The following is a 54,242-nucleotide window of genomic DNA, read 5'->3' as shown; positions in this document are numbered from 1 at the left end:
CAGCGAGGGTAGCCGGGCCCTGCGGGGTGGAACGGAGAATCGAGGCATGGCGCGGGACACCTCGGCGACCATATTGCCCTGCACCGAAGCAAACGTGACCGATCCGCGGCGCTGAAGGCAATGCGAGGCGCCGGGGCCCGGTGGTCAGGCGGCGGAGTCGGGGTGTTGGGTGGCGGCGTCGGTGCGGGCGCCGGAGAGGATGGCGTCGAGCAGACCGGGATAGCGGGCGTCCAGATCCTCGCGCCGCAGGACGAGCAGGTTCTCCCGCCCCGAGGGCTGCTGCCGGATGACGCCGCTGTCGCGCAGCACCCGCCAGTGGTGCGTCATGGTCGACTTCGCGGTGATCCCCAGCGTGTTCAGGACGCTGGTGCAGTTGTGCTCGCCCCCGGCGTCGAGGATGCGGACGACCGACAGACGCACGCCGTTCCCCAGCGCCGACAGCACGTCTTCGACCCGGATCTGGTCACGGTCGGGATGACGGAAAGCCATGGTTCAACTGTACCGCGACTGTCGAACAATCCTTCTCCGGTCTGGCATAGTACGACTGTACGTAAATCCTCGTACAATCGTTTCGTGTGGCGGGCTTCCGCGTGCCCGCTCCCCGGCTCCCTCCGAAGGGCGTTCCATGTCCACACCATCCACGCTGCCCGCGGCCGTCGCGGACGGCGTCAAGCCGCGACTCGGCTGGACCCTGGCGTTGCTCGCCCTGGCCCAGCTCATCTACGCGCTCGACCTCAACATCGTCTTCGTCGCGCTTCCGCAGATCGGCGCCGAGCTGGGCTTCCCCGGCCAGACCCAGCAGCTGGTGGTCAGCGCGTACGTCGTCTTCGCCGGCGGCTTCCTGCTGCTGGGCGGCCGGGCCGCCGACCTGCTCGGCCGCCGCCGCGTCTTCGTGCTCGCCCTGGCCCTCTACGCGTTGTCCTCGCTGGCCGGCGGGCTGGCCGGCGGTCCCGTCGTCATCATCGTCGCCCGCGCGGTCCAGGGCATCGGCGGGGCGTTGCTGCTGCCCTCGACGCTGGCCCTGCTCAACAGCCTGTTCGCGGAGGGGCCGCAGCGCAACCGGGCGCTGGCCGTCTGGGGCGGCGCGGGCGCCAGCGGGCTGACGATCGGCGCGCTGCTCGGCGGCGTCCTCACCCAGAACTTCGGCTGGCCCGCCGTCTTCTTCGTAAACGTCCCCCTGGCCGGGCTGGTCGCGCTGGCCGCCCTGGCCGTCATCCCGCGCGACCCGGCCAGGCGGGAACGGCGCAGGTTCGACCTGCCGGGGGCGCTCACCGTCACCGGCGGGTCCACGCTGCTGGTCTTCGCCCTGGTCGAAGGGCCCGAACTGGGCTGGGGCAGCCCGCCGGTCGTGGGCGCCTTCGCGCTGGCCGCCGTCCTGCTGGTGATCTTCGCGCTGGTCGAGGCCCGCAGCGCGGATCCGCTCATGCCGTTCCGGCTCTTCCGCAACCGCAGCCTGACCGTCGGCATGCTGGTCACCTTCGTCTACATGGCCACGTTCGGCGTCCTGCCGTACTTCCTCACCGTGCTGCTGCAGAGCGTCCACGGTTACAGCGCCCTGCAGACCGGGCTGGCCTTCCTCATCCCCTCGCTGGCCATCGCCGCCGGCACGCAGAGCGGCGAACGTCTGGCGACCCGGATCGGCACCCGTCCCACGCTGCTGATCGGCTTCGCCGTCGGTGTCGTGGGGACCGCCGTCCTGGCTCTCGGCTTCGACGCCGACGCCGGGTACGGCCTGCTGATCCCCGGCCTGGTCGTCTCCGGGCTCGGCCAGGGCATCGTCTGGACCGCCATGTGGATCGCCGCCGCCACCGGCACCCCCGCCCATGAACAGGGCGTCGCCAACGGCATCGCCTCCACCGCGCTCAACATCGGCAACGCCATCGGCCTGGCCGTCTTCACCGTCATCGCCGACCTCGGCACCGACGGCAGGACCGGTCAGGCCCTGCCCGCCGCCACGGCGGACGGCGAGTTCCTGGTCGTCCTGCTCACGGCGGCGGCGATGATCGCCGGGCTGCTGATCACCCTCACCCTGCCCCGCCGCACTCCCCGGCCCCCGGCGCCCGTACAGCAGGACGAGTCGCTCGCGACCGGCTGACCGCACGTCGTCGCCCGCGAGCACCTGGCCCGCACCCCGGGTGCTCGCGGAACAGGAACCCGCCGCCGACGTGACGCCCGGCCGGTCAGTGCCGGTGAGCCTCTTCCAGGGACGCCCCCGCCAGCCGCGCCTTGACCACGCCGGTGAAGGACGAGCACTCGAAGACGTTCTCGTGCGGGCAGGCCATGCCGTGCGCGATGGCGGTGCGCGCCACCTGGGCCCGGGCGATGCGCTCGTCCAGCTCGTCGAGCTTGCGCCGATACAGCTCCCGCCACGCGTCGCCCGGCTCGGACCGGACCGCGAGGAACGTCTTGACCTCGCGCAACGTGAGGCCGACCTCGCGCAGCAGCAGGATCGCGGCGACCAGCTCGACCGCCGACGGCGGAAAGCGCCGCTGCCCCGAGACGCGCTCCGGCTCCGGGATCAGCCCGAGCTCCTCCCAGTAGCGCAGAGCGGAAGTGGCGACCCCGGTGCGCTCGGCCAGCTCGCCGATCGTCAACAGCTCACTCATGGAACGCCAAGCATACGTGTCGGGCCCGCGTCGGCGATCGAGCAGCCGCTCCTTCGCGGGGGGCCGGGACGCGGCCGGTGTTGACAGGGGTCGGCGTCATCTCTAATCTCTTCTTTAGCGCAGATAAATCTTCAAAGAAGTAAATGCTTCCGAGAAGCTGCTGAAGGAAGGCAACGACCATGCACAACACCCTCACCGCCGCCGACGCCGCCGCCATCAACGCCGTGCTCGACCGCCTCGCCGACGCCTGGCAGCGGGCCGACGGTGACGCGTACGGGGCCCTGTTCACCGACGACGCCACCTACATCACGTACGTCGGCACCCTCTACACCGGCGCCCAGGAGATCGGCGACGCCCACCAGGCGCTGTTCGACAGCTTCGTCAAGGGCACCAGGCTGGCCGGCGAGACCCTCGGCATCCGCCTCGCGGGCCCCGACACCGCACTGGTGATCACCCGCGGCGACACCTACAAGGGCAGGTCCGGGAAGCTGCACAAGATCCAGACCTACACGATGGTCCGCCAGGCGGACGGCGACTGGAAGATCGCGGCCTTCCAGAACACCAAGCACCAGGCCCTCATGGAGGCCATCTCCTTCAAGTTCCAGCCCGCCAGCAAGCCCGCCGCCCACGCCTGAACCGCAGCCCCGGAAGATCCCGCCACAGACCGACCCAGCCCCATGACACCCGCCACGGAAGGCCGCGCATGACCTCCCTCGCCGTCGTCGCCGCCACGGGCCGTCCCCGCGTCTCGATCGGCGCGACCGAACGCCTGGGCGCCCGTACCTCCCGCGCCGACCTGGCCGCCTTCATCGTCGACCACCTCGACGACCCGCGCACCCACCACCTCCCCGTCGCCGTCTCCTCCTGACCGCGACCGGACGCCGTCCCCGGCGGAACGGCCTCGACCCGGCCGCGGTCCGCCTGCGGAGACCCGGCCTCACGCGTCCGGCGAAGAGGCGGGCTCGGTACGGGTGAAGGCGCCCGCGGACGCCGCCAGCACGGCCGTCCGCGCAGCCTGGTCCGGAAGGTCCGGGGCCGGGGGCGTGCGAAGGAGCACCAGGTGGTGGTAGAGCGGCGCGGTCGCGGCGACGAGCAGCCGCTGCGCGTCGGTGTCCGCCGGAAGCTCGCCCCGCTCGACCGCCCGCCCCACGATGACCTCGCACCGGGTGTACCGGTCCGCCCAGAGCCGCCGTAGCCCGCGGGCGGCCTCCTCGGAACGGAAAGAGGCGGCGATCAGGGCCGCGGCGATCGACGGCTGCGCGGTCAGGGCCGCCTGGTTCTCGTGGTTGAGCGCGGCCAGGTCGCCCAGCAGGGAGCCGGTGTCCTCGGGCAGCCAGTCGTCGTCGCCCGTCGCCTCCAGCACGTCGGTGAGCAGGCCGCCGACATCCCGCCAGCGCCGGTAGACCGTCGCGCGGTGCACGCCCGCGCGGGCCGCGACGGCGTCGAGGGTCAGCCCGTCGTAGCCGTGCTCCCCGAGCTCGGCGCGGACCGCGTCGAGAACCTGCGTACGGATGCGACCGGTACGGCCACCCGGACGGCGGCGCGGACCGGGCGACGGGCTCTCGGACGTCATCGCTCCCTTTCCCGTTTGCGAGGCGGACGGCGACATGACACCATCTTAATGTACAAGTTGTCGCATTAGCAGTGGCGGAAGGAAAGATCCATGAACGCCCACGTCCCCGCCGACCCGACCGTCATCCACCCGATGCCCGGCCAGCCACGGGTGGCGCTGCTGCGGCCACTGGTCAAGTCCCCGCTGATCGAGGTGGGGGAGTACACCTACTACGACGACCCGGACGACCCGACCGCGTTCGAGACCCGCAACGTGCTCTACCACTACGGCCCGGAGAAACTGGTCATCGGCAGGTTCTGCGCCCTGGGCACCGGGGTGCGGTTCATCATGAACGGCGCCAACCACCGCATGGACGGCCCCTCGACCTTCCCCTTCCCCACCATGGGCGGCTCGTGGTCCGACCACTTCGACCTGCTCACCGGCCTGCCGAACCGCGGTGACACCGTCGTCGGCAACGACGTCTGGTTCGGCTACGGCGCGACGGTGATGCCCGGCGTGCGCATCGGCCACGGCGCGATCATCGGCGCCGGCTCGGTGGTCACCTCCGACGTGCCCGACTACGGGATCGTCGGCGGCAACCCGGCCCGTCTCATCCGCACCCGCTACCCCGCCGACGACGTCGCCCGCCTGCTCGCGCTGGCCTGGTGGGACTGGCCCGCCGAGCACATCACCGAGCACGTGCGCACGATCATGTCGGGCAGCGTCGCCGACCTGGAGGCCGCCGCCCCGGGCGCCCGCCGCGCCTGAACCGCCGGCCCGCCGCCCGTTCCACCGCTCGAACGTCGCGTAGAACCCGAAATGAGTGATCGTCCATGTCCCGCCGCCGCGCCCACATCGCCATGGTCGGCATCCCCGCCGTCAGCCACGTCCTGCCCAGCCTGGAGATCGTCCGCGAGCTGGTGGCGCGCGGCCACCGGGTGACGTACGCCAACGACCCGGCGGTCGGCGAGCTGGTCACGGGCACCGGCGCCGAGCTGGTCCCCTGCTCCTCGACGCTGCCGGTCGCCGACAACAAGTGGCCCGACGACCCCATCGCGGCGATGAGCCTCTTCCTGGACGACGCCGTCCAGGCACTCCCGCAACTGCGCGCCGCCTACGACGCCGACCCCGCCGACCTCTACCTGTACGACATCGGCGCCTACGCCGCGCGGGCCCTGGCCGAGACGCAGGGCCGTCCCCTCATGCAGCTGTCGCCGACGTTCGTGGCCTGGGAGGGATACTCCGAGGAGGTGGCGGCGCAGCTGTGGCGACTGCCGGGAGCCGACGCCTACCTGGCCAGGTTCGCCCGCTGGCTCACCGACTGCGGCGTCTCCACCACCGACGTGGAGACCTTCTCCGGCCGCCCGCCGCACACGCTGGCCCTGATCCCGCGGGCGATGCAGCCGCAGGCCGACCGGGTCGACACCGGCACCGTGACCTACGTCGGCCCCTGCCACGACCCGCGCGGGCAGCAGGGCGGCTGGACCCGTCCCGGTGACGCCGCGAACGTCCTGCTGGTCTCCCTGGGGTCGGCCTACACCCGTCAGCCGGAGTTCTACCGCCAGTGCCTGGCGGCCTTCGGCGACCTGCCGGGGTGGCACGTCGTCCTGCAGATCGGCAAGTACACCGACGCGGCGGAGCTGGGCGAGATCCCGTCCAACGTCGAGGTGCACCCGTGGGTGCCGCAGCGGGCGATCCTCGACCAGGCCGACGCGTTCGTCACCCACGCGGGCATGGGCGGCTGCTGCGAGGGGCTGCTGGCCGGGGTGCCGATGATCGCCGTGCCGCAGGGCGCCGAGCAGTTCGCCAACGCCGACCGGCTCGTGGAGCTGGGCGTGGCCCGCCGCATCGACACCCCGGACGCCACGGCCGAGACCCTGCGCGCCGCCCTGGGCGAGCTGACCGCCGACCCGGAGGTGGCCCGCCGCCTGACGCGCCTTCAGACCGAGGCGCGGGCCGAGGGCGGCACCGCCCGCGCCGCCGACCTTGTCGAGCAGCTGCTGGGCTGAGCCGCCCGGACTGGGAGATGATCTGTGGTAGGTACTCTCCGCATGGAGTTCTTCTGCTACCACCGTGACCGTCCTGACTCGGGCGCCCTGCGCGCGGAACTGGTCGAGGCGCACTGGTCCTACATGGACCGCTACGAGGCCGAGCTGATCGCCCGCGGCCCGACCTTCGACCGCGACACCGGCACGGCCACCGGCAGCGTGCACATCGTCGACCTGCCCGACCTCGCCTCCGTGCGGGCGTTCGCCTTCGACGAGCCCAACTACCAGGCCGGCGTCTACCGCGACGTGCTGGTACGCCGGTGGCGCAACGTGCTGGGACGCACCATGTGGGAGTTCCCCGGCGGCCGGGAGGGCGGCAACCGGTATCTGGTGCTGGGCCTCGGCTCCGGGCAGCCCGCCGACCTCGTCCCGCCGGCCGGCGGCGACGAGTTGATCGCGTACGGGCCGCTGCTGTCCGACGACGGCGCCACCTGGGTCGGCACCGCCCTGCTGGTCCGGGCGCCCGACGCGGACGCGGCCCGCGCCGTCCTCACCGCCGGCCGGTACGCCGACATCGAGGTGCACGACTGGGAGTTCGGCGGCCGGCGCTGACACCCGCCGGACAGGGACCTCGGACGACCACCAGGACGTCAGACGGCCTCGGTGGGGCCGGCGGCTTCGAGCGCCCCGGCCCTGGCGTCCCGGAGCGCCTCCACCGCGGCGACGGCCCGGGTGACGTGGTCGTGGATCGTCACGAGCTCCACGGTGCCGGTGATCTCCAGCAGCCGGGCCACCGTGGGCCGGAGGCCCGCCAGGTGCACGTCCACGCCGTGCGCGCGGGCCAGCGTGGCGGCGGCGAGCAGGACGGACAGGCCGGAGCTGTCCAGGAACGCCAGCCGGCTCACGTCGAAGATCAGGTGCTCGTCCAGGCTGCGGCGTACCTGGTCGAGGTAGGCCTCCAGATGGCCGGAGGCGGTGGCGTCGACCTCGCCGGCCACCGTGACCACCGTGATCCCCGGCAGGTAGCTGCTGGCCAGGTGCATCACAACCGCTCCACATCATCCGGCAGTCGATCGGGCGAGGCGCCCCGGGCCGCCGCGACGGCCTCGTCCACGCAGGCATGGATGTGCAGCACGTCCCACACCCCGGTGATCTGCAGGATGCGGGCCGGGATGTCCCGTACGGCGGCCAGGCGCAGGCAGCCGCCCGCGCCGCGGACGTCGTCGTGCGCCCGCAGCAGCACGTGCAGACCGCTGCTGTCCATGAAGGTGAGCTCGCCCAGGTCGAGGACCAGGGATCGGCCGGGTCGGCGGGCGTCGCGGATGGCGGACTCCAGTCGATCGGCGTTGGTGGCGTCGAGCTCGCCGGAGACCGTGAGCAGCACGCCGGCCGGGACCGGCCGGCAGGTCATGTCGAGCACGGACATGGCGGCTCGGTGGCGACGGCAAGGTACGTCTGGGTGACGGACATCTGTTGTTCCCCAAGTGGGCCTGGCCGGTCGGGACGGCATCGAGCCGCCCCAGCACCAAGGTTAGGGGCGAAGCTGGTTGCAGGAAAGAGGTTTCGTCATACGATCTTCAGGTGACCGCTCGGCGGGTCCGGGACGCCCCTGCAGACCGTCCGGCCAGGACGCCTGACCCGCCGGGGCACGCGTCCCGCGGGCGCTCGGGGTCGCTAAGCTGCGCGTATGGCGCGGATTCTCCTCCTGCATTCGATGTACGGCCTGCGGCCCGCCGTCCACCAGGCGGCCGACAGGCTCCGGGAGGCGGGGCACGAGGTGCACGTCCCCGACCTGTACGACGGGCGCGTCGTCGACACGTCCGAGGAGGGCATCGCGATCAAGGAGGAGATCGGCAGCGAGGAGTTGCTGAAGCGGGCCATCGCGGCGGCGGCCCCGCTGTCCGGCGACGGCCTGGTGTACGCCGGCTTCTCCCTCGGCGCTGCCATCGCCCAGAACCTCGCCCTGGGCGACGAGCGTGCCCGGGGGCTGCTGCTCATGCACGGCACCTCCGACATGGCCGAGGGCGCCACCGCCGACGACCTGCCGGTGCAGCTCCACGTCGCCGACCCCGACTTCTACGAGCCGGTCGACTGGCTCAACGCCTGGTATCTCCAGATGCGCCGGGCGGGGGCCGACGTGGAGGTCTTCCGCTATCCGGGGGTCGGCCACCTGTTCACCGACCCCGGCCTGCCCGACCACGACGCCCCGGCGGCCGAACGCGCCTGGGCCGTCGCCCTCGACTTCGTCGCCGGTCTCTGACGCCCGCGCGGGCCGGGATACGACCCCGGCCGCCAGGGGTAGGGGCCGGGGATGAGGTTCGGGGACTGGGACGTGCGACCGCTGGGCGGCTGGATCGGCTGCCTGGCGATGATCCTGATCTCGCTGCTGCTGTCGATCGTGCTGACGGTCGTCGTCAACTGGCTGCGCTGACCGGCCCCCCGGACGTCAGGCCAGTGGCTTGACGTCGAGCCGTCCGCCGTCGCACACCTGGCCGGCGTCGAACGGGACGTTGACGTACGACTGCTCGTCCGGCGGGATGACCAGCAGGCGGGCCGGGCTCGGGCAGTGGGTCTCGTCGCCGGTCTCGACGACCGTCCAGTGCAGCGTCGTACGGGCGCTGCCGCCCGGCTTGACCGTCACCTGGTGCTTGGTCCCGGCGGCGCGGCGGACGCGGGTGCGGAGGGCGTCGCCCTGCTTGTCGATCATGATCAGGCCGGGGTGGCCGTACAGCGTGCAGGTGGTGCGTGAGCTGTTGGTGAACACCAGCGGCGCGTTCCTGTTGCCGGCGCCGGCGTCGATCGTGCCCAGGCGCACCTGGAGCTGGGCGGCCGAGCAGCGGCGGACGGGCGAGGACTGGCCGGCCATCGCGGGGGCGGCCCCGCCCGCCAGCAGCAGCCCGGCCACGAGCGTGGCGGTGGTGAAGCGTCTCATGGTGTGTTTGACGCAGGGAACGCGGCGAAAGTTATGACCGGCTGTCATCCGGCCCGTTCGCGGTAGGCGTACAGCAGCACCAGGACGAGGGCGGAGGCGAGAAGGGCCGCGCTGAACCACAGCGGCGAGAGCCCGAAGGTGAGCCCTTCCCCCGGGCCGGTGACGAACAGGCCGTCGGGATACAGCGGCAGGTCACCGGACGGATCGCGCGGCGAGGAACGCTCGGCGGTGAGCGCTCCGGCCACGCCCACGGCGGCCGTCAGCATCAACGCCGCCACCGTCACCCGCAGCAGGCGGACGGTGCCGCGCAGGACGGTCACCAGCACGAGCAGCGCGGCCCCGCCCACCCCCACGAGAAGGTCGAACCCCACCCACACAAGCGACGCCGCCGGGCTGACGGCCCCGCCGAAGACCACCCGCTCGGCCACACCTCGGGGGCCGATCCAGAACGGCATCCCGCTCACGAGGTTGACAGCCGCGGGGACCAGAGGCAGCACGACCGCCGGGGCCAGCAGCCACCACGGCCTGGCCGGGATGCGCGCGGGCGGCCGCCGGGGCCCGAACGGCACCGCGGGCGGCCCAGCCAGCTCGTGCGCCGAGCGCGCCTCCCACCCCAGGGCGACGACGCCGAGCGCACGGAGCAGCCAGAAGACCAGCACCTCCAGCGGCATGTCGTAGGAGAAGAACGCGTACGACGTCGGTTGGACGAACGAGATGACCAGCGACAGAACGCCCATCGTCACGGTCGTCCGGCTCCAGCGGCCATCCCGTGCCTGGGCCGCCAGCAGCAGCGCCAGCCACGCCATCGCCGGCAGGCCGTACAGCAGGACCAGGTCGAAGAAGCTCATGCCCGGGTCGAACTGGAGGACCCTGCAGACGGCGAAACCGAGGCCGGAGAGCACGCCCGCCGCGCCGAGGACGAGCATGAGGAGCCGCGCCCAGACCGGAAGGGCGCCCCCCACCGTGACGGAGAACAGCCAGACCATCACCCCCTGGACGAGCAGCACGGCGACCGACACCCAGCCGGCGTACGGTTCCGGCAAGGAGTACAGAAGCGAGAAGGGCGGCAGGGAGAGGGCGACGTCGACGTAAAGGACGGCGCGCAGCAGGGCGATCCGGCGGTCGGCGGCCGGTCGCGCACCGCGCCGGGGCCCGCGCAGCACCTGCCAGTAGACCCAGCCCTGCACCGCGCCGACCAGCACCAGCACCGGCACGAGCCACCAGGAGTCGGGCGGGTCCATGGCCCACCCGCGGACGACGGCGAACCAGAGCAGGGAAACCTCATGGGTGACCAGCGCGAAGACGCCGAGGCCGAGGACAAGGACCACGTAGGCCACCGCGACGGGCATCGCGACGAGGCCGAAACGATAGCGTCGCACGGGCACTCCCACCCAGGACAGGCGACCGAGGCGCCCACCCTACTGAAGGATCACGTACGTGATCAAACAGTGGGAAACCAGAACGGAGGGGGTCCGGGTGGACCCCCTCCGTTCCGGCCCTCAGTCACCCCCCGGGTTGCGGGGCGCCGGGCGGATCGTCATCCGATCCGCTGCCAGAGAGCCGGTACGACGTCGGGCGTCCAGTCCGGCTGCGAGGTGTGGGCGATCACGCAGCGGTAGCGGACACCCTGGTAGGTGACCTCGTCGCCGGCGTTGTAGGCGTGCCATTCCTGCCAGGTGTCACCGCCGCCGCCACCGTTCACCGTCAGCGAGAACGACGTGCCGTGGCTGGCGGCGCCGTTCGCGTTGAGGGTGATCGTGTACGTCTGCGCCGGCGTGCCGGCCGACGTGGTCACCGTCACCGTGGACGAGTCGCCCGAGTTGATGGACGCCGGGCTGAACGTCACGGTCGCGCCCGGCGGCACGCCGTCGGCCGCCAGCGTCAGCGGGATCGGCCGGCCGGTGGTGACCTGCGTGCTCAGCGTGGTGGTCGCCGTCCCGCCCGCCGTGACGGTGGCCGACGACGGGTCGGCGGCGACGGTGAAGTCGCCCGCCGGCGTGCCGCCGGTGACCGTGAGCGCGTAGCTCGCCGTCTGCGTCTGGGCGGTGCCGGCGGCCGTCACCGTGATCGGGTAGGTGCCGTTCTTCGCCGTCGAGGCGACGGTGAAGGTCAGCCTGGACGACTGGCCCGACTGGATCGTGGCCGGGTCGAAGGCCACGGTGACGCCGTTCGGCAGCTTGGTGGCCGACAGCGTGACCTGCTGCGGCTGGCCGCCGGTCGTCGCCGTGTTCACCGTGGTGGCCGCGGTGCTCCCGGCCGTCGCGGTGCCCGCCTCCGGGTCGAGCCGGACGGAGAACGCGTCCGGGTCACCGGGACGGGAGACCGTCAGGGTGTAGTTCGCGGTCTGCGTCTGGGCCGTGCCCTGGGCGATCACCTGGAGGGTGTACGTCCCGGCCGGCACGGTGGACGCCGTCGCGATCGTCAGCGCCGACGACTGTCCCGACTGGATGGTGGCCGGGTTGAAGGTCGCGGTCACGCCGGTCGGGAGCGTCCCCGTCCTGAGCTGGATCTGCTGGGCGTTGCCGCTCGTCGTCGTGGTGGTCAGGGTCGAGGCGGTGCTGCCGCCCGCGTCCACGGACCCCGACGCCGGGCTGAGCGCCAGCGAGAACTGGTCGGGGATGGGCCGGTTGACGGTGAGCGAGTAGTTCTGCGTCTGCGTCTGGGCCGTGCCCTGAGCGATCACCTGCACGGTGTACGCCCCCGGAGCCGCGTTCGCCGCCACGTTGAGGGTCAGCGTGGACGACTGTCCCGACTGGATGGTGGCCGGGTTGAACTGCGCGGTCACGCCGGCCGGGAGCGTCCCCGTCCTGAGCTGGATCTGCTGGGGGTTGCCGCCGGTCGTCACCGTGGTCAGGGTGGTGGAGGCCGAGCCGCCCGGGTCGGCCGCGCCGGAGCCGGGGCTGACCTGCAACGAGAAGGTGTCCGGGTTGGCCACGCAGCTCGGGTCGCTGGCGGCCCGGACGCTCACGGCGTCCCAGGCGGCCTTGACCGCGTTGAACTCCACGCAGCTGTTCGGGAACAGCGACTTGGCGGCGTTGAGCGAGGCCACCCGCGCCTTGGCGTGGGTCCACGGCTGGGTCTTGGCCTGCAGCGTGCCCATGAAGATCTTGCCGGCCTTCTGGATGCCGATGCCGGTCACCGAGGACGGTCCGCCCTGGCAGATCGGGCTGCTCGGCTTGCCGCCGCCGGGGTTGTTGCCCTCGGCCAGCAGGTAGAACCAGTGGTTCTGCGGACCGGCCGCCGCGTGCACCTCGGTGGTGGGGATCGCGGTGCTGTAGCAGTTGGGGTCGCCCACCTGGGACGGGTTGTACATGTACCGGATCGGGCCGTTCCCGACGAGGTTGACCTCTTCGCCCACCTGGTAGTCCGGCGGGTCGTTCGGGTTGTTGGCGTACGCCTCGGTCAGCGCGCCGAAGATGTCGCCGGTGGACTCGTTCAGGCCGCCGACCTCGTTGTTGCCGCTGTCGCCGCCGGGGGTGTTGGTGAAGACGGAGTGACCGAACTCGTGGCCGACGACGTCCATCGGGGTGGCCTGCTGGTTGCCGGCCTGGTTGTGGCCGAAGGTGGTGTACGAGCCGTTCCAGAACGCGTTGACGTCGTTGAGGCCGACGCGGATGGGGAAGGACCGGCCGTTCCCGCTGTGGCCGTTGCGGCCCAGCCAGTCCCGCAGCATGTTCCATTCCATCTGGGCGGCGTACAGCGCGTCCACGCAGGCCGTCTCCAGGTCGGTGCCCGACCCGTTGCCCCAGGAATCGGTGCTCTTGGTGTAGGCCGTCCCGCCCTGGCCGCCGCACTGGAGGCCGGGCCTGGTGGTGTCCACCATCCGGTACGAGCCGGCGGACCCGCTGGTGTCGATCGTCACCGTGCCGTCGTAGAAGCCGCGGCCGGTGCCCTCCCGCACCTTGTCGAACTTGTCGATCAGCGAGCCGGACCGCGCGTCCACGAATACGTCGAGGATGCTGGGCCTGCCGGTGGCCGTCCGTCCGGTGACCTGGACCTGCCAGGCCAGCCTGGGCGTGGCGGTGGTCGCGTGGACGACCAGCTTGGCCGCGGACACCTCGTCCACGTTCGGCAGGAGGGCTCGGGCGGTGGCCGACGCCTGCTTGCCCGTCACCGACGGCTTGACCCCGACGTCGATCTTCGCGGTCTGGCCGGTGACCACCTGCTGGATCACCTGTCCGGCCCGGTCGGTGCCGACGACGACCTCGCCGCCGAAGACGGGCAGGCCCTTGTACGTGCGTTCGTAGGTCAGATATTGCAGGCCGTAGGTTCCGGCGACGTTGGCCGAGAGAGTGAAGGCGTCGCCGGAGCCCTTGTGCAGGCGTCCGGCGTCGGCGGCGAGTGCCGCGTCGGCGTTCACTTTCGCGCGGTCGCGCGACTTGGGGTCCGCGGGCGCGAACGCCGGCGGTTCGGTCCGGGCGACGGTGGTCGCCGCGATGGATGCCGTGCTGGATAAGTGTGCTTTCGACGTGGCGCCGGCTGCGCCCGTCATCGGGACGGCCAGGGCCGCCGCCGCCAACACGGCGACGGCGCCCGACTTGAACGTGCTGTTCACTCTGGGTGACTCCTCTCACATGTCCCCGGGGGTGTGGGGATCGAAGGAGCCCTTTGGCTGGGGCTTGATTAAAGTTGCCACCCAAGGTCGTCAGGCGAACAGCTCACAAATTTCCATAACGCCACGGTATGCCGGGCGCACCGGGAGCTCCGGGTCCGCAAGTCCTTGATCTTCATCAAATGGACGCTGATATCCTCCGAAAAAGGGCGGGCTCGAAGGGCGGGGGACGCACGGCTCACCGACGCCGGAACCGCCACAGGCCGCCGTCCGTGGCGCAGGGCGACCCGCGGCCCGTGGTGAACCGGCCCGACCGGTTCCGGCCGGCGATCGACGAGGTCTGACACCGCGTACGGACGCAGGAGGGCACGTGCAGCACGCACCGGAGCAGACAGGCGGGATCCGCGCCTGGGAGCGGGTCGCGGTCGACATGCCCGGCCCGGAGTTCGAGCCGTTCGGGCCATTCGGCTCGTTCGACTCGTTCGGGCCGTTCAGGCCGTTCGGGTCGGAGCCGCCGCGCCCGCAGGGAGACGCGTGCCCCGACGCCGGGCTGCCCGGGGCGTCCGCCTCGACGGTCGGGGCCTCGGAGGCGTGCCGCGCGGCGGTGTGGGCCGTCAACTCCCAGCCCGACGAGGACCTTGCGGCGCCCGATCTCACCGCTGCCCTCCGACGTTTCGACGACGACCGGACGATGCTCGCCCCGTGGCCGAGGGACGCGGCCCGATGAGCGACGCGACGGGAGGCGCCATGGGCGGCGCGGACCGGGTGGACCGGGCGGACCTCGTTCTCGGCCGGCGTCTCGGGCAGGGGGGCCGGGGGACGGTCCACGAGGTGCCCGGCCGCCGGATCAACGGCCAGTGGGACGTCGTCTACAAGGAGTACGACCCCGCCGTCCTGCCCGGCCTCGACGCCGGCGTGCTCGCCGAGATGGCCGGGCTGATCGGCCGGCTTTCCGGATGGGACGCCGCCTGGCTGTGCGACAGGACCGCCTGGCCCGCCGAGGTCGTCGAGTCCGGCGGGGTGGTCTGCGGCTTCCTCATGCGGTCGGTGCCCCACCGGTTCTCCTTCGCCGCGCAGACGCCGTCAGGCACCGAACACCGCCCCGCCACGATGAACCTCCTGCTCGACGACAACGCCTACGCCGTCGGCACCGGCCCGCACGTCGGCCCGCGGGTCGGCGAGCGCGACCGTCTGCTGTTGCTGGCCGACCTGGCCGACACGCTGGCCCGTCTGCACGCGATGGACATCGTCGTGGGGGACCTGTCGCCCACGAGCCTGCTGTTCGCCACAGAGGGCTCCCCGGAGTGCTTCCTCATCGGCTGCGACGCGATGCGGCTGGCCAGGACGGAGGCGTTACCGCAGGTCGAGACGCCTGGCTGGCAGCTCCCCGCCGACGAGCCCAAAGGCACCCCGCAGGCGGACGCCTACAAGTTCGCGCTGCTGGCCGTCCGGCTCTTGGCCCGCGACCGGACCTCCACGGACCCCGGCCGGCTGGCCGCCGTCGGCCCCGGGCTCGCCGACCTCGCGACGGCGGCGCTCGGCGGCCCCGCGGACCAGCGTCCCCGCCCGGAGCAGTGGGCGAAGGAACTGCGCCAAGCCGCATCCACCCCCACCCCCACCCCCACCCCCACCCCCACCCCCACCCCCACCCCCAACCCGCCACCCACCACCAACCCGCCACCCGCTCCGGGATCACCGCCCACCCTCCAACCACCGTCCGCCCTCGGATCACCGCCCGCGTCAGGACCGTCCCCTGCGCTCGGGCCATCGCCCGCGTTCGGATCGCCGTCTGCCCCCGAACCGCCGTCCGCGCTTGGGCCGCCACCCGCCCAGGGGCCGCCGCCCGCGTGGGGACCGTCGCCTGCTTTCGGGCCATCGGCCGGCCTCGGGCCTCCGCGTGGTCCGGTGCCGCCGGGCCCGATGCGGCCGGGGCCGATGCCCCCGCCTCCGTCCGGCGGCGGGCTCAGCACCGGGATGAAGGTCGGGCTCGGGGCCGGGGTCGGGGTGATCGGTGTGGTGCTTGCCGTGGTGGGGGCGGTGGTCGTGGTGTCGGCGGTGAAGGGTCTTGACCGGGGAAGCGGGGAGAGCCTGCTGACCGCGGCGTCCTCCGGCCCGCCCGTCGCCACCGTCCCGACGCCCTGGCCGTCGCCGTCCTCCGCCACCCCGGGCCCCAGCGAGCAGCCGACGGAGACCCCCACCGACACACCCACGCTCGACCTGCCCACCGAGGAGCCGTTCGACCCCGGCGACCTCGACCGCCAGGACACCGACCCGACCCCGCTGACGCCGAGCGCCCTGCTGCCCCGCTCCTTCACCACGGCCAAGGGCGTGCGCTACACCCTCCGGTCGAGCGGCGTGGACAAGTGCCCGGACGCCTACCACGCGGCCAACGTCCGCTCGGTGCTGCGCAAGGCGCGCTGCTCCAAGATGGTCAAGGGCTCGTACGTGAACCCGGGCGCGCCGGCGAACAAGCGCATCATGGTCTCGGTGTGGGTCGTGCCGCTGAAGAACGACGGCCGGGCCGACACCGCGTACGCGCGCCTCGACGACGCCTACGCCGACGCGTGGGGGATCGTGTGCCCGAGGAAGGGCCCCGGCTCCGGGCTGTGCCACTCGACGAGCTGGAGCAGGGCCCAGACCTGGGGATGGGTCGGATACACCCACCGCTACCTGCTGCACACCATGGCCGTCTACACCAACCGCGCCAACGCCACCAGCACCCGGCCCTGGCTCAAGGACGCCTCGAAGGCGGCGTACAAGGCCATCGGGCCCACGGTCTACCAGGACACGAACTGAGGCGGCACGTCAGTCGCGGCGGTTCAGCGCCGAGTGGCGGCGCCCGTAGGCGAAGTAGATCACCAGCCCGATCAGGAACCACACGACGAACCTGAGCCAGGTCAGCGGCTCCAGGAACGTGATCAGCCAGATGGAGAAGAGCACCCCGATCGCCGGCACCACCGGCATGCCCGGCATGCGGAACCCGCGCGGCAGGTCGGGACGCCGGTAGCGCAGCACGATCACCGCCGCGCAGACCACCACGAAGGCCAGCAGGATGCCGATGTTGGTCAGCTCCGCCGCCTCCCTGATCGGCAGGAACCCGGCGATGAGCGCCGAGGCGACGCCGACGATCCAGGTCACCCTGACCGGCACGTGCCGTACGGGGTGGAGCTTGGCGAACCAGGACGGCAGCAGCCCGTCGCGGCTCATCGCGAACCACACGCGGGTCACGCCGAGCATGAACGTGAACATGACGGTCAGGATGCCGACGATGGCGCCGACCGCGATCACGCTGGCCAGCCCCGACAGCCCGACGGACGCGAACGCCGAGGAGAAGCCGCTCTCGGGGTCGATGTCCTGGTAGTTCTGCATGCCGGTGAGGACGAGGCAGGCCAGCACGTACAGGACCATCGAGATGGCCAGGGAGTACAGGATGGCCTTGGGCATGTGCCGCTGGGCGTCCTTCGACTCCTCGGCGGCCGTGCTCATCGCGTCGTAGCCGAAGACGGCGAAGAACACGGTGGCCGCGCCGGTCACCGCCCCGCCGAACCCGAAGGGGAAGAACGGCGTGTAGTTCTCGGTGCGGATGTAGAAGAAGCCCACCACGATCACCAGCAGCACCACCGCGACCTTGATCATGACGACGAACGTCTCGAACCGGGCGGCCGACCGCATCCCGAGGTTGAGCAGGAACGCGATGAACAGGCACAGAATCCCGGCGAACAGGTCGACGACGTGCCCCGGGCCGGTGCCCGGCGCGCCGAGCATCCAGGCGGGCAGGTCGATGCCGAGCTGGCCGAGGAGGAAGCCGAAGTAGCCCGAGATGCCGATCGCCACGACCGCGACGATGGCGGTGTACTCCAGCAGCAGGTCCCAGCCGATGAACCAGCCGACGATCTCGCCGAGCACCGCGTAGCCGTACGTGTACGCCGATCCGGCCTTCGGGATCATGCCGGTGAACTCCGCGTAGGAGAACGCGGCGGCGGCGCTGGCGATGCCCGCGATCAGGAAGGAGATCACGACGGCGGGCCCGGCGGTCTGGTTGGCGACGGCGCCGGCGAGCGCGAAGATGCCGGCGCCGATGATGCCGCCCACCCCGATCGCGGTGAGCTGCCAGAGCCCGAGCACGCGGTTGAGCTCACCTTCGTGCTCGGTGGCGATCTGTTCTACCGGTTTGCGGCGGAAAATCCCGGACCCGCCGCCGAAGCCTCGCGCAGACGTCATGGCGGGGTCCTGCCCTGACAGGATGCCCGCCATGCGCATGACACCGGAAGTCGGACGGACCGGCTCAAGGCGGGCCGGCCCGTCCGCGACCTAGCCGGCGCGTCCCACGGTGATCCGGGTGCGGGCCTCGGTGGCGTTGCCCGCCCGGTCGACCGCCCGGTACGTGACCGTGTACACCCGGTCCTCGGCGCCGTCCCGCTCGGCGCGCAGCGCGAAGGCGGTGTCGTCGGTGCCGGGGTCGGCCCCGCGGACGTCGTCCGCGGCGTCGCCCTGGGAGCTGGTGACCGAGACCAGGGTGACGGTGACGGGCCCGGCGTCGGACGCCTTCAGCGCGACCCGCACCGGGACCAGCCTGCGGTTCGGCGGCCACAGCCGGACGGGGTCCGGCGTGACGGTCAGCGTGGGGGCCGTCGCGTCGATCCGGACGGTGACCGTCCTGGGCTCCTCGACGTTGCCCGCCCGGTCGGCGCTGCGGAAGGCGAGCACGCTCTCCCCTTCGCGGTCCACCCGCACGGGGGCCGTGTAGGGCTGCCAGGCTCCGTCGCCGAGCCGGTACTCGGTGCGCTCGACGCCGGAGCCCGCGTCGGCGGCGGTCAGGACCACGGTGACGGGCTCGGCCGACCAGCCGGAGGGCACCCCGGACGCGGTCGTCACCGGCGCCTCGCCGTCCTCGGTCGTGGGAGCGGAGTGGATCTTGAAGCCGTCCACGATGAAGTACGAGCCGTCCTTCTTGACGCCCTTGAGCGTGTGCGGGCCCGGCGCGAGCCCGGTCTTGCGGTAGACGACCTTCTGGTACACCCGGGTCGGGTTGCTGTTGTCGATCGTGGCGTCGAGCTTGCCGTCCAGGTAGAGGTCGACCTTGCCCTCGTCGGAGTTGACCTGGGCGACGTACTCGACGCCGGTGCCGTGGAAGGCCAGCTCGAAGGAGTCGCCGTCGTTCTGGGTGGCGTGCAGGTCGTCGAGGGTCGAGCCCGCGCCGCCGCGCCGGTCGTTCTTCCAGTCCCAGCCCTGGCCGGTGTAGGTGACGCCGGAGACGTTGTCGATGGTCTCCACGCCGTACGCCTTGGTCAGGCTCACGTCCGACAGCGCCTGCGCCCGCCAGACCTTCAGCGCCACCGGACGCCCGGCGGGCGTGCGGTTGTAGACCTTCCAGAAGCTGTCGCGGTCGGTGACCTTGGTACCCGCGATCTCCCTGATCACGTCGCCGGTGCGCAGCCCCTGCCCGTGGGCGTGGGACCCGGCCGGGACGGCGGCCAGGAACAGGCCGTCGTAGTCGGTGAGCCCGACCGAGGACTTCACCTCGTCGCTGTGGACCTCGGTGCCCGTGGCGCCCATGAGCGGCTCGGCCAGGTTGCCGATCGTCATGCCGGTCTCGGGCTCGCGCCAGGTGAGCGGCGGCGGCGTGGGCGCGCCGGGCCTGCCGAAACCGGTCATCGGGAACGGCTGGAAGCCCAGCGCCAGGGCGGGGGAGCCGGCCTTGAGCGTGTAGTCGAGCTTGGCCGGGTCGGCGTACGGGCTCGCCCCCTCGAACAGCGGGTCGGCGACGACCGAGCGGGTGTCCAGCCCGCGGGCCCGCCAGGCGGCGGTGATGTCGGCGACGGGTCTGCCGTTGTTCCAGAACAGGTTGTCGTCGTAGACGGTCCCGGAGGTGGACGGGTCGCTCTGGATGAAGTCGTAGGGGTCGTCGGTGACGAAGATGTTCTTCTCGACGACGTCGCCGTTGTTCTCGTAGGAGACGTGGAAGTGGCCGCCGCCGTTGACGAAGACGTTGCCGCGCACGGTCCTGTGGAAGCCCTCGCGCAGCTTCACCCCGCCGTTGAGCAGCAGGTTCCCGGTGATCTCGTAGTTGGAGGAGCCGTCGTCGAGGTCGATGTCCCATTGGGAGGAGTGCCGGATCCGGTTGTGCCGGATCTTCGTCGTCTCCGTCGCGTCGAGCTTGGCGTACGCCTTCTTCTGGGCGTCGCCGGCCGTCAGCGGCCAGAACCGGTCGCGGCCCCAGGAGTTGATCGGCCCGTGGTCGGAGGTCTCCTTGACGCAGTCGAAGATGTCGTTGTCCTCGATGACGTGCCCGCCCCACGTGCCGTCGTTGATGTTGACGCAGGCGCGCGGGCCGTCGTGCACGGTGTTGCCGGAGACCGTGACCCGGCGGCTCATCGAGATCTGCACGCCCGAGCTCTGCTTCTCGAACCGGCCGTTGCGGGTCATGTGGTTGCCGCTGACGGTGATGTCGCGCGGGTAGTCCTCGGTCTTCGGGCCCGGCGTGGTGTCGGTGATCGTGCGACGCATGTCGTCCCAGGTGGACGGCTCGCGGACGGCCGCCGGCGAGCCGACGATGGCGACGTCGCTGGCCCCTGACTCGCGGAACTCGCCGCCGGAGACGACGTTGCCCTCGGCGTAGCCGTCCATGAAGACGGCGTTGCCGCCGACCTGGTCGAAGCGGGCGTCGCGGATGGTGATCTGCTTGCTGTTCTTCAGGTAGACCGCGCCGGCGCGGACGATCGCCCAGTCGCCGAGCTGCAGTTTCTCGTACGGGCGGCTGAACAGCGTGCGGTGGGTCTGGGTGAAGGTGAACCCGGTGAAGGTGAGGTCGTGCACCGGCGCGGACGGCGAGTCGCCGACGACGCGGACGAGTTCCTCGCGCTCGGCGGTCTCGACGCGGGCCTCGGCCGGGTCGAGACCGGCGGGCGGCTGGAGGTAGAGGCGGCCGGCGTCCTTGTCGTAGAACCACTCGCCGGGGGCGTCCAGCTCCTCCAGGACGTTCTCCACCATGCGCTTCTGCGGGTGCAGGCCGTCGCCCCGGTTGTTGTCCCCGACCCACTTCAGGATCGGGTCGCCGCCGGGGGCGACGCCGGTCACCCTGAAGGAGTTCCCGCCCCATTCGCCCTGGTGCAGCCCGCGGACCAGCGCGGTCGTCGGGTTCTTCCAGCGGGCGACCCGTTCGGGGGAGATCGCGTCGGCGGCGTACCCGTCGAGCACGGCGACCGTGGGGTCGGCGTTGGGATAGCGGGCCAGGACCTGCCGCGTGCCGTCGAGGAACAGCTCGTCGAAGTCGAGCCCCGGGCCGATGTCGGCGACCAGGGTCGCGCCCTGGTACGGGGTCCAGGCGGGGCTCAGCCGGCGTCCGCCGCTGAGCACGACCTGCTCGCCGGGGGCCGCCTCGTAGACGGCGCCGGAGTCGGCGGGGGTGAAGGTGAGGGGCTCGGCGAGGTGGTAGACGCCGCCGCGGACCCGTACCCGGGGCGGCTCCTGCGCGGACGGCAGGGCCACGCGCACGGCGAGCTGGGCGCGCGCGATCGTCCTGAACGGCGCCGCCTCGGTGCCGGCGGCGCTGTCGTCGCCGTCGGGGGAGACGTGGAAGACGGTGCCGGCCGCGTTGGCGGAGGCTGGGGTGAGGGCGGTCAGTCCGGTCGCGGCGAGAGCCGCCGCGAGGAGCAGCCGCCAGGGCTTGCCATGGCGCACAAGGGCCTCCAGTCGGGGGATGGCCCTCATTGTGGCCAACCCCTCCGGTGAAGACGATCACGTCGAGGTCACGTTTCATCCGATCTATCAACGCCTGTACTCGCCAAGTGAGGCTGAAACAGCCCCTGAATCCCTTTCCTGCTCTGCTTGTGATCGGATCTTTCGTCGCGGGGGGAACGAGGAACGAACCTTGCCGCATCACCTCCTACGGTGAAGGGGAACGCACCGAGGAGGAATTCGTGATCGAACTGTCGTGGCCGCAGGTCAGCGCGCGGCGTCTGGAGCGGGCCCACCTGGCCGCCCCCGCCGCGGACAAGGGCCAGGCCGCCGTCGTGGCCGCCATGTGCGGGGCGCACGCCCAGGTCATGTCGGCGGCCGAGCTCTCGATCGGCCTGCGCCTCGACGGCGTCACCCGCCTCCACGTGCGCGAGGCGTTGTGGGGCGAGCAGGCCCTGGTCAAGACGCACGGGCCGCGCGGAACCGTGCACCTGCTCCCGGCGGCCGAGCTGCCCATGTGGTGGGGCGCCCTGTCGTCGATGCCCGCCGGGCCCGCCGGGGCCGAGGGCGCCCGGATGACGGCCGAGCAGACCGACGAGGTCGTCCGGGCCGTGCGCGACGTGCTGTCCGTGGCCGACATGACGATCGACGAGCTGAGCGACGCGGTCGTCGCCGCCACCGGGCCGTGGGCGGGCGACCTGGTCATGCCGGCGTTCCAGGGCATGTGGCCGCGCTGGCGGCAGGCGATGGCCACGGCGGCGCACCGGGGCGCGTTCGTGTACGGGCCGGCCAGGGGACGCAAGGTCACCTACCGCGTCGCGCCGGACGTCCCCGTGCCGGCGGACGGGCGGGCCGGCCTGGTCAGGGCCTATTTGGCCGCGTACGGGCCGGCCACCCCGGCCCAGTTCGCCCAGTGGGCCGGGGCGCCGGTGCGGTGGGCGGCCGAGGGGTTCGCGTCGGTGGAGACCGAGCAGGTGCTGTTCGACGGGCGTCCGGCCCAGGTGCTGGCGGGGGACACGGCGGTGCCGGACGGGCCGCCGCGCGGTGTGCGGCTGCTGCCGTACTTCGACGCGTACCTGGTCGCGGGCCGCCCGCGCGAGCTGCTCTATCCCGGCCCGGCCTTCCGGCGGGCGCTGGCCGGCGGCCAGGCGGGCAACTTCCCCGTGCTGCTCGTGGACGGCGAGGTCCGCGGCGTGTGGCACCAGCGGCGCTCCGGCAGCAGGATCGACGTCACCGTCGAACCGCTGTCCGGCCTGACCGCCGCCCAGCTCCGCGAGCTCGACGAGCAGGTGGAACGGGTGGCGGAGATCCTGGAGGGCAGGCCGCGCCTGACCATCGGCCCGGTGACCGTGGGCGCGCACGCCTGACGGGCGGCCCGGCCGTCCCGTTTGGACAGACTGTCCGAACTGGACATAAGATCCGAGATGTGATGGAGACGGATGCCCGCGTGCGGCTGTGGTCACCGGTGTGCGAGGCGGTGGCGGCGCTGCTGGCCCCGTACGCCGAGGTGATCCTGCACGACGTCCGCGGCGACCGGGTGCTGGGCGTGTGGAACCCGATGTCCGGGCGCGCCCCCGGCGCCCCTTCGCTGCTCGGCGAGCTGGACCGGCTCGACTCCTCGCCCAACGGCGTCTACGGCCCCTACGAGAAGCTGACGGCCGACGGGCGGCGGCTGTCGTCGGTGAGCGCCGTGCTGCGCGACCCCGACGGCGAGCCGTCCGCGGTGCTCTGCGTGAACCTCGACCGCACCCCGCTGGAGCAGGCCGCGACCCTGCTGGCCGCCTTCGCCGCGCCGTCGGCGCCCCGCCCCGAGGCACTGTTCGAGCAGGACTGGACCGATCGCGTCCAGCGGATCGTCGGCGCCTACGTCCGCGAGCACGGGCGGCCGGTGGAACGGCTGACCCGCGAGGACCGGCTCGCCGTGGTGGCCGAGCTCGAACTGGCCGGGGTCTTCGCCGTCCGGCGGGCCGCGGCCGTCGTCGCGGGGGCGTTGCGAACCTCCCGTTCCACCCTTTACGCCCTGCTCGCCGAGCTCAGGAGGAGCCGACCGTGACCCGACTGCCCGACTTCCGGCTGGAGGTCTACTTCTCTCGCTGGGAGTTCACCGCCCGGCACCACATGGCCGCCTCCGACGCGCAGACCACGACCATGTCCGGCCTGCTCGCCCTGGCCGGCGACGACGACCGGCACGCCTGGGAGACGTTGTCGCTCGGCTACACCGAGACCTTCGGCGACCCCGGGCTGCGCCAGGCCGTCGCGGACACCTACGAGCAGCTCACCGCGGACGACGTGATCGTCTTCGCGGGCGCCGAGGAGGCCCTGTACCTGGCCATGCAGGTGCTGCTCGGCCCCGGCGACCACGCCGTGGTGGTCACGCCCTGCTACCAGTCCGCCGAGACGGTGCCGGCGTCGTTGTGCGAGGTCACCGGCGTCGCGCTCGATCCCGACCGCGACTGGGCGCTCGACCTCGACGCCGTGGCCGCCGCCATCCGGCCGAACACCCGCGTGGTGTCGGTCAACTTCCCCAACAACCCGACGGGCAAGGTCATCGGCGCCGCCGACCTCGCCCGGCTGGCCGAGCTGTGCGAGGAGCGCGGCGTCCACCTGTTCAGTGACGAGGTCTACCGCGGCCTGGAGCTCGACCCCGCCCGTACGCTGCCGCAGGCCGCCGACCTGTCGCCGACGGCGCTCTCGCTGAACGTCACCTCCAAGTCCCTCGGCCTGCCCGGCCTGCGCATCGGCTGGATCGCCTGCCGAGACCGCGAGCTGCGCGCCCGCCTCGAACGCGCCAAGCACTACACGACCATCTGCAACTCCGCGCCCAGCGAGATCCTGGCCCGCATCGCGATCAAGGCGCGGGAGACCATCCTGGAGCGCAACCGCGGGATCATCGCCGCCAACCTGCCCCGGTTCGAGGCGTTCTTCGGGGAGTTCGGCGACCTGTTCGAGTGGCGGGCGCCCGACGGCGGCTGCGTCACGTTCCCCCGCTACCTGGGCGCCGACGGCGTCGAGGCGTTCTGCGCCGAGCTGGTCGAACGGGCCGGCGTGCTGCTGCTTCCCGCGAGCGTCTACCGGTCGGGGCTCACGCCCACGCCGGACGACCGGTTCCGCCTCGGCGTGGGCCGCAGCGACCCCGGGCCGGCCCTGGAAGCCTGGGCCTCCTTCCTCAGGAGGCGCTGACCCCGGCGGGCGCGGGTCAGCCCGCCCCGACGGCGACCTCCACGCCGTCGAGCAGCACGGTGAGCCCGACCGTGAACGCCTCGTTCACCTTGTGCTCCACGTACGGCTCGCCCTCGCCGGGGACGCCGCCCTCGCTCTCCACCCAGGCCACCATGGGGAAGCGGGCCGCGAACCCCGGCGCGACCTCCTCCAGCAGGCGCGACCGGGTGAGCCACCACTCCTCGTCCGACACGCCGGTGGCCGAGGGGGCCTGCCGGGACTCGGCGACCGTCCTGGCCGCGCCGCGGACGAAGTCGAACAGCAGCGACACCACGCCGCGCAGCCGGGGCGGGCGCAGGCCGGTCTCGCGCAGGATCGCGACCAGGCTCTCCAGCAGCGCGAACTCGTTGGGGCCGAGCACCGGCCGGGCCTGCGACACCTGGAGCAGCCACGGGTGGCGCTGGTAGAACCGCCACAGGTGCTCGGCCCACGCGGTGACCGCCGCCCGCCAGCCGCCGGCCAGGTCGTAGGCGGTGGGCAGCTCGCCCAGCGCCTTGTCGTACATGAGGTCCACCAGCTCGCCCTTGCTGGGGACGTAGGTGTAGAGGGCCATGCCGGTGCGGCCCAGCCGTTCGCCGACCTTGCGCATGGACAGCGCGGCCATGCCCTCGGCGTCGGCGACGGCGATGGCGGCGTCGACGATCACGTCCACGCTCAGGCCCGGTTTGGGGCCGGGACGCGACTCGCCCGGCTCCTCGGTCCGCCACAGCAACGCCATCGAACGGCGCGCGTCCCCCTGCCCGGCGAAGACGACCACAGTACCGACTCTCCTCTGCCGTGGATCTCTTTACGGCAGAAGATATCAGCGGCCGGGGGCCTGCCCGGAAGCCGCCGCGGGGACGCGCCGATCCCGGCACCCTCGCGGGGCGCCGGGATCGAGGTGTGTGAGGGGGCCGGTCCTAGACGCCGACGCCCGCGCCCGGGCCGTAGCCGTGACCGATCCAGTTGCCGTTGCCGCTGCCCGGCCAGTTGTGGCGGTCGTGGTCCTTGTGCTTCCAGCCCCAGCCCTCGTCGTCGCCGTCGAAGCCGTGCTCGCCGCCCTTGCAGGCGTCGGCGTCACGGGTGCCGGCGAACCTGCCCTCCTTCGTGACGTGGTGGTACGTGGAGTCGTCGTTCGTTCCGAGGCTGCAGTTGTCCGGGTACCAGTGCCTCTCGTCGTTCCAGGTGTCCGCGGCGGCCACGCCGGCCATGCTGAACACCGTGGCCGCGACGAGCAGCGCACCGCCGGCGGCGATGAGGTTACCTCTCATGAGCTCCCCCTGTAATCACGAAGTGACATCGGCCATCACTATACGTAGCGATCTTGGACGGCTTCCGCAGCGCCACACCCGGTTTCCCCCAACAGCGGGCCCCCGACCAGCAAACTCCAGGACGCCGGCGGCCCCGGCCTGGCAAGGGAACGCGGGCCGCCGGACCGCCGTCCTCAGGCGAAGAACTCGGCCAGCGCCGGCCCGAGCACGCCCGGCTCGACGTCGTGGAACCCGCCCGGCAGACGGCGGTGCCGCGCCCCCGGCACGGCCTCGGCGACCGCCGCCGTGGACGCGTGCAGCCTCTCCGGGCTGGCCGCGCTGTCGATGAGGAGCGTGGGCACGGCGAGGCCGGCGTACCGGGACAGCGTGGCCGTGCCGGTCAGCCGGAGGTCGTGGACGAGCGTGGGCGCGATGCCCTCCAGCACCGGACGGGACGGCGACCCCGCCATGGCCGCCACCATCTCGGGCGGGATGCCGACCGAGAGCTGGAACGCCTCGACCGCCGCGCCGCGCCGCCCCTCCTTGACCAGCCTGTCCAGCTCGTCGCCCAGCCCGGCGTCGTCGCCGAGCGGCGGCGGCTCGAACAGCGCCAGCCTGGCGATCGGCACCCCGGCCGCGGCCGCCTCCAGCGCCAGCACCGCGCCGGAGGAGTGGCCGAAGACGCGTACGTCGCCACCGGCCCGCCCGATCACGGCGGCCAGGTCGTCCACCTCGCGCGCCACGGAGAAGTCGGCGCTTTCGGTGCCGTCGCCGCTGTCGCCGCGCCCGCGCCGGTCGTAGGTGAGGACGGTGAAGCCGCGGGCCAGTTCGGCCGCCAGCGGCCCGCCCGGCCCCGAGCCGCGGAAGCACATCGCTCCGTCCACCAGGACGACGGCGGGCCCCTCGCCTGCCTGGTCGTAGGCGATGCGGGTGCCGTCACCGGAGATGACCGTGTTCATCGTTGTCCCTTTCCGTTGTGTTCCGATGCCCTCCCGACGAACGGGACCCGCCGGGACAGACACCTTCGTTCAGCCGTCTTCCGGAAGAAGCAGCACCTCGGCGCCCATCGGGAGGTAACCCGCCGCGAGGAAGGCCCGTACGCTCGCGGCGTTGCCCGGCGCGATCTGCGCCCACAGCGGGCCGGGCGTCAGGTGCCTGGCCGCCGTGGCCAGCGCCCTGCCGAGCCCCCGCCCGCGGTGCTCCGGCTCCACCTCGACGGCCGCCTCCCAGCGTCCGGCCACGCCGCGTCCCAGCGTGACCAGGCCGCCGCCGTCGCCGGTGACCCACACCCGCACGGCGTCGCGGTGGCGGCGGGCCCGGACGACCCGCGGATGGTCGGCGGCGGCGAGCTCCTCCAGCGGGAGCGGAGGCGGCCCGGGGAGCGGGGTGGCCAGCGCGAGCAGGTCGAGGTTGCCGGTCCGCCGGCCGGTCGCGGCCTCCATCGCCGTCAGGAACGCGGGCATGAGCGGGGCCGACAGGTCGCCGGCGGGCAGCAGGGCGTGCACCCGCGCCGGTTCGACGTCGGCGAAGACGACCGTGTGGGCGGTGAAGGCGATGATCCCCGCGTCGCGCTCCGACGGCTGGGGCAGGACGGTCACGGTGCCGTCGGGGGCGGGCGGGTGGCCCGACGCCGCGTCCGAGAGAAGGTCGGCCAAGGTCTCCATGCCCCTCATTCCAGCAGAACGATCAGGCGGAGGCCGCGCCCTCGCCCGCGGCGGACCGCACGGCGGCCAGGTAGGCGTGGATGGCGTCCCGGTTGCGGGACAGGCACTCGATGCGCTGCTGGATGCGGCCAGCCTCGGCCTGCAGCAGCTCGGCCAGCTCGGACGTCAGGCACGCCGGATGCAGGTGGATCTCGTCCGGCCTGGTCAGGAACGGCAGGATGCGGCGGATGATCTCCGTGGTGAGGCCGGAGTCGAGCAGACCGCGGATCTGCTGGACCCGGTAGACCGCCGACTCGGGGTAGTCCCGGTAGCCGTTGTCGGCGCGGTCGGGGTGCAGGAGGTCCTGCTCCTCGTAGTAGCGGAGCATGCGCGTCGGCACGCCCGTACGCTGGGACAACTGTCCGATCTTCATGCTTCCCTCGGGTGATTTGCCTTCACACTGATGTGAAGGTTTCAGCATAGGCGGCATGTCTCCTGCGAAACTCCCGTGGGCGGGCCTGCTCGCGCTGTTCACGGCGGCGTTCACGGCCGTGATGACCGAACTCCTCCCGGCGGGCCTGCTGCCGCAGCTCTCCGGCGCCCTCGGCGTGCCGGAGGGAACGGCCGGCTTCCTCGTGACCGCCTACGCGGTCGCCTCCTTCCTGGCCGCGATCCCGCTGACCGCGCTGCTGCGCGGGCTGCCCAGGCGGCAGGTGCTGGTGGCCGCGCTGAGCGGGTTCGCGCTGCTCAACGCCGTCACGGCGGTGTCGTCGTCGTACGCGGTGACGTTCGGGGCGCGGGTCGGCGCGGGGGCGATGGGCGGCATCCTGTGGGCCATGCTCGTCGGGTACGCCGCCCGCATGGTCCCCGCCGAGCGCCGCGGGAGGGCCATCGCGATCGTCTCGGCCGGGATCACCGTGGCGCTGTGCGCGGGCATCCCGGCGGGGACGCAGCTCGCGGCGGCCGTCGGATGGCGGGCGGCGTTCGGGTCGCTGTCGGCGGTGGCGGTGGTCCTGGTGGGCTGGGTCATGTGGAAGGTGCCGCCCTTCCCCGGCGAGCCGGCGGCGCGGCGGGTGCCGCTGCGGCGGGTCGCGGTCATCCCCGGCGTCAGGACCGTGCTGGCGGTGACGGTCCTGGTGCTGCTGGGGCACCAGGCGATGTACACGTACCTGGCGCTGTTCGCCGAGCGGGCGGGGTTCGGCCGGCCGGGGGCCGTGCTGCTGGTGTTCGGCGTGGCCACGGTGGCGGGGATCTGGGTGGTCGGCGCGGTGATCGACCGGCGTCCGCGGGCGACCCTGCTCGCGGTGCTGGCGGCGGTGGCCGCGTCCATGTCGGCCCTCGGCCTGTACGCCGGGTCCGCCGCGGTGCTGCTGGGCGCGGTCGCGTTGTGGGGCATGGCGTTCGGGGGCGCGCCGACCTTGTTGCAGACCGCGCTGGTCACCGCCTCGGGGCCGGACCACGCCGACGTGGCCACGTCCATGCAGACCACCGTCTACAACGCGGGCATCGCGGCCGGATCGCTCACCGGAGGGCTGGTGCTGGAGGGCGCGGGGGCGGGCGCGCTGCCGTGGACCGCGCTCCCGGCCGCCGTCGCCGCCCTGGCCATCGTGGCCGCCGCCCGCCGGTACGCCTTCCCGGCGCCCGGCGGCCCCGCGGTCAGAAACCGTGCCTCGACAGCGGCGGCACCAGCTCCCGCTCCTCGTACGACAGGTGGGACAGCAGCGCGTCGCTGAGCAGGTCGACGGCGGTACGCAGGTCGTCCAGGCCGCCGGGCTCGCCGACGAAGGCGACCAGCGTGCGGTCCACCCGTTCGATGATCTTGTGGATCGCCTCGTGCTCCTCCTGGAGGCGGTCCAGCACGGGCGCGAGCCCCGGCTCGGCCCGGCGCAGCTTCGGGAAGACCATGCTGTCCTCGCCGGTGTGGTGCATGGTGACGAGCCGGCAGTACGACTCGCAGTACGCCCCCAGCGTCCAGTTGTTCTGCCGCATCGTCATGGTCGCGATGTGCGAACGGGCGGCGCCCGCGTCGATCGTCCCCGCGGCCACCTGCTCGACGAGGTCGCGGAGCTGGGCCAGCTCGGCCCGCAGGTGGTCGTGCACGTCCACGAGGTGCTGCCCGGCGGCCTGCTCCTGCGGGGTGTAGCGGCGGCCCGGGGCGGGGTCGGGCGCGGTGGGGCGGGTGGCCTCGTCCCAGACGCGGGTCTCGGGGCGGGTCTCGGGGCGGCGTTCCGGCTCCGGGGACCGTCCGCGCCCGGCGGCGACCAGCTCGCGTACGGCCGGGGCGGTCTCGGCGGCGAACCGCTCGAACTGCCGCGGATCGCCGGACATGAGGATGAAGCCGCTCACCCCGTGGACGAGCGCGAGCTCGGCGAGCTGCTCGGCGGGCAGCGGCTCGGCCAGGTTGAGCAGCCGCCGCACGTCGGACGGCGACCGTCCGGCCTCGGTGGCGGCCTCGTCGATGACGGCGTTCCCCTCGGCCAGGGCGGCGGCGTCCGTGAGGCGGGGGAGCGAGGGCAGCCAGCCGTCGGCCAGCCGCCCGGTGAGCCGGAGCATGCGTGGCTTGTACGCCCCGATCCAGATCCCGATGTCGTGGGCCGGTCGCGGGCCGCGCTTGAGCCCGTCCACCCGGTAGTGCTCGCCGCGGTGGTGGATGCCGCCGCGCGTGCCGGTGTCCCAGCTCGCGCGGATGATCCCGATTCCCTCCTCCAGTGCGTCCACGGCCTGGGCCGGTGTGTGCCGGGGGCCGCCCATGGCCTCGATGGCGTCCCAGTAGCCGCCCGCGCCGAGCGCCAGCTCGAACCGGCCGTGGCTGAGCAGGTCGAGGCTGGCCGCGGCCTGGGCGAGCACGGCCGGCGGGCGCAGCGGCAGCGGGTGCACGTTGCCGGCCAGCCGGATGTGCTCGGTGCGCGCGGCGACGAAGGCGAGCAGCGTCCAGGTGTCGAGGAGTGTGGGCTGGTAGGGGTGGTCCTGGAAGGTCACCAGGTCCAGCCCGGCGCGCTCGGCGAGCTGGGCGAGGGCCACGACCTCGTCCGCCTGCCCGGCGGCCGGGACGAGGTTGGCGCTGAACATCAGGTCGTGTCCGTAGTCGGGCATGAGGGGCTCACCCATTAGTTGGTTGTACGAACTGTTTGTGTCGCGAAGTAAATTTAGTTCGTTCCGCCAACTACTGTCAATTACACTGGTCGCATGGTCGCCACCGAAGCGCCCGGCCTGAGCCTCACCGAGGCGCTCGTCCGCCTGGCGCACCTGGTCCATCAGGTCTACGGCGAGGTCAGCAGGGAACACGACCTGACCCCGCAGCAGGCCCAGCTCCTGTGCCTGCTGGTCGACGGGCCCATCGGGATGACCGGGCTGACCCGGGCGCTGCACCTGGAGAAGTCGAGCCTGACCGGGCTGGTCGACCGCGCCGAGAAACGCGGGCTGGTGGCCCGGGTGCGCGACGCGCGCGACCGCCGCGCCTGCCTGATCGAGCTGACCTGCGCGGGCGCGGAGATCGCGGTGCGTGCCCACGACGGGGTGACGGCCCGCCTGGAGACGCTGGCCGCCGGTCTGCCCGCGCCGCACCGCGACCTGCTGGCCGGGACCATCGGGACGATCCTGACCGAGGACACCGCCCGTACGGGCCGCGCCTGGGCCGCCCCCGAGCCCGGCCGCTGACCGGCCGGCCGGCCGCCGTGGCTCGGCGTCAGGCGTAGTCGGGGGTCATGGCGGCGGCCAGGGTCAGGTGCGGGGCCGCCTGCTCCGGGTGGCCCTGGCGGTGGAGGGTGCGGCCGAGGAGGTGACGGGCGTAGGAGTCGTCGGGCGCCTCGGCGACCAGGCTCTCCAGGGCCGTACGTGCCCGGCCGAGCTGGGCCGAGGCGAAGTACGACCTGGCGGCCAGCAGCCGCACCCCGCGATCCGTCCCGTGCTCGTCGAGCAGCGGGCGCAGCAGCGTGAGCGCGCCGAGCGGGTCGCGCTGGTCGAGCAGCGACTCGGCGAGGCGCAGGCGCTCCACCTCGGCGGGCAGCCGCCTGACCGGGTGGCCGGCGGCGTCGGCCAGGAACTCCCTGATCACGTCCGGCGGCTGGGCCCCGGCCAGGGCGCGGTCGCCCGCCACGATGGTCGGCGACGTGCGCACGCCCTTGGCCTTGCCCGTGAGCAGCAGCTCGCGCACCAGAGCGGAGCCCCGCCCGTCCCACGGCACTCCGGACTCGGCGGCGATCGCCGACAGCACGGCCGGGTCGCCGATGTCGCGGGTCTCGACGAAGTGGGCCGACAACACCCGCTCGACCACGGCCGACTGCAGGGCCGCGCCACCCGTCTCGTACGCCACGGCGATCAGCCGGTGGGCCTCCAGCGTGTTGGGCCGCCAGGCCGCCCCCCACTGCTCCCCGAGCCCCTCGTCGGCGGCGATGCCCGCCACCCGCACCCGGTTGCCGGCCGGGGACAGGCCGGGCGAGCAGGCCCGCAGCGCCTCGTCGGCCATCGGGTCGCGCAGCGCCTCCGCCAGCGGCTCGGCCTTCGCGGGGGCCGACGGATCGATCTGGTACGGCCGCCAGACCACCTCGACCGGCTCGCCCTCCCAGGACGCGAGGGCCTTCTCCAGCCGCCGCTTCCCGATGTGGGCCCATCCGCAGACCATGTCCGCCCAGACTTCGATTCGCATGGCAGGCAATCTATGCGACAACTGTCGATTAGTCAACACGTGTCGTATAGTGGCGGCGTGAACCCGGATGATCCGCGCGCGCGGCGTACGCGTGCCCGTCTCAAGGCCGCCGTGCTGGAGCTGGCCGCCCGGCAGGAGCTGGGCAGCATCACCATGTCCGCGCTCGCCCAGCACGCCGAGGTCAACCGCGCCACGGTCTACCTCCACTATCCGGACGTCGACGCGCTGGTCACCGACGCCATGGAGGACGCCGTCACCGCCGTGGCGCGGGCGGCCGCCCTGTGCCCGCTCGACGCCCCCCGCGACCGGCCGCCGGCCCCGCTGGCGGAGCTGTTCGACCACGTGGCCGCCAACGCCACCCTGTACGAGCGCATGCTCGGCGGCCAGGGCAGCGCCCGCTTCGCCGCCCGGATGCGCGAGCGGCTCACCGAGGAGCTGACCGGGCGGTTCGCCGTGGGCAACCGTCCGGCGGGGTTCGAGGACGTGCCCGCCGACGTGCACGCCGCCTTCCTGGCCGGGGCGCTCATCGGCGTGATCACGCACTGGGTGTGCGGCGGCTGCCTGGACGCCGGCGCGGCCCAGTCGTTCTGGCGGCTGTTCCGGCCCCCGGTTCCCGGCTGAGCTCCGCCGCCCCCTTGATACGCTGCGTCGCGACATCGCTGGACGGACGGCAGTTCACCGGCCCCTCGCCGAGGTCGACACCGCCCCTTCCCCGACACCGCCCAGACCGCCAGGACGACACGATGACCATGCTCCCCGACGAGCTCAGGACCGCTCTGGAGTCGGCCCTGGCCCGCTACGCGCCGCACGACCTGTCCCGCGCAACGGAACAGCTCACCGAGCGCTACCGCACCGGCCCGTCCGCCGCCGCGCCGCACCTGCGCACCCCGGCCGACATCGCGGCCTACGCCGCCTACCGGATGCCCGCCACGTACGCCGCCGCGGGCACCGCCATGCGCCGGGCCGCCGCGATGACCCCGGGTTTCGCGCCGCGGACGCAGCTCGACGTGGGCGGCGGCACCGGCGCGGCGGTCTGGGCGGCCGGGCCGGTCTGGCCCTCGCTGGAGCGCGTCACCGTCATCGAGCACGACCCCCAGATCATCGAACTCGGCCGGCGGCTGGCCAGGACCGCGCCCGTGCGCGACGTCACCTGGCGGCGCGCCTCGATCGACCCGGGGCTCGACCGGCCCCCGGCCGACCTGGTCACCATGTCCTACGCCCTGAACGAGCTGCCCCCGCAGCGGCACGCCGACGTCGTGCGCTGGCTGGCCGGGGACGCGACGATGGTGATCGTCATCGAGCCCGGCACCCCCGCCGGCTACGCCAACATCGCCACCGCCCGGGAGACGCTGACAGGGTGCGGCCTGACCATCGTCGCCCCCTGCCCGCACGACGGCCCCTGCCCGATCCGGCAGGGCGGCGACTGGTGCCACTTCTCCGTACGTCTGCCGCGCACCTCTCTCCACCGCCGCGTCAAGTCGGGCACGCTCGGCTTCGAGGACGAGAAGTTCTCCTACGTGGCCGCCGTACGGGGGGAGTGGCCGCGAGCGGCGGCCCGCGTCCTGCGCCACCCGCAGAAGCGCAAGGGCATGGTGTCGCTGCGCCTGTGCACCGGCGACGAGGTCCGGGACGTGGTCGTCTCCAAGCGGCAGGGCGAGCTGTACCGGCTGGCCCGCGACGTCGACTGGGGCGACGACTGGCCGGCCGCCGACTGACCGCCGCCCGGCGGTAGGGTCGGCGAAATGGACCATGACGAGGTTTTGGCGCTGTTCGACCGGCAGTCGCGGCGGGAGGCGCGCCCCGACGGGCCGGGCGCCAGGGTCGAGCGCGACGGCGACGTGGTCCGCCAGGTCGGGCCGCCGCACGCGTGGAACGGCGTCCTGTGGTCCGGCCTCGACGAGGAGAGCGCCGACGCGGCCGTCGCCCGCCAGGTGCGCTTCTTCGGCGACCTCGGCCTGGGGTTCGAGTGGAAGCTGTACGCCCACGACCGGCCCGCCGACCTGGCCGACCGGCTCCTGGCCGCCGGGTTCGCCGCCGAGCCCGCCGAGACCGTGATGGTGGCCCGGATCGCCGACCTCGACACCACGGTCGAGCCGCCCGACGGCGTGCGCCTGGTGCCGGTCACCGACGCGGCGGGCGTGGAGTCGCTGGCCGAGGTGCACGAGCTGGCCTTCGGCACCGACAGCGGCCGACTCCGCGACCACCTGCTGGCACGGCTGTCCGACGACACCGTCGTCCCCGTCCTGGCGGTGGCGGACGGGCGGCCGGTGAGCGCGGACGCCTCCGACCAGAGCCGGCCGATCCTGCTCGGGCTCGGGTTCGTCCCGCTGACCACGACCACGCCGTACGTGCGGCCCTGACCTCGCCGGTACCCTGGGCACACCCCGTCGTGACAAGGAGAGCGTTGCCCGAGAGGAATCCGCGCGAGCTCGGCCTGCTGGCCGACTGCGAGAGCTGTTTCGCCCTGTGCTGCGTCGCCCTGCCGTTCGCCGCCTCGGCCGACTTCGCCGTCGCCAAGGACGCCGGCCGTCCCTGCGTCAACCTGCGCGACGACTTCCGCTGCGGCATCCACGCCCAGCTCCGGCAGCGCGGCTTCCCCGGCTGCACCGTCTTCGACTGCTTCGGCGCCGGGCAGAAGGTCTCCCAGGTCACCTTCGAGGGCCGCGACTGGCGTGCCGCGCCCGAGACGTCCGGGCAGATGTTCGCCGTGTTCCCGGTCATGCGGCAGCTCCACGAGCTGCTGTGGTACCTCGCCGAGGCGCTGACCCTCGACGCCGCCGCGGAGATCGCCCCCGAGCTGCGGGCGGCGTACGAGGCGACCGAGCGCCTGACCCGCGAGAGCCCCGGCGTCCTGGAGCGGCTCGACGTGGCCGCCCACCGGGGTGAGGTCAACACGCTGCTGCTGCGGACGAGCGAGCTGGTCAGGGCCGGTCGGCGGGGCAGGGAGCACCGCGGGGCCGACCTGATCGGCGCCAACCTCAAGGGCGCCGACCTGCGCGCGGCCAACCTGCGCGGCGCCTACCTCATCGGCGCGAACCTGCGCGGGGCCGACCTGCGCCTGGCCGACCTGATCGGCGCCGACCTGCGCGGCGCCGACCTGTCCGGGGCCGACCTCACCGGCTGCGTCTTCCTCACCCAGGCCCAGGTCAACGCGGCCAAGGGCACCCCCGCCACGAAACTGCCCGCCTCCCTGGCCCGCCCCGACCACTGGACGGCCACCGCCGGCGAGCCGGCGCCCCGCGGCCGCCGCGACAGGGCCGGCTCCCGTGGACGGCAGGGCCGCCGCGGCTGACCCGAAAGGGACATGTAGTATCCCCTTTCATGCGCATGGGTGAAGGCGTCGAATGGGGGCTCCACTGCTGCCTGGTGCTGGCGTGGCTGGAGGACGAGGCCCCGCTGCCCACCGGGCGGCTGGCGGCGCTGTTCGAGCTGCCGCCCGTGTACCTCAAGAAGCGGCTCCAGGCGCTGGTACGCGCGGGCGTCCTGGCCTCGGTGCCGGGCGCGCAGGGCGGGTTCAGGCTGGCCAGGCCGCCCGGCCGGATCACGCTCATGGACGTCGTGGCCGCGGTCGAGGGCCCGGACGAGGCGTTCAGGTGCACCGAGATCCGGCAGCGCGGCGCGGGGGCCGAGGCGCCCGCCCGCGAGTTCGCCCACCCCTGCGGGGTCGCGGCGGCCATGCGCCGGGCCGAGCTCGCCTGGCGGCGCGAGCTGGCCGCCCAGACCGTCGCCGACCTCATGGCCGCGGCTCCGGCGAACGCCCCTGACCGCGCGCGCCGCCACTACGAACGCCTTCGCGGCTGAATCCGACCCCGCCCACAGGGCGCACACGTTTAAGGAGAATCGGGATGTTGAATGTCCCGAATGAGACGGAGTCCCGGGGGCTCGCCCCGACGCTCGTGCTGGCGCTCGGGACGTTCGCGGTGGGCACGGACGCGTTCGTGGTCGCCGGATTCCTGCCGGACCTGGCCGCGTCGCTGGGCGTCACCGAGGGGGCGGCCGGGCAGTCGGTGACGGTGTTCGCCGCGGCGTACGCGGTGCTGTCGCCCGTCCTGGCCACCGTCGCCGCGCGGGTCCCGCGGCGGGTCCTGCTGGTCGCGGCGCTGGTCGTGCTCGGGCTGGCCAACCTGGGGTCGGCGCTGGCGCCGTCGTTCCCCGTGCTGGTGGTCACCCGGGTGCTGGCCGCGGCGGGGGCGGCGGCGTACACGCCGGGCGCGGGCGCGGTGGCGGCCGCTCTGGTGCGGCCCGAGCTGCGGGCGCGGGCGCTGGCCGTGGTGGTGGGCGGGCTGACGGTCGCGACGGCGCTCGGCGTGCCGCTCGGCGACCTGGCCGGCGAACGGCTCGGATGGCGGTACGCGCTCGGCGCGGTGGCCGTGGCCTGCCTGGCGGTCGCCGCCGGGGTGCGCGCCGTCATGCCGGTGCTGCCGGGCGCGCCGCCGGTGCCGCTGCGTGCCAGGCTGGACGTGCTGAGGCGCCCGGCGGTGACGGCCATCCTGCCGCTCACCGTGCTCGGGATGGCGGCCAGCTACACGGTCTACGCCTACAGCGCGCCCGCTCTGCGCGCCGTGGGCGTGGGGGGGACGGCGGGCCTGCTCTTCCTGTACGGGCTCGGCGCCGTCCTCGGCAACCTGGCCGCCGGGTACGCCACCGACCGGTGGGGCGCGCACCGGGTGCTCCCGGCCGCGTACCTGGTCATGGCCGTCAGCCTGGGGCTGCTCGGCTGGATGGCGGCGCCCGGCGCGGCGGCACCGTCCGGCGCGCTGTCCGGCATGCCGTCAGGCGTGCTGGTCGGGGTGCTGGTCCTGGCATGGGGCGCGAGCAGCTGGTGCCAGACGCCGCCGCAGCAGCACCGGCTCATCGCCGCCGCGCCCCGGGAGGCGCCGCTGGTGGTCTCGCTCAACTCCTCGGCGATCTACGCGGGGATCGGCGCGGGCACGCTGCTCGGCGGGCTCACGCTGCCGTCGGGCGCGGCCCTCACGTACGGGACCGGCGCGGCGCTGGCGGCCGTCGCCCTGGCGTACGCCCTGGCCACCCGCCACCGGGACCGGGACCGGCCATGACGACCACCGCGCCCTACTTGCCGGACCTTTCCGTGCTCTCGCCGGTCCCGGCGGGCTCGGCGGGCCGGTGGCCGGGCCGGGGGCGGTGGGTCAGCGTCTGCGTGGCCTGGTCTGTACGTCCGTCGGAACCTTGCGCGGCAACGACGGTCTCGTCAGGGGCTCAGTCGACGGCCCGTTCCAGTCCGGCCTCTTCACCTCTCCGCCGCCCTCGGCGGGATCGGCGCCGTCGAGGGACAGGATGCGGCCCTTGAAGGTGGGGTGCTTGGACTCCCAGTACCGCCAGCCCTCCACCCTGGCGGGCACGTTGGCTATCCCCGAGCCGACCTCGACGTTCCGGCAGTTGCCGAGCATCGACCAGGCCGACCAGCCGATGCGGTAGCCGAAAACGCGGTACCACATATTGCCGTACATCCCTTTGCTGATGGTCCGGCTGTATTCATGGCCAGCGAAAACCATATGCCGCTCTTCGAGGTGCGGCAGGCCCATCTTGCGTAGATTGCTTACTAGATCTCCGGTCGTGATCGAGGTTTGCCGCTCGTTCTCCGTCTCCCGGAACGCCCTCACTTCGTATTCCCGGGTCACCGTCACCGTGATGGTCCCGCCGGGGCCGTCAATGTAGCGGGTGCGGGGGATGAAGAAGTTTCTCGGCGAGAGGGAGTGGATTTTGAAGAAGGTGTGCTCGTCGCAGGGCCCGCCGTCGTCCGCGTGTGCCGCCGGAGGGACCAGGGCGAGGACGAGGGCCGTCGAGAGCGAACCCCGCGCGGCCGCTCGCGTCGTGGTGCGCCCAAGACGACGTGCTGTCGATCGGAAGGGGTTGATGACGGCTTTTGTTCGCCTATCGGGTGAGAACATGTACCGTTCCTTTCGGAATGTAGCCCAAAGTCGCCACCCGAACCCGTAGACCGGAATGCGGCCTTTCCGCGCGGCGAGCAGGGCATTTAGACCGGTACGATGTTTACACTTGCCCCGAATCGCTCATCGACGCCACACCGGAAACGCATTCCCGGTGACCGGCAAGATTCAGTCGCAGAAGTGCCATGATCGGAAGCGACGGCGTCCGTCACATCGATCAGGCGCCGGCGGGCCACCGCGCGGCCCGTGTCAGGGGGTGCTGTCGCCGAGGGATTCGAGCAGGTCGCGCAGGGTGGTGGCCAGTTGTTCGCGCCGCCGTCCGGTGAGCGCCGCCAGCAGCCGCTGCTCGGTCGCCAGGTGGTCGGGCAGCGCGCGGTCGACCAGCGCGAGCCCTTCGGCGGTGAGCGTCACGTGCACGCCGCGCCCGTCGGAGTCGCTGGGCGTACGCCGCACCAGCCCGCGCGACTCCAGCCGGTCGAGCCGCTGGGTGACGGCCCCGGAGGTGACCATGGAGGCGCGCATCAGGGCGGCGGGGGTCAGGCGGTGGGGCGGGTCGCAGCGCCGCAGCGTGGCCAGCACGTCGAACGAGGCCCGGTCGAGACCGTGCCCGGCGAACGTGCGGCTCAGCTCGGCGTCGATCAGCCGGGACAGCCGCGACAGCCGTCCGATCACCGCCATGGGGGAGACGTCCAGGTCAGGGCGTTGCGCGTGCCACTGCCTGAGGATGGAGTCAACCTGGTCAGCCACGTCCGCAGCCTACAAGTGTCTTAGCGGTGAGGAAAATCACCTGGCTGGAACGTCCGGAGTTGGGTTAATTTGTCTTAGTGCTAAGTAATCGAACGGGAACCGTTCTGCTGACCGCCCTCACGCCCGCCATCTGGGGGACCACCTATCTGATCACGACAGAACTGCTGCCGCCCGGCCGCCCCTTGCTGGCCGCGTTGATCCGGGCCCTGCCGGCCGGGCTGATCCTGATCGCGATCACCCGCCGGCTGCCCGAGGGGAACTGGTGGTGGCGCGCCCTGGTGCTCGGGGCGCTCAACATCGGATTGTTCTTCGCCTTGTTGTTCGTGGGCGCGTACCGGCTGCCCGGCGGGGTGGCCGCGACCGTCGGCGCCATCCAGCCGCTGCTGGTCGCGTTGTTGTCGGCGGGACTGCTGGGGGAGCGGGTGACCTGGCGCGTCGCGCTCGCCGCGGCGGCGGGCGTGGCCGGGGTGAGCCTGCTGGTGCTGCGCGCCGACGCCCGGCTCGACCTGCTGGGCGTGGCCGCCGCGCTGGGCGGCGCGGTGGTGATGGCGGTGGGGGTCGTGCTCAGCAAGCGCTGGAAGTCGCCCGCGCCGTTGCTGGCCACCACAGGCTGGCAGCTCACGGCCGGCGGCCTGCTGCTCGCCCCGGTCACGCTCCTCGTCGAGGGGCCGCCGCCCGCGCACCTGACCGGCGAGAACCTCGCCGGGTACGCCTACCTCGCGATCATCGGCTCGGCCCTGGCCTACACCCTGTGGTTCCGGGGCATCCGCGAGCTGTCGGCCACCAAGGTCACCTTCCTCGGCCTGCTCAGCCCCGTCGTCGCCACCGCGCTCGGCTGGCTGGTGCTCGGCCAGCGGCTCACGCTCGCGCAGGTGATCGGCGCGGTCGTCGTGCTCGCCGCCCTCGTCGTGGCGCAGCTCCAGCCCGTACGGCATCGCGCCGCGCCCGAGCCGCTGGCCCCCGTGCCCGCCGGCGACAAACGGTGATCGCGTACGCCGTTAGGATCGGGGCGAGGAGGCCGGTATGAGCATCAAGGCGTACCCCGTCACCGATCCGGTGGCCGAGCACGGCGAGGGGCCCGTGTGGTCCGGCCGCTGGGGCGGGCTGCGGTGGGTGGACATGCTCGCCGGCGACGTGCTCGCCCTCGACGAATCCGGCGGCGTGCGGCGGCGGCACGTGGGCGAGGTCGCCGCGGCCCTGCGCCCCCGCGTGTCCGGCGGCTACGTGGTCGCCGGCGAACGCGAGCTGCTGCTGGCCGACTCCGACAACCTCGACGCGCCGCTGCGCTCGCTCGGCCAGGCGTGGAGCGACCCCGGCGTGCGGATGAACGACGGCGGCTGCGACCCCCAGGGCCGCTTCTACATCGGCAGCATGCCCTACGACGAGACCCCCGGACGCGGCTCCCTCTACGTGGCCGGGCCGGACGGCGCGCTCAGCCCGGTGCTGACCGGCGTGACCGTCTCCAACGGCCTCGACTTCAGCCCTGACGAGAGCCTGGCCTACTACGCCGACACCGCCACCGGCCGGGTGGACGTCCTCGACCACGACCCGGCGGGCGGGCTCAGCGGGCGCCGGCCGTTCGTGACGATCGATCCCGCCCAGGGCGCGCCCGACGGGCTCACGGTCGACGCCGAGGGCGGCGTGTGGGTGGCGCTCTGGCAGGGGCACGCCGTGCACCGGTACACCCCCGACGGGCGGCTCGACGCCGTCGTCGGGCTGCCGGTCGGCAAGGTCACCGCGGTCACGTTCGGCGGCCCGAGCCTCGACCGGCTGTTCGTCACCACGTCGCGGCTCGGGGTCGACCCCCGGGAGCAGCCGGAGGCCGGGGCCCTGTTCGCGGCCGACCCCGGCGTGCGCGGCCGGCCGGTGCTGCCCGCCGCCCTGTGACGAGGGCGCCGGCCACGTGACGGTCAGCGGGGATGGTCGCCGGTGGCGCCGTCGATCAGCTCCCGCAGGATGTCCATGTGGCCCGCGTGCCGCACGGTGTCCTCGATCATGTGGATGAGCACCCAGCGCAGCGTCACCCGCTCGCCCGCCCACGAGGTGCCGGGCGTGTCGAGGGGGAGGTCGGAGATCGCCTTGTCGGCGGCCGCGCGGGCCCGGCCGTAGAAGGCGGCGATCTGCTCGGCGGTCTCCCGCTCGCCGATCTCGAAGTCGTCCTCGGGGGCGAACCACAGCGGCTCGGCCTCGCGGCCGAACGTCGAGCAGAACCAGCCGTACTCGACGGCGGCCAGGTGTTTGACGATGCCGAGCAGCGACGTGCCGGACGGCGTCATTGGCCGCCTGACCTGCTCCTCGCCGAGGCCCTGGAGCTTCCACACGACGACGTCGCGGTGCCGGTCGAGGCTGGCGTGCAGGCTCTCCTTCTCGCCACCGGACGGAGGCACTCTTCTTCCCATGCCCGCGACCGTAACAGCGTGGTCCGACACGTTGCCGCCGCGGGCCGGGGGCCGCGATACTCCGTGCATGATCGGTCATATCGGCATCAACGTCCCCGACATGCGGGCGGCCAAGGAATACTACGACGCCCTCCTGCCCCTCCTCGGCTACAAGGAGTTCTTCGACAGCGAGGAGGAGATCGGCTACATGCCGGCGGACGACAAGCCGGGCACGTACCTGTTCCTCTACCGCTCGCAGGAGCCCGGCGGCTACTCGCGGCACCGCACCGGGCTGCAACATCTGGCGTTCATGGTGCCCAGCCGGTCAGCGGTGGCGGAGGCGCACGCCCGGGCCGTGGAGCTCGGCTCGGAGGTGCTGCACGAGCCCAAGGAGTTCCCGGAGTACCCGCCGCCCTACCACGCCGCGTTCTGGCTCGACCCGCACGGCGTCATGCTGGAGGCCGTCTGCCACCACGACCGCGACTGACCTGCGGCGATCCCGGTCCCGCGCGGCTGGACGGCCTCCGCCGGGGAAGGTTCCCTGTCGGTGCCGCCGTACGACGTGCGGGCGCGGACCGGTGTGCGATCTTCAGGTACGAGGGGGCGAGGGCTAGCCTGGAGCGTGAGTCCCGCACGTGCCCGGCGGCCGGCCGGGCGTGGACGACGCGCGGCCCGATGTCATGATGTCCCCGACGCTCGACCGGGAGGAAACGATCGTGGGGCCTTTCGCGGGCGGTGGGCTGCCCCCGGACGACGTCGTCGTGGCGGCGTTGCGCGCCGGGGACGAGTCGATGTTCGCCGCGCTCCTCGACACCTGGTCACGGGGGATGTTGCGGGCGGCCAGGTCCTACGTGTCCACCGACGACTCGGCCGAGGAGGTCGTGCAGGACACGTGGCTGGCGGTCATCGGCGCCATCGACGGGTTCGAGGGGCGCTCCTCGGTCAAGACGTGGGTCTACCGCATCCTGGTCAACACCGCCAAGAAGCGCGGCCTGCGGGAGAGCCGCACGCTGCCGTGGAGCGCGTTCGAGCCGCCGGCCGGGCCGGCCCAGAAGGAGCACGGCCCCACGCCGGAGGGCGCGGTGCTGGCCTCGGAGGCCCGCGGCCTCATCGGGGAGGCGCTGGCCGGGCTGCCGCCCCGGCAGCGGGTCGTGATCACGCTGCGTGACCTGGAGGGATGCACGTCCGAGGAGGTTTGCGAGATCCTGGAGATCTCGGCCGCCAACCAACGAGTGCTCCTGCACCGGGCAAGGGCCACGGTCCGGGACCGGCTCGAAGGCTACTACCAGTCCGTGAAGCGGTCAGAATAGGTTAAACGGTTCAACGTTCAGAGGTGAGGCGGTCAACGTCGTGAAGCGGTTCACGTGCGACGAGCTGGTGGAACTCATCACCGCCTATCTTGACGACGCTCTTGACCGGCCCGAACGTGAGGGGTTCGAGGCGCATGCGGCGTCCTGCGCCGACTGCGGGCGGCAGCTCGACCAGTTCCGCGAGACCATCCGGGCCCTCGGCCAGTTCCCGCCGGAGCGCAAGCTGTCCGACGGCACCCGCGACCGCCTGATGTCCGCCTTCAGGGCCCGCCGCCATCGAGGGTGACGCTCCCTCGCGAAGGGTGCGAAAGGGGCAAATTTAGGCGGATCATCAGATTTCGCGTAACGCTGGCGGGCCTCGCGGGTCTGTATCCACATGCGCCACGCGATGACCGGCCCGGTGGCCGGCGGGTCCGGCGCCTCGGAAGCGGCCGGCCGGCCGCTGCGGGGCGTGCCGGAGGTCGAGGAGTTCGCACGCAGGTGCTTCGCCCCCGCCCCGGGCGACCGGGTGGGGGCCGAGCTGGAGTTCCTGGTCTTCGACCGGGCGGACCCGGCGCGGCAGGTGCCGATGGGCCGGGTCGAGCGGGCCGTCCCGGCACTGGCCGGCGGGAGCCGGGTGACGTACGAGCCGGGCGGCCAGATCGAGCTGTCGGGCCCGGCCGGGCCGCTCGCCGAGGCCGTCGGGCGGCTGGCCGCCGACGTCGCCGCCGTACGCGCGGCGCTCGGGCGGGAGGGGCTGGTGCTGGCCGGGGTGGGGCTCGACCCGCTGCGCCCGGCCCGGCGGCAGCTCCGCCAGCCGCGCTACGACGCCATGGCCGAGTTCCTGGGCCGCCCGTACGGGCCGCTGATGATGTGCTCGACCGCGTCCGTCCAGGTCAACGTGGACCTGGGGGAACGGCCGGCGGCCCGGTGGGAGCGTGCCCGGCTGCTCGCGCCCGTCCTGACCGCGGCCTTCGCCAACTCGCCGCTGAGCCACGGACGCCCCTGTGGCTGGATGTCGGGCCGCCAGGCCGTCTGGGAGAACCTGGACCCGACCCGCACCGCCCCCGTCGACGGCTCCGGCGACCCGGCGGCGGCCTGGGCGGCGTACCTGCTCGACGCCCGGCTCATGCTCGTCCGCGAGGACGAGCGCCGCTACCGCGCGGTCGGCGACGGCTCGACCTTCCGCGACTGGCTCGACGGTGCGGGCGAGCGCCCGCCCACCCCCGACGACCTGGCCTACCACGCCACCACGCTCTTCCCGCCGGTCCGGCCGCGCGGCTGGCTGGAGATCCGCTACCTCGACGCCCAGCACCCCGACGACTGGCCGGTGTGCGTCGCGGTCACCCACGCGCTGATCACCGACGACCGCGCCGCCGACGCCGCCCTGGCGGCCGCCGAGCCCGTCGCGGACCTGGCGGAGGTGGCCGCCAGGTGCGGCCTGACCGACCCGCGGCTCGCCCGCGCCGCCGAGGCCGCCTTCCGCGCCGCCGTCGAGGCGCTGCCCCGGCTCGGCGTGCCCCCCGGCCTGGCCGCCGAGGTGTCCGGCTTCGCCGCCCGGTACGTGAGCGCGGGCCGCTCCCCGGCGGCCGACCTGATGGACCTGATGACGGACCCGGTACGGCGGCTGCCGGCCTGGTTGAGCGGAGAAGGACGGGCATGAACGACATCAAGCAGCGCATCGCCGCCGAGCTGACCGCGGTACGCGACCGTTCGCTGACCTACACCGAGGCCGAGGACGACCTGCTGCTGCGCCAGCACTCCCCGCTGATGTCGCCGCTGGTGTGGGACCTCGCGCACGTCGGCAACTACGAGGAGCTGTGGGTGCTGCGCGAGGCCGCCGGGATCACGCCGCTGCGCCCCGAGATCGACGACATCTACGACGCCTTCAAACACCCCCGCAAGGACCGTCCCACCCTGCCGATCCTCGGCCCGGAGGAGGCCAGGAAGTACATCGGCGGCGTACGCGGACGGGTGCTCGACGTCCTGGACGCGATCGACCTGGAGTCCGCCGCGCCGCTGCACCGCGACGGGTTCGTGTTCGGCCTGGTCATCCAGCACGAGCACCAGCACGACGAGACGATGCTGGCCACCTGGCAGCTGTCCGGGCAGCCCGGCCTGATCCGCGACGGCGACCTGCCGCCGGGCCGCGCCGCCGGCTCCGACGAGGTGCACGTCCCCGCCGGACCCTTCCAGATGGGCACCGGCACCCTGCCCTGGGCCTACGACAACGAACGCCCCGCCCACCAGGTCGACCTGCCCGCCTACTGGATCGACCGGCTGCCGGTCGGCAACGCCGCCTACGCCGCGTTCGTCGACTCCGGCGGCTATGACGACCCGCGCTGGTGGCACCCGGACGGCTGGCGCTGGCGGCAGCGGAGCGGAGTGGCCGCGCCGCTGTTCTGGACCCGCGACGGCGGCACCTGGTGGCGCACCCGATTCGGCCGCGCCGAGCCGGTCCCGATGGACGAGCCGGTCCAGCACGTGAGCTGGTACGAGGCCGACGCCTACGCCCGCTGGGCGGGCCGGCGGCTGCCGACCGAGGCCGAGTGGGAGAAGGCCTGCGGCTGGGACCCGGCGGCCGGACGGGCCCGCAAGTACCCGTGGGGCGACGAGGATCCCCGTCCGGACCTGGCCAACCTCGGTCACCGCGCGGCCCGGCCGGCCCCGCTGGGCGCCTATCCGGCCGGGGCGAGCGCGTACGGGGCCGAGCAGATGGTCGGCGACGTGTGGGAGTGGACCGGGTCGTGGTTCCAGCCCTATCCCGGATTCCGCAGCTTCCCGTACAAGGAGTACAGCGAGGTCTTCTTCGGGCAGGAGTACCGGGTGCTGCGCGGCGGCTCGTGGGCGGCCGACCCGGCGGCGGTGCGGACGACGTTCCGGAACTGGGACTACCCGATCAGGCGGCAGATCTTCACCGGTTTCCGCTGCGCCCGCGACGCCGAGCGGGCCTAGATGTGCCGGCACGCCGCCTGGCTGGGCGCCCCGCGCGCGCTGACCACGCTGATCCACGAGCCGGAGCACGGCCTGCTCGCCCAGTCGTACGCGCCCCGGCGGCAGCGCCACGGCACGGTCAACGCCGACGGCTACGGCATGGCCTGGTACGACCCGGCCAGGACCGAGCCCGTGCGCTACCGCCGCGCGATCCCCATCTGGGCCGACGCCAACCTGCCCGCGCTCGCCGAGATCGCCCGCTCCCACTGCCTGCTGGCGGCCGTGCGGTGCGCCACGACCGGCATGCCGGTCGAGGAGAGCGCCACCGCGCCGTTCGCCGGGGGCGGCTGGCTGCTCAGCCACAACGGCCGGGTCGAGCGCGACGCGGTCATGGACCTGGCCGACGACCTGCCCGAGAGCCCCTGCGACTCGGCCTGGCTGGCCGCCGCCGTGTTCGCCCGCGGGAGCGCGGGGCTCGGCCTGGCCGCGGCGCTGGCCGACGTCGTCGTGCGCGCGGGGGAGAAGGACCCCGCCGCCCGCCTGAACCTGCTCGCCTGCGACGGCACCGCGCTCGCCGCGACCGTCTGGGGCGACACCCTCTTCTTCCATGCCGACCAGGACGGCGTGTACGTGGCCAGCGAGCCGCTGGACGACCGGCCGGGCTGGCAGGCGGTGCCCGATCGCAGCCTGTTGACCGCCACGCCGGGCGACGTACGCGTCCAGCCGTTGTGACCTTCTGAAGGAGGATCTCGTGCCCGTCACCCAGCCGACCGTCCGTGTGATCAACCATCTTGACCCCGGCTACCTGCGCCAGGCGCTCGAACACGACGTCAGGACCGGGCTGACGGCCACGCCGAAGTGGCTGCCGCCCAAGTGGTTCTACGACGAGGCGGGCAGCGACCTGTTCTCGCGCATCACCCGGTTGCCCGAGTACTACCCGACCCGCCGCGAACTGACGATCCTGCGCGCGCGGGCGGGCGAGATCGCCGCGGCGAGCGGCGCCGACACGCTGGTCGAGCTGGGGTCGGGCACGAGCGAGAAGACCGTGATCCTGCTGGACGCGCTCACCGCGGCGGGCACGCTGCGCGCCTACACGCCGGTGGACGTGGACGCCGTCACGCTGGAGGCGGCCGCGCGCCGGCTGGGCGGCCGTTACTCCGGGCTGGAGGTGCGGCCGGTGTGCGCCGACTTCGAGCGGCACCTGCGGCTGCTGCCGCGCTCGGGCAGGCGCATGGTGGCCTTCCTCGGCGGTACGATCGGCAACCTCGAACCGGCCGCCCGCCAGGTGTTCCTCAAGGAACTGCGCGCCACCCTGCGGCCCGGCGACACGTTCCTGCTCGGCGCCGACCTGGTCAAGGACACTGCGCGGCTGGTCGCCGCCTACGACGACGCCGCCGGGGTGACGGCCGCGTTCAACAGGAACGTCCTGCGCGTGGTGAACCGGGAGCTGGCGGCCGGGTTCGAGCCGGAGGCGTTCGAGCACGTCGCCCTGTACGACGAGCGCAACGAGTGGATCGAGATGCGGCTGCGGGCCACCCGGGACATGCGGGTGCCGGTCGGCGCGCTCGGGCTGACGGTGGACTTCACCGCGGGGGAGGAGATGCGGACCGAGATCAGCGCCAAGTTCCGGCTGGAGCCGCTGGGGGAGGAGCTGGCCGCGGCCGGGTTCACCGTCCTGCGCTCGTGGACCGACCCCGACGGCGACTTCGGGCTGCTGCTGGCCGGTACGTGATGGCCGAACACCGGCGGGCCGCTGCCGGCCGGTACGTGATCGCCGAACGCTGGCGGGCCGCGCGCTCGGCCGGGCCGCCCGGCCACCTCGACGCGGCCGGCTGCAACGTGCCCAGCGACCGCGTGCTGGCCGCGACGGTCGAGCACCTGGAACGGGAACGCGAGCGCGGCGGGTACGCCGCCGTGCCCGGCCTCACCGCGCCCAGGTCCGCGCTGGCCGCCCTGACCGGCGCGGCCGCCGCCGACGTCGCCTTCCTGGAGAGCGGCACGGCCGCGATGGCGGCGCTGCTCGGCGGCTGGCGCCTGCCGCCGGGCGCCCGGGTCGGCTTCACCCGCTCGGAGTACGGCAGCACGCTCATGCTGTTGCGCCGCCTGGCCGCCGAGCGCGGCTGGACCCTCGCCGAGCTGCCCGCCGACGACGACGCCCGCCTCGACCTCGACGCCCTGTCCGCCGCCCTGCGCCGCGGCCTGGACCTGGTCACCCTTCCGCACCTGCCCTCCCACCGGGGGACCGCGCAGCCGGTCAGGGAGATCGGCCGCCTGTGCCGGGAGGCCGGCGTGCCCCTCGTCCTGGACGTGTGCCAGTCGCTCGGCCACCTGGACGTCACCGGCGCGCGGGCCACCGCCTACGTCGGCACCTCCCGCAAGTGGCTGGCCGGGCCGCGCGGCGTCGGCTTCCTCATCGTGCCCGGCCTCACCGAGGAGATGGACGCGGCGGCCCCCACGCTCGGCGGTCACGTATGGCTGGACGACCCGCCGCGCACCGGGCCGCTGCCCGGGGCCGCGCGCTACGAGAGCGCCGAGTCGGCGGTCGCGGCGCGGGTCGGCCTCGGCGTCGCCGTCCTGGAGCACCAAGACCTGGGGCCGGACGCGGTCCGCGGCCACCTCGCCGACCTGGGCGCGACGGCCCGGCGCACGCTCGACGGCCGGGGCGGCTGGCGGGTGGTGGAGCCGTACGACGAGCCGACGGCCGTCGTCACCCTGCGCCCGCCCGACGGCGGCGACGCCGCCAGGACCGCGGCGGCGGCGGCCGGGGCGGGCCTGCTGGTGGGCGTCGCGCCGGTCGCCCGCGCCCCGCTCGACCTGCGCGAGCCGGTACTGCGCGTCTCCCCGCCGCCGGGCACCCGGCAGGAGACGTTGGACGCCCTGGCCCGCCTCCTTGAGGGGCACTAGAGCAGGCGGGCGAAGCCCACCGTCAGGTGCGCGGGGCCGCGCAGTGACGCGCTGTGCCGGTACGGCGGCGGGTCGGCGGCCAGTTCCGGCCCGACCAGCCGGGTCACCAGCGCCCCCAGCGCGGCCCGCGCCTCGATCCGGGCCAGCGGCGCCCCCACGCAGTAGTGGACGCCTCCGCCGAACCCCAGGTGCTGGTTGTCCCGGCGCGCCGGGTCGAAGCGGTCGGCGCCGGGGAAGCGGGCCTGGTCCCGGCTGCCCGAGGCCAGCAGCAGCGCCACGTCCGCGCCCTGGGGGATGGTGACCCCGGCGATCTCGATGTCGGCCAGCGTCGTGCGGGTGCGGAACTGCACCGGCGGGTCGTAGCGCAGCACCTCCTCGACGGCCGGCACGATCAGCGCGGGGTCGGCGCGCAGCCGCGCCAGCGCCTCCGGGTTGCGCAGGAACGTCAGCATGCCGTTGGTGATCAGGTTGACGGTCGTCTCGTGACCGGCGATGAGCAGCAGGGCCATCGTCGCGATGATCTCCTGGGGATCCATCCGCTCGGCCTCGCCGTCGGTGAGCAGCGCCGACAGCAGGTCGTCCGACGGGCGGGCGCGCCGCTCTCCGGCCAGGCCGACCAGGTACGCGCGCAGCTCCGGCGCGGCGGCCTCGGCCTGCCGCACCTCCTCCTCCGACAGCCCCTCGGGCGGGTCCAGCGTACGGGCCAGCGCCGAGGCCCAGCCGTGGAAGCGCGGCTCGTCCTCCTTGGGCACGCCGAGCAGCTCGCAGATCACCGTGACCGGCAGCGGGTAGGCCAAATCGTCCACCACGTCCATGGAGTCGGAGCCGGCGCGGCGGTCGAGCAGCTCGGCCACCAGCGACACCACGTCCTCACCGAGCCGGTTGATCCGCTCGGGGGTGAAGTGCCGCATGACGATCCGCCGCAGCCGGTCGTGGTCGGGCGGGTCGAGGAAGATGAACGCCGGTTTCCGCGAGTCCTGCCCGTCCTCGGCGTTCTGGGCGGCCATGAGCCTGCCGGAGGCGCCGAACGAGCCGGAGCCGCTCCTGCTCTTGCGCTCGTCGGAGCTGATCCGCGGGTCGTGCAGCAGCGAGACGATCTCGGCGTACGTGCTCACCGCGTACAGGTCGTCCCCCTGGCGGGCGACGGGCGTCTCGCGCATCCGGGCGTACAGCGGGTACGGGTCCGGGCGGCTCGCCTCGTCCAGGACCTGCGCGAACAGGCTCTGCGTCACCTGGTGGGCCATGGTCGTCCTCCGGCTCTCATTCCAGCGGCGGCGCGGTCAGCGGCGAGCGGGGGTCGCGCTCGCGCGGCACCTCGCGCGCGGTCGGGCCGGGCCCGGTCACCGCGGCCGTCGGGCTGTGGGTGGACTGGCCGTCCACGGCGAGGCCGGCGGGCACCGGGAGCAGCGCGCGCGGCCCGTCGGCGGCCCGCAGGTCGGGTGGGAAGGGCGCGGCCGCCTCGATGAGGTCGGCGTAGGCGGGCAGCGCGCGCGGCGCGTCCACCGCGACCGCCGCCACGCACCGGCCCTGGCGGCCGAAACAGGCCACGAAGCGGCGCTCGGCCACCGAACCCTGCGTGACCACCACCTCGTCGGCGATCGTCGGCAGCCCGACGGACTTGATGCTGACGCCGAACTGGTAGGACCAGAACGCGGGCAGCCCCCGGTGCGGGCGCGGCCGGTCGGCGACCATGTTGTGCGCGGCCGTGGACGCCTGGCGCACCGCGTTGTCCCAGTGCTCCACGGCCAGCAGCAGGCCGTCGTAGTGCGGGTGCGGCCAGCGGGCCACGTCCCCGGCCACGAAGACGTCGGAGGTGACGATCGCGTCGGCGTCGAAGGCCCGGCAGGCGGCGTCGCACACCACCCCGCGCGGGTCGGCCGCCAGGCCCGACCCGGCCAGCCACTCGGTGTTGCGGACGGCCCCGAGCGCCACCACCGCGACCTCGACCGGCAGCACGTCGCCGTCGGACAGGTGAGCGGCGCGCAGCCGGCCGTCCGCGTCGCCCTCCAGGGCCATGACCGTGGTGTTCACCCGCAGGTCCACGCCGTGCTCGCGGTGCAGCCGGGCGGCCACGCTCCCGGCCGCCGCGCCCAGGGCGCCGGCCAGCGGGGCCGGGCCGCGTTCCGCGACCGTCACGGCCAGGCCCATCTCGCGGCAGACGGAGGCGATCTCCGAGCCGGTGAACCCGCCGCCGATGACCAGCACCCGGCTCGGCCCGGCGGCGAGCGCGGCCTGAAGGCTCGCCGCGTCGTCGCGTCCGCGCAGCGTGAAGACGCCGTCCAGGGCCGCCTCGGCGGGGTCCGGCCAGGGCCGCGCCCGGGTGCCGGTGGCGATCAGCACCCGGTCGAAGCCGATCTCCCGCCCGCCGGACAGGCGTACCTGGCGGGTGCGCAGGTCCAGGCCGGTGGCGGGCTCGCCGAGCAGCCAGCGCGCCCGCAGGTCCTCGGCCATGACGAGCGCGGTGTGCGCGGGCGAGGCCCGTCCGGCCAGCACCTGCTTGGACAGCGGCGGCCGGTCGTAGGGCTCGTACGGCTCGTCGCCGATCAGGGTGAGCTCCCCGGTGAAGCCCTCGGCGCGCAGCGTCTCGGCGGCCCGCAGCCCGGCCAGCGAGGCGCCGACGATCACCGCGCTACGCACGGTCGTCCGGCGAGTAGCTGATCGCCTGCACCGGGCAGGCCGCGGCGGCCTCCCGTACCTGCTCGCGCATCGCGTCGGCGGGGGCGTAGTCGTACTCGAGTGACTCGGCGCCGTGGAAGCGGAAGACCGCCGGCGCCGCGAACACGCACTGCCCGTAGCTCAGGCAGCGGTTCAGATCGACGAGCACTCTCATGTCCGCCACGTTACGAACGGCTGCTCCAGCCACGTTCCAACCTGATCCCAAGTTTTCCTGATTTGCGAAACCTAGGAGTCCTAGGATAAAACCTAGGGTGGTTAGGTTTGCTGCTGCGGAGGTGGAACATGATGGCTCGGGCGGGTCTGACGGCGGACCGCGTGACGGAGGCGGCCGGGGAACTGGCCGACGAGGCCGGGTTCGACAACCTGACGGTCTCGGCGCTGGCGCGCCGCTTCGGCGTCGCGGACGCGAGCCTCTACTCCCACGTCAGGAACCTCCAGGACCTGCGCGTACGCGTGGCGCTGCGGGCCGCCCGCATCCAGGCCGACGCCCTGACCACGGCGGTCGCCGGCAAGGCGGGCAAGGACGCGCTGGCCGCCTTCGCCGCCGCCTACCGCGACTTCGCCCTGGCCCACCCGGGCCTGTACGAGGCCACCCAGCTCCGGCTCGACCCCGAGATCGTCGCCGCGTGCGCCGACGTGCAGCGCATCTTCACCACCACCAACGCCGTCGTGGCCGCGTACGGGCTGCCCGAACCGGCCCACACCGACGCCATCCGGCTGCTCCGCAGCACCTTCCACGGCTTCACCAACCTGGAGGCCCGCGGCGGCTTCCAGGCCTCCCGCGACGTCCGGCAGTCGTGGGACGCGATCATCGACGCGCTCGACAGCGCCCTCAGGCATTGGCAGGTGTCCCCATGACCGGCACAAGCGCGCACGCGCGCACCGCAGGGCCTCCGCCCGGCCTCGACCGGCGGCTGGTGACGGTCGCCGGGGTGCTCACCCTCGGCGCGTTCACCGCGCTGCTCGACGGCACCGTCGTCGGAGTCGCCACGCACACCCTGGCCCGCACGTTCTCCGCCGACCTGGCGGCCACCCAATGGGTGACCACCGCCTACTTGCTCGCCCTGGCCGCGGTCATCCCGGCGACCGGGTGGGCCGCCCGGCGGTTCGGCGCGGGAACGGCCTGGACCGTCTCGCTCGGCGTGTTCCTGGCCGGCTCGATCCTGTGCGGGTCGGCCTGGTCGCTCGGCAGCCTCGTCGCCTTCCGCGTCGTGCAGGGGGCGGGGGCGGGCATGTTGTTCCCGCTCAGCCGGATCATCGTCGTCGAGCTGGCGGGGCGCGACCGGCTCGGCCGGATGATGGCGCTGATGGCCGTACCCGCCGTGTTCGCGCCCGTCCTCGGGCCGGTCGTCGGCGGCGTGCTGCTGGAGGCGTTGTCGTGGCGGTGGGTGTTCCTGGTCAACGTCCCGTTCGTGGCGGCCGGCGTCGTCCTCTCCGCCCTGTACGTCCGCACCGCCCGGCCTGACGGCCCGGCCGAACGCCTCGACCTGGCCGGCCTGCTCGGCGTGAGCGGCGGCCTGACCCTGCTGCTCCACGGGCTGAGCGGGGCCGGTGAGCCCGTCGCCGCGCTGACCGCGGCGGCCGGCGCGCTGCTGCTGGCCGGCTGTCTGTGGCGGGCCGCCCGCACCTCAGGGCCGCGGATCGTCGAGCCCGGCCTGTTCCGCGACCGGGCCTTCGCCGCCTCCGCCGCGCTGGCCTTCCTGGCGAACTTCTCCCTGTTCGCCGCCGTGTTCCTGGTGCCGCTGTTCTTCCAGACGGCCGAAGGCTCCGGGGTGCTCGGCGCCGGGCTGGTCCTCGCGCCGCAGGGGCTCGGCATGCTCGTCGCGGTGCTCGCCGCCGGCCGGCTCATCGACCTCAACGGCAACCCGCGCCGGATCGTCGTCACGGGCCTGGTCCTGCTGGCGGCCGGGACGCTGCCGTTCGCGCTGGCCGACCCGGGCACGGGCACGGCGCTGCTGCCGGTGGCGCTGTTCGTGCGCGGGGTGGGGGCGGCTCTCGCCGTCTCACCCACCATGATCACCCTCTACCACTCGCTGCCGCCGGCCAAGGTGCCCGCCGCGACCACCGCCAACGCCATCGGCCAGCAGGTAGGCGCGGCGGCCGGCACCGCCTGTGTGGCCGTGCTGCTCCAGCACGGCGGCTACCGGCCCGCCTTCTGGGTCACCCTGGCCGCCGTCGCGCTCTGCCTCCTGCCCGCCCTGTTCCTCCCGTCCTCGAAAGCAGGCACGTCATGAACCCCGTCACCGAGAACGAGATCCGCTCGTCCTTCGTCAACTGCTCCAAGGGCGAGGCCCGCAGGCTCGCCGTCCCCCGGGGGCTGTCCGAGCTGCCCTGGCCCGACCTCGACTTCCTGGGCTGGCGCGATCCGGGGGCGCCCGAGCGCGCGTACCTGGTGGCCGAGCGCGGCGGCGCGGCGGTCGGCGTCGCGCTGCGGCTCGGCCAGGAGGTGCGCAGGAGCTTCACCAAGAGCACGCTGTGCTCGATCTGCGTGACCCCGCACGCCGGGACCGGGGTCGCGCTGTTCACCGCGCCCCGGGTCGGCGCGGCGGGGCGGCAGGGCAACACGGTGGGCGCGTACATGTGCTCCGACCTGGCCTGCTCCCTGTACGTGCGGGAGCTGAAGCAGACCGAGCTGGGCGTCCGGTTCGAGTCGCTGACCGTGCCCGAACGCGTCGCCCGCGCCGCGGTCAACCTGGACGCCTTCCTCGACAAGGTGCTCGACGGCGCCCTCGCCTGAAGGGCGAGCTGGAGGGGCGGCGTCCAGCTCGCGTCGCAGGGCGGGAAGGGCCACCCGCGGCGTCGGCCGACACGTCTGCGCCCTCAGGCGCCCGACGCCGGCGCGGAACGCCGCCCTCGACTTGGACCCCCGCGACGGCCGCCCGGTTCCCCGGTTCCGGAACCGGTGTCCTTCCCGATCGGCGCCCGCCGGAGAACGGTGGACTGTCGGACCCGCCTGCGACACTGCCCCGATGTTGATACTGGAATTGTTGCGTCCGGTGATACGGGCCGCGTGGGGGCCCGACACCTGCGACACCGCCGCGCGGGAGGAATGGCGGCCCGCCAACCCCGCCAGAGGGCAGTGCGGCACGACCGCCCTGGTGGTCCATGACCTGCTCGGGGGAGACCTGATCCTGGCCGAGGTGCAAGCCGATGGCGTCAAGGTCGGGCACCACTACTGGAACCGCCTGCCCGACGGCACCGAGATCGACTTCGCCGAGGACCAGTTCCACCCGGGTGAGGTCGTCGTGAACCCCCAGGTCCAGCAGCGTCCTCCGGACGCGCCGCGCCGCTGCCGGGAGGAGTACGAGCTGCTGCGTCACCGCGTCGTCACCGCGCTGTCCCCGTCCCTGCCCGGCTGAGGC

At 73.4% G+C, this 54,242-nt stretch carries 57 protein-coding genes; 34 read left to right on the top strand and 23 right to left on the bottom strand.

The window, feature by feature from the left end:
• Positions 1-144: 144 nt before the first annotated feature.
• Positions 145-489: a helix-turn-helix domain-containing protein gene (locus tag ABZ815_RS35230; RefSeq protein ID WP_357705529.1), complete on the bottom strand. Its 345-nt coding sequence runs from the start codon at positions 487-489 to the stop codon at positions 145-147.
• A 136-nt stretch (positions 490-625) separates the two neighbouring features.
• Between ABZ815_RS35230 and ABZ815_RS35225 the strand changes: the two genes are divergently transcribed.
• Positions 626-2,095, top strand: a complete 1,470-nt coding sequence (locus ABZ815_RS35225) for an MFS transporter (protein WP_357705528.1) — start codon at positions 626-628, stop codon at positions 2,093-2,095.
• Between the two features lie 85 nt (positions 2,096-2,180).
• Here the strand turns inward: ABZ815_RS35225 and ABZ815_RS35220 are convergent, their stop codons facing one another.
• Positions 2,181-2,606, bottom strand: coding sequence for a MerR family transcriptional regulator (locus ABZ815_RS35220; protein ID WP_357705527.1), 426 nt, complete (start codon positions 2,604-2,606; stop codon positions 2,181-2,183).
• A 179-nt stretch (positions 2,607-2,785) separates the two neighbouring features.
• Here ABZ815_RS35220 and ABZ815_RS35215 point away from each other — a divergent pair, with 179 nt between their 5' ends.
• Complete coding sequence (locus tag ABZ815_RS35215) at positions 2,786-3,241, top strand: SgcJ/EcaC family oxidoreductase (RefSeq protein ID WP_357705526.1); 456 nt, start codon at positions 2,786-2,788, stop codon at positions 3,239-3,241.
• A 68-nt stretch (positions 3,242-3,309) separates the two neighbouring features.
• Positions 3,310-3,474 (top strand): hypothetical protein, encoded by a 165-nt coding sequence (locus tag ABZ815_RS35210; protein ID WP_357705525.1) that lies wholly within the window; start codon positions 3,310-3,312, stop codon positions 3,472-3,474.
• A 69-nt stretch (positions 3,475-3,543) separates the two neighbouring features.
• Here ABZ815_RS35210 and ABZ815_RS35205 read toward each other — a convergent pair whose 3' ends face one another.
• On the bottom strand, positions 3,544-4,179 hold the full coding sequence (locus ABZ815_RS35205; protein ID WP_357705524.1) for a TetR/AcrR family transcriptional regulator: 636 nt from the start codon (positions 4,177-4,179) through the stop codon (positions 3,544-3,546).
• A 90-nt stretch (positions 4,180-4,269) separates the two neighbouring features.
• Between ABZ815_RS35205 and ABZ815_RS35200 the strand changes: the two genes are divergently transcribed.
• From ABZ815_RS35200 to ABZ815_RS35190, 3 genes are all read left to right on the top strand, one after another.
• Positions 4,270-4,926 (top strand): CatB-related O-acetyltransferase, encoded by a 657-nt coding sequence (locus ABZ815_RS35200; protein ID WP_357705523.1) that lies wholly within the window; start codon positions 4,270-4,272, stop codon positions 4,924-4,926.
• A 65-nt stretch (positions 4,927-4,991) separates the two neighbouring features.
• Positions 4,992-6,167: a macrolide family glycosyltransferase gene (locus tag ABZ815_RS35195; protein WP_357705522.1), complete on the top strand. Its 1,176-nt coding sequence runs from the start codon at positions 4,992-4,994 to the stop codon at positions 6,165-6,167.
• Between the two features lie 24 nt (positions 6,168-6,191).
• A complete protein-coding gene (locus ABZ815_RS35190; RefSeq protein WP_357705521.1) occupies positions 6,192-6,758 on the top strand; it encodes a YciI family protein in 567 nt (188 codons plus the stop codon).
• A 38-nt stretch (positions 6,759-6,796) separates the two neighbouring features.
• Here ABZ815_RS35190 and ABZ815_RS35185 read toward each other — a convergent pair whose 3' ends face one another.
• Together ABZ815_RS35185 and ABZ815_RS35180 are read right to left on the bottom strand one after the other, a co-directional pair.
• Positions 6,797-7,189: an STAS domain-containing protein gene (locus tag ABZ815_RS35185; protein WP_357705520.1), complete on the bottom strand. Its 393-nt coding sequence runs from the start codon at positions 7,187-7,189 to the stop codon at positions 6,797-6,799.
• Positions 7,189-7,572 (bottom strand): STAS domain-containing protein, encoded by a 384-nt coding sequence (locus ABZ815_RS35180; RefSeq protein ID WP_357705519.1) that lies wholly within the window; start codon positions 7,570-7,572, stop codon positions 7,189-7,191. The genes ABZ815_RS35185 and ABZ815_RS35180 overlap by 1 nt, the downstream gene beginning before the upstream one ends.
• A gap of 261 nt (positions 7,573-7,833) precedes the next feature.
• Between ABZ815_RS35180 and ABZ815_RS35175 the strand changes: the two genes are divergently transcribed.
• Positions 7,834-8,406, top strand: coding sequence for a dienelactone hydrolase family protein (locus ABZ815_RS35175; RefSeq protein WP_357705518.1), 573 nt, complete (start codon positions 7,834-7,836; stop codon positions 8,404-8,406).
• 186 nt (positions 8,407-8,592) lie between these two features.
• Here ABZ815_RS35175 and ABZ815_RS35170 read toward each other — a convergent pair whose 3' ends face one another.
• From ABZ815_RS35170 to ABZ815_RS35160, 3 genes are all read right to left on the bottom strand, one after another.
• Positions 8,593-9,078: a DUF4232 domain-containing protein gene (locus tag ABZ815_RS35170; protein ID WP_357705517.1), complete on the bottom strand. Its 486-nt coding sequence runs from the start codon at positions 9,076-9,078 to the stop codon at positions 8,593-8,595.
• Positions 9,079-9,122: 44 nt separating this feature from the next.
• Positions 9,123-10,457, bottom strand: coding sequence for a hypothetical protein (locus tag ABZ815_RS35165; RefSeq protein WP_357705516.1), 1,335 nt, complete (start codon positions 10,455-10,457; stop codon positions 9,123-9,125).
• A 158-nt stretch (positions 10,458-10,615) separates the two neighbouring features.
• Positions 10,616-13,633 (bottom strand): M4 family metallopeptidase, encoded by a 3,018-nt coding sequence (locus ABZ815_RS35160; RefSeq protein WP_357705515.1) that lies wholly within the window; start codon positions 13,631-13,633, stop codon positions 10,616-10,618.
• A 367-nt stretch (positions 13,634-14,000) separates the two neighbouring features.
• On the opposite strand from ABZ815_RS35160, the gene ABZ815_RS35155 reads away from it, so the two are divergent.
• Together ABZ815_RS35155 and ABZ815_RS35150 are read left to right on the top strand one after the other, a co-directional pair.
• On the top strand, positions 14,001-14,357 hold the full coding sequence (locus ABZ815_RS35155; protein WP_357705514.1) for a hypothetical protein: 357 nt from the start codon (positions 14,001-14,003) through the stop codon (positions 14,355-14,357).
• Positions 14,354-16,426 (top strand): hypothetical protein, encoded by a 2,073-nt coding sequence (locus ABZ815_RS35150; RefSeq protein WP_357705513.1) that lies wholly within the window; start codon positions 14,354-14,356, stop codon positions 16,424-16,426. Before ABZ815_RS35155 ends, ABZ815_RS35150 begins: the two co-directional genes overlap by 4 nt.
• 9 nt (positions 16,427-16,435) lie before the next feature.
• Here ABZ815_RS35150 and ABZ815_RS35145 read toward each other — a convergent pair whose 3' ends face one another.
• Positions 16,436-17,851, bottom strand: coding sequence for an amino acid permease (locus tag ABZ815_RS35145; RefSeq protein ID WP_357705512.1), 1,416 nt, complete (start codon positions 17,849-17,851; stop codon positions 16,436-16,438).
• Between the two features lie 90 nt (positions 17,852-17,941).
• Entirely contained in the window at positions 17,942-21,310 is a 3,369-nt protein-coding gene (locus tag ABZ815_RS35140; RefSeq protein ID WP_357705511.1) for a PDZ domain-containing protein, read from the bottom strand.
• 239 nt (positions 21,311-21,549) lie between these two features.
• On the opposite strand from ABZ815_RS35140, the gene ABZ815_RS35135 reads away from it, so the two are divergent.
• The 3 genes from ABZ815_RS35135 to ABZ815_RS35125 all read left to right on the top strand — a co-directional run bounded on the left by ABZ815_RS35135 (position 21,550) and on the right by ABZ815_RS35125 (position 24,487).
• Complete coding sequence (locus ABZ815_RS35135; protein ID WP_357705510.1) at positions 21,550-22,674, top strand: winged helix DNA-binding domain-containing protein; 1,125 nt, start codon at positions 21,550-21,552, stop codon at positions 22,672-22,674.
• Between the two features lie 62 nt (positions 22,675-22,736).
• Positions 22,737-23,360, top strand: a complete 624-nt coding sequence (locus tag ABZ815_RS35130) for a PAS domain-containing protein (RefSeq protein WP_357705567.1) — start codon at positions 22,737-22,739, stop codon at positions 23,358-23,360.
• Positions 23,357-24,487 (top strand): pyridoxal phosphate-dependent aminotransferase, encoded by a 1,131-nt coding sequence (locus tag ABZ815_RS35125; protein WP_357705509.1) that lies wholly within the window; start codon positions 23,357-23,359, stop codon positions 24,485-24,487. The genes ABZ815_RS35130 and ABZ815_RS35125 overlap by 4 nt, the downstream gene beginning before the upstream one ends.
• 16 nt (positions 24,488-24,503) lie before the next feature.
• On the opposite strand, the gene ABZ815_RS35120 is transcribed toward ABZ815_RS35125, so the two are convergent.
• The 5 genes from ABZ815_RS35120 to ABZ815_RS35100 form a co-directional block, all read right to left on the bottom strand.
• Positions 24,504-25,283, bottom strand: a complete 780-nt coding sequence (locus ABZ815_RS35120; protein WP_357705508.1) for a TetR/AcrR family transcriptional regulator C-terminal domain-containing protein — start codon at positions 25,281-25,283, stop codon at positions 24,504-24,506.
• Positions 25,284-25,425: 142 nt separating this feature from the next.
• The gene (locus tag ABZ815_RS35115; protein WP_357705507.1) at positions 25,426-25,776 is read right to left on the bottom strand and encodes a hypothetical protein; all 351 of its coding nucleotides are present in this window, start codon (positions 25,774-25,776) and stop codon (positions 25,426-25,428) included.
• Between the two features lie 173 nt (positions 25,777-25,949).
• The gene (locus ABZ815_RS35110; RefSeq protein WP_357705506.1) at positions 25,950-26,714 is read right to left on the bottom strand and encodes an alpha/beta fold hydrolase; all 765 of its coding nucleotides are present in this window, start codon (positions 26,712-26,714) and stop codon (positions 25,950-25,952) included.
• A 69-nt stretch (positions 26,715-26,783) separates the two neighbouring features.
• The gene (locus ABZ815_RS35105) at positions 26,784-27,419 is read right to left on the bottom strand and encodes a GNAT family N-acetyltransferase (protein ID WP_357705505.1); all 636 of its coding nucleotides are present in this window, start codon (positions 27,417-27,419) and stop codon (positions 26,784-26,786) included.
• Positions 27,420-27,441: 22 nt separating this feature from the next.
• Positions 27,442-27,831 (bottom strand): MerR family transcriptional regulator, encoded by a 390-nt coding sequence (locus ABZ815_RS35100; protein ID WP_357705504.1) that lies wholly within the window; start codon positions 27,829-27,831, stop codon positions 27,442-27,444.
• A 55-nt stretch (positions 27,832-27,886) separates the two neighbouring features.
• Here ABZ815_RS35100 and ABZ815_RS35095 point away from each other — a divergent pair, with 55 nt between their 5' ends.
• Positions 27,887-29,131, top strand: coding sequence for an MFS transporter (locus ABZ815_RS35095; protein ID WP_357705503.1), 1,245 nt, complete (start codon positions 27,887-27,889; stop codon positions 29,129-29,131).
• Here the strand turns inward: ABZ815_RS35095 and ABZ815_RS35090 are convergent.
• Positions 29,055-30,506 (bottom strand): LLM class flavin-dependent oxidoreductase, encoded by a 1,452-nt coding sequence (locus tag ABZ815_RS35090; RefSeq protein ID WP_357705502.1) that lies wholly within the window; start codon positions 30,504-30,506, stop codon positions 29,055-29,057. The two genes, ABZ815_RS35095 and ABZ815_RS35090, sit on opposite strands and share 77 nt — an antisense overlap.
• A 78-nt stretch (positions 30,507-30,584) precedes the next feature.
• Between ABZ815_RS35090 and ABZ815_RS35085 the strand changes: the two genes are divergently transcribed.
• Entirely contained in the window at positions 30,585-31,055 is a 471-nt protein-coding gene (locus ABZ815_RS35085; RefSeq protein WP_357705501.1) for a MarR family transcriptional regulator, read from the top strand.
• Positions 31,056-31,083: 28 nt separating this feature from the next.
• Here ABZ815_RS35085 and ABZ815_RS35080 read toward each other — a convergent pair whose 3' ends face one another.
• Positions 31,084-32,043, bottom strand: a complete 960-nt coding sequence (locus tag ABZ815_RS35080) for a DsbA family protein (RefSeq protein WP_357705500.1) — start codon at positions 32,041-32,043, stop codon at positions 31,084-31,086.
• A gap of 57 nt (positions 32,044-32,100) precedes the next feature.
• Between ABZ815_RS35080 and ABZ815_RS35075 the strand changes: the two genes are divergently transcribed.
• The 6 genes from ABZ815_RS35075 (at position 32,101) to ABZ815_RS35050 (ending at position 37,100) form a co-directional block, all read left to right on the top strand.
• Complete coding sequence (locus ABZ815_RS35075) at positions 32,101-32,664, top strand: TetR/AcrR family transcriptional regulator (protein ID WP_357705499.1); 564 nt, start codon at positions 32,101-32,103, stop codon at positions 32,662-32,664.
• A gap of 122 nt (positions 32,665-32,786) precedes the next feature.
• Complete coding sequence (locus tag ABZ815_RS35070; protein WP_357705498.1) at positions 32,787-33,758, top strand: small ribosomal subunit Rsm22 family protein; 972 nt, start codon at positions 32,787-32,789, stop codon at positions 33,756-33,758.
• Positions 33,759-33,785: 27 nt separating this feature from the next.
• The gene (locus ABZ815_RS35065; protein WP_357705497.1) at positions 33,786-34,403 is read left to right on the top strand and encodes a hypothetical protein; all 618 of its coding nucleotides are present in this window, start codon (positions 33,786-33,788) and stop codon (positions 34,401-34,403) included.
• 44 nt (positions 34,404-34,447) lie between these two features.
• The gene (locus tag ABZ815_RS35060) at positions 34,448-35,335 is read left to right on the top strand and encodes a pentapeptide repeat-containing protein (RefSeq protein WP_357705496.1); all 888 of its coding nucleotides are present in this window, start codon (positions 34,448-34,450) and stop codon (positions 35,333-35,335) included.
• Between the two features lie 29 nt (positions 35,336-35,364).
• The gene (locus tag ABZ815_RS35055) at positions 35,365-35,844 is read left to right on the top strand and encodes an Rrf2 family transcriptional regulator (RefSeq protein ID WP_357705495.1); all 480 of its coding nucleotides are present in this window, start codon (positions 35,365-35,367) and stop codon (positions 35,842-35,844) included.
• 44 nt (positions 35,845-35,888) lie between these two features.
• Entirely contained in the window at positions 35,889-37,100 is a 1,212-nt protein-coding gene (locus ABZ815_RS35050) for an MFS transporter (protein WP_357705494.1), read from the top strand.
• Positions 37,101-37,190: 90 nt separating this feature from the next.
• Here ABZ815_RS35050 and ABZ815_RS35045 read toward each other — a convergent pair whose 3' ends face one another.
• The gene (locus tag ABZ815_RS35045; protein ID WP_357705493.1) at positions 37,191-37,952 is read right to left on the bottom strand and encodes a hypothetical protein; all 762 of its coding nucleotides are present in this window, start codon (positions 37,950-37,952) and stop codon (positions 37,191-37,193) included.
• Between the two features lie 249 nt (positions 37,953-38,201).
• The gene (locus ABZ815_RS35040) at positions 38,202-38,699 is read right to left on the bottom strand and encodes a MarR family transcriptional regulator (protein WP_357705492.1); all 498 of its coding nucleotides are present in this window, start codon (positions 38,697-38,699) and stop codon (positions 38,202-38,204) included.
• A 77-nt stretch (positions 38,700-38,776) separates the two neighbouring features.
• Between ABZ815_RS35040 and ABZ815_RS35035 the strand changes: the two genes are divergently transcribed.
• Complete coding sequence (locus ABZ815_RS35035) at positions 38,777-39,685, top strand: EamA family transporter (protein ID WP_357705491.1); 909 nt, start codon at positions 38,777-38,779, stop codon at positions 39,683-39,685.
• A 37-nt stretch (positions 39,686-39,722) separates the two neighbouring features.
• Positions 39,723-40,586, top strand: coding sequence for an SMP-30/gluconolactonase/LRE family protein (locus tag ABZ815_RS35030; RefSeq protein ID WP_357705490.1), 864 nt, complete (start codon positions 39,723-39,725; stop codon positions 40,584-40,586).
• 23 nt (positions 40,587-40,609) lie between these two features.
• Here ABZ815_RS35030 and ABZ815_RS35025 read toward each other — a convergent pair whose 3' ends face one another.
• Positions 40,610-41,098 (bottom strand): DinB family protein, encoded by a 489-nt coding sequence (locus ABZ815_RS35025; protein ID WP_357705489.1) that lies wholly within the window; start codon positions 41,096-41,098, stop codon positions 40,610-40,612.
• Positions 41,099-41,165: 67 nt separating this feature from the next.
• Between ABZ815_RS35025 and ABZ815_RS35020 the strand changes: the two genes are divergently transcribed.
• The 8 genes from ABZ815_RS35020 to egtE all read left to right on the top strand — a co-directional run bounded on the left by ABZ815_RS35020 (position 41,166) and on the right by egtE (position 48,204).
• Positions 41,166-41,564: a VOC family protein gene (locus ABZ815_RS35020; RefSeq protein ID WP_357705488.1), complete on the top strand. Its 399-nt coding sequence runs from the start codon at positions 41,166-41,168 to the stop codon at positions 41,562-41,564.
• Between the two features lie 229 nt (positions 41,565-41,793).
• The gene (locus tag ABZ815_RS35015) at positions 41,794-42,387 is read left to right on the top strand and encodes a sigma-70 family RNA polymerase sigma factor (protein ID WP_357705487.1); all 594 of its coding nucleotides are present in this window, start codon (positions 41,794-41,796) and stop codon (positions 42,385-42,387) included.
• Positions 42,388-42,427: 40 nt separating this feature from the next.
• Positions 42,428-42,673 (top strand): anti-sigma factor, encoded by a 246-nt coding sequence (locus ABZ815_RS35010; protein WP_357705486.1) that lies wholly within the window; start codon positions 42,428-42,430, stop codon positions 42,671-42,673.
• 90 nt (positions 42,674-42,763) lie between these two features.
• Positions 42,764-44,029, top strand: a complete 1,266-nt coding sequence (gene egtA / locus ABZ815_RS35005; RefSeq protein ID WP_357705485.1) for an ergothioneine biosynthesis glutamate--cysteine ligase EgtA — start codon at positions 42,764-42,766, stop codon at positions 44,027-44,029.
• On the top strand, positions 44,026-45,321 hold the full coding sequence (gene egtB / locus ABZ815_RS35000) for an ergothioneine biosynthesis protein EgtB (RefSeq protein ID WP_357705484.1): 1,296 nt from the start codon (positions 44,026-44,028) through the stop codon (positions 45,319-45,321). Before egtA ends, egtB begins: the two co-directional genes overlap by 4 nt.
• Complete coding sequence (gene egtC, locus ABZ815_RS34995; protein WP_357705483.1) at positions 45,322-46,032, top strand: ergothioneine biosynthesis protein EgtC; 711 nt, start codon at positions 45,322-45,324, stop codon at positions 46,030-46,032.
• Between the two features lie 19 nt (positions 46,033-46,051).
• Positions 46,052-47,032 carry an L-histidine N(alpha)-methyltransferase gene (gene egtD, locus ABZ815_RS34990; RefSeq protein WP_357705482.1) on the top strand — a complete coding sequence of 327 codons (981 nt, stop codon included), beginning with the start codon at positions 46,052-46,054 and terminating at the stop codon, positions 47,030-47,032.
• A complete protein-coding gene (gene egtE, locus ABZ815_RS34985; protein ID WP_357705481.1) occupies positions 47,032-48,204 on the top strand; it encodes an ergothioneine biosynthesis PLP-dependent enzyme EgtE in 1,173 nt (390 codons plus the stop codon). Before egtD ends, egtE begins: the two co-directional genes overlap by 1 nt.
• On the opposite strand, the gene ABZ815_RS34980 is transcribed toward egtE, so the two are convergent.
• From ABZ815_RS34980 to ABZ815_RS34970, 3 genes are read right to left on the bottom strand one after another with little or no spacing between them, the layout of a single operon-like run.
• Positions 48,201-49,448 carry a cytochrome P450 gene (locus tag ABZ815_RS34980; protein ID WP_357705480.1) on the bottom strand — a complete coding sequence of 416 codons (1,248 nt, stop codon included), beginning with the start codon at positions 49,446-49,448 and terminating at the stop codon, positions 48,201-48,203. The genes egtE and ABZ815_RS34980 overlap by 4 nt on opposite strands.
• 16 nt (positions 49,449-49,464) lie before the next feature.
• Positions 49,465-50,841 (bottom strand): FAD-dependent oxidoreductase, encoded by a 1,377-nt coding sequence (locus ABZ815_RS34975; protein WP_357705479.1) that lies wholly within the window; start codon positions 50,839-50,841, stop codon positions 49,465-49,467.
• Positions 50,834-51,034 carry a ferredoxin gene (locus ABZ815_RS34970; protein ID WP_357705478.1) on the bottom strand — a complete coding sequence of 67 codons (201 nt, stop codon included), beginning with the start codon at positions 51,032-51,034 and terminating at the stop codon, positions 50,834-50,836. Before ABZ815_RS34970 ends, ABZ815_RS34975 begins: the two co-directional genes overlap by 8 nt.
• A 131-nt stretch (positions 51,035-51,165) precedes the next feature.
• Here ABZ815_RS34970 and ABZ815_RS34965 point away from each other — a divergent pair, with 131 nt between their 5' ends.
• The 4 genes from ABZ815_RS34965 (at position 51,166) to ABZ815_RS34950 (ending at position 54,239) form a co-directional block, all read left to right on the top strand.
• On the top strand, positions 51,166-51,738 hold the full coding sequence (locus ABZ815_RS34965) for a TetR/AcrR family transcriptional regulator (RefSeq protein WP_357705566.1): 573 nt from the start codon (positions 51,166-51,168) through the stop codon (positions 51,736-51,738).
• Positions 51,735-53,114 carry a DHA2 family efflux MFS transporter permease subunit gene (locus ABZ815_RS34960; RefSeq protein ID WP_357705477.1) on the top strand — a complete coding sequence of 460 codons (1,380 nt, stop codon included), beginning with the start codon at positions 51,735-51,737 and terminating at the stop codon, positions 53,112-53,114. The genes ABZ815_RS34965 and ABZ815_RS34960 overlap by 4 nt, the downstream gene beginning before the upstream one ends.
• A complete protein-coding gene (locus ABZ815_RS34955) occupies positions 53,111-53,617 on the top strand; it encodes an FBP domain-containing protein (RefSeq protein WP_357705476.1) in 507 nt (168 codons plus the stop codon). Before ABZ815_RS34960 ends, ABZ815_RS34955 begins: the two co-directional genes overlap by 4 nt.
• A 232-nt stretch (positions 53,618-53,849) precedes the next feature.
• On the top strand, positions 53,850-54,239 hold the full coding sequence (locus tag ABZ815_RS34950; RefSeq protein ID WP_357705475.1) for a hypothetical protein: 390 nt from the start codon (positions 53,850-53,852) through the stop codon (positions 54,237-54,239).
• Positions 54,240-54,242 lie beyond the last annotated feature (3 nt).

Source organism: Nonomuraea sp. NPDC047529 (genome assembly GCF_040642995.1).
GTDB lineage: Bacteria > Actinomycetota > Actinomycetes > Streptosporangiales > Streptosporangiaceae > Nonomuraea.
This window is presented reverse-complemented; position numbering and strand designations above follow the sequence as displayed.

Bases quoted from the DNA above. Each gene is read 5' to 3' on its own strand.
- ABZ815_RS35150 (WP_357705513.1), top strand. From the start codon at position 14,354: ATGAGCGACGCGACGGGAGGCGCCATGGGCGGCGCGGACCGGGTGGAC.
- ABZ815_RS35220 (WP_357705527.1), bottom strand. From the start codon at position 2,606: ATGAGTGAGCTGTTGACGATCGGCGAGCTGGCCGAGCGCACCGGGGTC.
- egtE (WP_357705481.1), top strand. From the start codon at position 47,032: ATGGCCGAACACCGGCGGGCCGCTGCCGGCCGGTACGTGATCGCCGAA.
- ABZ815_RS34965 (WP_357705566.1), top strand. From the start codon at position 51,166: ATGGCTCGGGCGGGTCTGACGGCGGACCGCGTGACGGAGGCGGCCGGG.
- ABZ815_RS35115 (WP_357705507.1), bottom strand. From the start codon at position 25,776: ATGAGAGGTAACCTCATCGCCGCCGGCGGTGCGCTGCTCGTCGCGGCC.
- ABZ815_RS35070 (WP_357705498.1), top strand. From the start codon at position 32,787: ATGACCATGCTCCCCGACGAGCTCAGGACCGCTCTGGAGTCGGCCCTG.
- ABZ815_RS35095 (WP_357705503.1), top strand. From the start codon at position 27,887: ATGTCTCCTGCGAAACTCCCGTGGGCGGGCCTGCTCGCGCTGTTCACG.
- ABZ815_RS35180 (WP_357705519.1), bottom strand. From the start codon at position 7,572: ATGTCCGTGCTCGACATGACCTGCCGGCCGGTCCCGGCCGGCGTGCTG.
- ABZ815_RS35110 (WP_357705506.1), bottom strand. From the start codon at position 26,714: ATGAACACGGTCATCTCCGGTGACGGCACCCGCATCGCCTACGACCAG.
- ABZ815_RS34970 (WP_357705478.1), bottom strand. From the start codon at position 51,034: ATGAGAGTGCTCGTCGATCTGAACCGCTGCCTGAGCTACGGGCAGTGC.
- ABZ815_RS35045 (WP_357705493.1), bottom strand. From the start codon at position 37,952: ATGTTCTCACCCGATAGGCGAACAAAAGCCGTCATCAACCCCTTCCGA.
- ABZ815_RS35145 (WP_357705512.1), bottom strand. From the start codon at position 17,851: ATGACGTCTGCGCGAGGCTTCGGCGGCGGGTCCGGGATTTTCCGCCGC.
- ABZ815_RS35215 (WP_357705526.1), top strand. From the start codon at position 2,786: ATGCACAACACCCTCACCGCCGCCGACGCCGCCGCCATCAACGCCGTG.
- ABZ815_RS34955 (WP_357705476.1), top strand. From the start codon at position 53,111: ATGAACCCCGTCACCGAGAACGAGATCCGCTCGTCCTTCGTCAACTGC.
- ABZ815_RS35210 (WP_357705525.1), top strand. From the start codon at position 3,310: ATGACCTCCCTCGCCGTCGTCGCCGCCACGGGCCGTCCCCGCGTCTCG.
- ABZ815_RS35230 (WP_357705529.1), bottom strand. From the start codon at position 489: ATGGCTTTCCGTCATCCCGACCGTGACCAGATCCGGGTCGAAGACGTG.
- ABZ815_RS35105 (WP_357705505.1), bottom strand. From the start codon at position 27,419: ATGGAGACCTTGGCCGACCTTCTCTCGGACGCGGCGTCGGGCCACCCG.
- ABZ815_RS35085 (WP_357705501.1), top strand. From the start codon at position 30,585: ATGGTCGCCACCGAAGCGCCCGGCCTGAGCCTCACCGAGGCGCTCGTC.
- ABZ815_RS35050 (WP_357705494.1), top strand. From the start codon at position 35,889: ATGTTGAATGTCCCGAATGAGACGGAGTCCCGGGGGCTCGCCCCGACG.
- ABZ815_RS35065 (WP_357705497.1), top strand. From the start codon at position 33,786: ATGGACCATGACGAGGTTTTGGCGCTGTTCGACCGGCAGTCGCGGCGG.
- ABZ815_RS35090 (WP_357705502.1), bottom strand. From the start codon at position 30,506: ATGGGTGAGCCCCTCATGCCCGACTACGGACACGACCTGATGTTCAGC.
- ABZ815_RS35025 (WP_357705489.1), bottom strand. From the start codon at position 41,098: ATGGGAAGAAGAGTGCCTCCGTCCGGTGGCGAGAAGGAGAGCCTGCAC.
- ABZ815_RS35020 (WP_357705488.1), top strand. From the start codon at position 41,166: ATGATCGGTCATATCGGCATCAACGTCCCCGACATGCGGGCGGCCAAG.
- egtB (WP_357705484.1), top strand. From the start codon at position 44,026: ATGAACGACATCAAGCAGCGCATCGCCGCCGAGCTGACCGCGGTACGC.
- ABZ815_RS35225 (WP_357705528.1), top strand. From the start codon at position 626: ATGTCCACACCATCCACGCTGCCCGCGGCCGTCGCGGACGGCGTCAAG.
- ABZ815_RS35100 (WP_357705504.1), bottom strand. From the start codon at position 27,831: ATGAAGATCGGACAGTTGTCCCAGCGTACGGGCGTGCCGACGCGCATG.
- ABZ815_RS35200 (WP_357705523.1), top strand. From the start codon at position 4,270: ATGAACGCCCACGTCCCCGCCGACCCGACCGTCATCCACCCGATGCCC.
- ABZ815_RS35055 (WP_357705495.1), top strand. From the start codon at position 35,365: ATGCGCATGGGTGAAGGCGTCGAATGGGGGCTCCACTGCTGCCTGGTG.
- ABZ815_RS35080 (WP_357705500.1), bottom strand. From the start codon at position 32,043: ATGCGAATCGAAGTCTGGGCGGACATGGTCTGCGGATGGGCCCACATC.
- ABZ815_RS35175 (WP_357705518.1), top strand. From the start codon at position 7,834: ATGGCGCGGATTCTCCTCCTGCATTCGATGTACGGCCTGCGGCCCGCC.
- ABZ815_RS35185 (WP_357705520.1), bottom strand. From the start codon at position 7,189: ATGCACCTGGCCAGCAGCTACCTGCCGGGGATCACGGTGGTCACGGTG.
- egtA (WP_357705485.1), top strand. From the start codon at position 42,764: ATGCGCCACGCGATGACCGGCCCGGTGGCCGGCGGGTCCGGCGCCTCG.
- ABZ815_RS35030 (WP_357705490.1), top strand. From the start codon at position 39,723: ATGAGCATCAAGGCGTACCCCGTCACCGATCCGGTGGCCGAGCACGGC.
- ABZ815_RS34980 (WP_357705480.1), bottom strand. From the start codon at position 49,448: ATGGCCCACCAGGTGACGCAGAGCCTGTTCGCGCAGGTCCTGGACGAG.
- ABZ815_RS35195 (WP_357705522.1), top strand. From the start codon at position 4,992: ATGTCCCGCCGCCGCGCCCACATCGCCATGGTCGGCATCCCCGCCGTC.
- ABZ815_RS34950 (WP_357705475.1), top strand. From the start codon at position 53,850: ATGTTGATACTGGAATTGTTGCGTCCGGTGATACGGGCCGCGTGGGGG.
- ABZ815_RS35170 (WP_357705517.1), bottom strand. From the start codon at position 9,078: ATGAGACGCTTCACCACCGCCACGCTCGTGGCCGGGCTGCTGCTGGCG.
- ABZ815_RS35205 (WP_357705524.1), bottom strand. From the start codon at position 4,179: ATGACGTCCGAGAGCCCGTCGCCCGGTCCGCGCCGCCGTCCGGGTGGC.
- egtC (WP_357705483.1), top strand. From the start codon at position 45,322: ATGTGCCGGCACGCCGCCTGGCTGGGCGCCCCGCGCGCGCTGACCACG.
- ABZ815_RS34960 (WP_357705477.1), top strand. From the start codon at position 51,735: ATGACCGGCACAAGCGCGCACGCGCGCACCGCAGGGCCTCCGCCCGGC.
- ABZ815_RS35130 (WP_357705567.1), top strand. From the start codon at position 22,737: ATGGAGACGGATGCCCGCGTGCGGCTGTGGTCACCGGTGTGCGAGGCG.